Source organism: Bradyrhizobium sp. SRS-191 (assembly GCF_024586915.1).
GTDB lineage: Bacteria > Pseudomonadota > Alphaproteobacteria > Rhizobiales > Xanthobacteraceae > Bradyrhizobium.
The window spans coordinates 113598-171268 of sequence record NZ_JANBVS010000013.1; the positions used below are offsets into that span (position 1 = coordinate 113598).

The 57671-nt window shown below is 67.3% G+C and carries 22 protein-coding genes and 1 pseudogene (2 of these 23 cut by a window edge); 13 read left to right on the forward strand and 10 right to left on the reverse strand.

Annotated elements, in window-relative coordinates; all coding sequences use genetic code 11:
- The 5 genes and pseudogenes from NLR35_RS22795 to NLR35_RS22815 form a co-directional block, all read left to right on the forward strand.
- Positions 1-8556, forward strand: partial view of a non-ribosomal peptide synthetase gene (locus NLR35_RS22795; protein ID WP_257168770.1) — the 3' portion only. 3708 nt of this gene lie to the left of the window's left edge; only the last 8556 of its 12264 coding nucleotides appear in the window; its start codon lies beyond the left edge, outside the window; its stop codon occupies positions 8554-8556.
- Positions 8556-20930 carry a non-ribosomal peptide synthetase gene (locus NLR35_RS22800; protein WP_257168771.1) on the forward strand — a complete coding sequence of 4125 codons (12375 nt, stop codon included), beginning with the start codon at positions 8556-8558 and terminating at the stop codon, positions 20928-20930. Before NLR35_RS22795 ends, NLR35_RS22800 begins: the two co-directional genes overlap by 1 nt.
- 14 nt (positions 20931-20944) lie before the next feature.
- Positions 20945-27367 (forward strand): annotated as a pseudogene (locus NLR35_RS22805) (non-ribosomal peptide synthetase); the annotation flags it as partial.
- A gap of 15 nt (positions 27368-27382) precedes the next feature.
- Complete coding sequence (locus NLR35_RS22810) at positions 27383-33427, forward strand: non-ribosomal peptide synthetase (RefSeq protein ID WP_257168773.1); 6045 nt, start codon at positions 27383-27385, stop codon at positions 33425-33427.
- Positions 33424-34875 (forward strand): MATE family efflux transporter, encoded by a 1452-nt coding sequence (locus NLR35_RS22815; protein WP_257168774.1) that lies wholly within the window; start codon positions 33424-33426, stop codon positions 34873-34875. The genes NLR35_RS22810 and NLR35_RS22815 overlap by 4 nt, the downstream gene beginning before the upstream one ends.
- Positions 34876-35717: 842 nt before the next feature.
- Here NLR35_RS22815 and NLR35_RS22820 read toward each other — a convergent pair.
- The 3 genes from NLR35_RS22820 to NLR35_RS22830 all read right to left on the reverse strand — a co-directional run bounded on the left by NLR35_RS22820 (position 35718) and on the right by NLR35_RS22830 (position 37394).
- On the reverse strand, positions 35718-36569 hold the full coding sequence (locus NLR35_RS22820; protein WP_257168775.1) for a TIGR02391 family protein: 852 nt from the start codon (positions 36567-36569) through the stop codon (positions 35718-35720).
- Positions 36570-36656: 87 nt separating this feature from the next.
- Complete coding sequence (locus tag NLR35_RS22825) at positions 36657-36875, reverse strand: hypothetical protein (protein ID WP_257168776.1); 219 nt, start codon at positions 36873-36875, stop codon at positions 36657-36659.
- Between the two features lie 15 nt (positions 36876-36890).
- Positions 36891-37394 carry a helix-turn-helix domain-containing protein gene (locus NLR35_RS22830; RefSeq protein WP_257168777.1) on the reverse strand — a complete coding sequence of 168 codons (504 nt, stop codon included), beginning with the start codon at positions 37392-37394 and terminating at the stop codon, positions 36891-36893.
- A gap of 720 nt (positions 37395-38114) precedes the next feature.
- On the opposite strand from NLR35_RS22830, the gene NLR35_RS22835 reads away from it, so the two are divergent.
- From NLR35_RS22835 to NLR35_RS22860, 6 genes are all read left to right on the forward strand, one after another.
- Positions 38115-38759 carry a histidine phosphatase family protein gene (locus tag NLR35_RS22835; RefSeq protein ID WP_257168778.1) on the forward strand — a complete coding sequence of 215 codons (645 nt, stop codon included), beginning with the start codon at positions 38115-38117 and terminating at the stop codon, positions 38757-38759.
- A gap of 177 nt (positions 38760-38936) precedes the next feature.
- Complete coding sequence (locus tag NLR35_RS22840) at positions 38937-39323, forward strand: VOC family protein (protein WP_257168779.1); 387 nt, start codon at positions 38937-38939, stop codon at positions 39321-39323.
- Positions 39324-39437: 114 nt separating this feature from the next.
- A complete protein-coding gene (locus tag NLR35_RS22845; RefSeq protein ID WP_257168780.1) occupies positions 39438-40418 on the forward strand; it encodes a catalase family peroxidase in 981 nt (326 codons plus the stop codon).
- A gap of 824 nt (positions 40419-41242) precedes the next feature.
- Complete coding sequence (locus NLR35_RS22850; protein WP_257168781.1) at positions 41243-42793, forward strand: outer membrane protein; 1551 nt, start codon at positions 41243-41245, stop codon at positions 42791-42793.
- Between the two features lie 143 nt (positions 42794-42936).
- Complete coding sequence (locus NLR35_RS22855) at positions 42937-45765, forward strand: DUF3160 domain-containing protein (protein ID WP_257168782.1); 2829 nt, start codon at positions 42937-42939, stop codon at positions 45763-45765.
- A complete protein-coding gene (locus NLR35_RS22860; protein ID WP_257168783.1) occupies positions 45744-47189 on the forward strand; it encodes a CapA family protein in 1446 nt (481 codons plus the stop codon). The genes NLR35_RS22855 and NLR35_RS22860 overlap by 22 nt, the downstream gene beginning before the upstream one ends.
- A 58-nt stretch (positions 47190-47247) precedes the next feature.
- On the opposite strand, the gene aroQ is transcribed toward NLR35_RS22860, so the two are convergent.
- Positions 47248-47703, reverse strand: a complete 456-nt coding sequence (aroQ, locus tag NLR35_RS22865; RefSeq protein ID WP_257168784.1) for a type II 3-dehydroquinate dehydratase — start codon at positions 47701-47703, stop codon at positions 47248-47250.
- Positions 47704-47960: 257 nt separating this feature from the next.
- Entirely contained in the window at positions 47961-50153 is a 2193-nt protein-coding gene (locus NLR35_RS22870; RefSeq protein ID WP_257168785.1) for a methyl-accepting chemotaxis protein, read from the reverse strand.
- A 372-nt stretch (positions 50154-50525) separates the two neighbouring features.
- On the opposite strand from NLR35_RS22870, the gene NLR35_RS22875 reads away from it, so the two are divergent.
- Positions 50526-51548, forward strand: a complete 1023-nt coding sequence (locus NLR35_RS22875) for a helix-turn-helix domain-containing protein (protein ID WP_257168786.1) — start codon at positions 50526-50528, stop codon at positions 51546-51548.
- A gap of 137 nt (positions 51549-51685) precedes the next feature.
- Positions 51686-53203 (forward strand): aldehyde dehydrogenase, encoded by a 1518-nt coding sequence (gene adh, locus NLR35_RS22880; protein ID WP_257168787.1) that lies wholly within the window; start codon positions 51686-51688, stop codon positions 53201-53203.
- A 313-nt stretch (positions 53204-53516) separates the two neighbouring features.
- On the opposite strand, the gene NLR35_RS22885 is transcribed toward adh, so the two are convergent.
- The 5 genes from NLR35_RS22885 to NLR35_RS22905 all read right to left on the reverse strand — a co-directional run.
- A complete protein-coding gene (locus NLR35_RS22885) occupies positions 53517-53984 on the reverse strand; it encodes a J domain-containing protein (RefSeq protein ID WP_257168788.1) in 468 nt (155 codons plus the stop codon).
- A gap of 54 nt (positions 53985-54038) precedes the next feature.
- Positions 54039-54377, reverse strand: a complete 339-nt coding sequence (locus NLR35_RS22890) for a Rieske 2Fe-2S domain-containing protein (RefSeq protein WP_257168789.1) — start codon at positions 54375-54377, stop codon at positions 54039-54041.
- Positions 54378-54576: 199 nt separating this feature from the next.
- The gene (locus NLR35_RS22895) at positions 54577-55524 is read right to left on the reverse strand and encodes an ABC transporter substrate-binding protein (protein ID WP_257168790.1); all 948 of its coding nucleotides are present in this window, start codon (positions 55522-55524) and stop codon (positions 54577-54579) included.
- 100 nt (positions 55525-55624) lie between these two features.
- Entirely contained in the window at positions 55625-56677 is a 1053-nt protein-coding gene (locus tag NLR35_RS22900; RefSeq protein ID WP_257168791.1) for a ribose ABC transporter permease, read from the reverse strand.
- Positions 56670-57671, reverse strand: partial view of a sugar ABC transporter ATP-binding protein gene (locus NLR35_RS22905; protein ID WP_257168792.1) — the 3' portion only. The gene runs 522 nt beyond the window's last position; only the last 1002 of its 1524 coding nucleotides appear in the window; its start codon lies off the right edge, out of view; it ends in the stop codon at positions 56670-56672. The genes NLR35_RS22900 and NLR35_RS22905 overlap by 8 nt, the downstream gene beginning before the upstream one ends.

Genomic DNA, 57671 nt, shown 5'->3' on the forward strand with positions numbered 1-57671 from the left:
CTGGCGGTGCTGCATGTGCCGAATGCGCGGCTGGCGCTCGATCTGGCACGCCTGGAATCGCTCGGCGAGTGCGAGCCGACGGCGCGTCTCGCCGATCTGGCGCGCAGCATCGACGATCGCAAATCCATCGGCGAGGATCCGGAAGCGTATTGGGCGCTGGGCAAGCGGCTCGGCTACGAGGTATGCGTCAGCTGGACGTCCGGCTCGACCACCGGCAGCTACGATGTCGTCTTCATCGATCGCGAGCAGACTGCCGGCCCGGTGCGCTTGCCGCATCCGTCGCAGCTCTCGGGCCGCGTCCACGGCAACGATCCCGGCGCGGCGCCGCTGCTGCATGCCTACGTTCAACAGCTTCGCCAGGCGCTGCAGCAGAGATTGCCGGACTACATGGTGCCGGCGGCGATCGTGCCGATCGATGCCTTGCCGCTCACGCCGGGCGGCAAGATAGACCGTGCGGCTCTGCCGGCGCCCGAAGGCCGGCCGGAGCTCGGACAGATCGTTGCGCCCCGGACCGAGAACGAGCGCAAGCTGGCATCGATCTGGTGCGACATCCTGAAGCTCGATCAGGTCGGAGTCACCGACAATTTCTTCGAGCTCGGCGGCGACTCCATCCAATCGATCCAGGTCGTGGCGCGGGCGAACCGGGTCGGTATGAGGCTGACCTCGCGGCAGATCTTTGAACACCAGACGATCGCAGCGCTGGCCGCTGCCGCGGGACATGAGCTCGATGCGGCGTCCGGGCGGGAGAGCCATCCAGCATCCGAGGGCCGCTTTGCCGGCATCTCGCCTGCGGATCTGGCGCAGGTGCGCGGCGCGGTCGCCGATCCCGCTGATATCGAGGATGTCTATCCGCTGACGGCGACGCAGCAGGGGATGCTGTTTCACAGCCTGTATGAGCCGGCGTCGCGGGCCTACGTCACCACGCTCGGCTGCCGTCTCTCCGGAGAGCTCGACGTCGATGCGTTCCGCCGGGCCTGGCACAGCGTCGTCGAGCGTCACGCCGTGCTGCGCTCGGCGTTCATCGGCCAGCACCTGGACACGCCGTTGCAGGTCGTGATGCGCAGCGCCAGGCCGGCATTTTCGCTCGAGGATTGGCGGGAGCTTTCGGAGACCGACAGTAGCAGCCGGCTTGCCGACCTCGAGGAGGTCGACTGCGCGCGCGGATTCGATTTTGCGCGACCTCCGCTGATGCGGCTGGTGCTCGTCAGGTTCGCCGAGCGGGATTATCGCCTGCTGTGGTCATGCCACCACATTCTGCTGGATGGCTGGTCGATCACGACGCTGCTCAACGAGCTGTTCGCCTGCTACGGCGCGCTCAGCCGCAGTGAGGCGCCGCGTCTTGCGCCGGCGCATCCGTTTCGAACCTACGTGGCGTGGCTGCAGCGCCAGGATGCGGCGGCTGCGGAGGCCTTTTGGCGGCATGGGCTGGCGGGGTTCGGGGCCCCGACCCAGCTTCCCTTCGAGCGGCCATCGCGTTCGGCCGCGGTCGCCGCGCGGCACGCTGAATATGACGAGGAATTGCGTATTGGCGCGCATGCCCTGGAAAGCTTTGCGCGAAAGCATCGGCTGACCGTCAATACGCTGGTGCAGGGCGCCTGGGCCTTGCTGCTCGGACGTTGCAGCGGCAGCGACGACGTCGTGTTCGGCGTCACCGTGTCGGGACGCCCGGAAACGCTGCCGGGCGTGGAGGATGCGGTCGGACTATTCATCAACACGCTGCCGCTGCGCGTCGGCCTGCCGGGCTCCGCGACGGTGCTGGACTGGCTCGGCGAGATCCAGGCGCGGCAGAGCGAGCTGACCGACTATCAATATAGCGCGCTGGCCGATGTGCAGCGCTGGAGCGAGGTGCCCGGCGGGACGCCGCTGTTCGACAGCATCGTGGTGTTCGAGAACTATCCGGCGGAGCTGCAGGCGCAAGCGGAGGACCACACGATTCGCCTGGATATGATCCGGGCGATCAACCGGATCAACTACCCGCTGGCGCTTCAGGTCGCCATGGGGGCGTCGCCGTCGCTCAAGCTGATGTATGACCCCGCCCGCTTCGAGCAGGCCTCGATCGCGAAGCTGGTGGCGCATCTGGTGCGCCTGCTCGGCGAGATCGTCGTGGACCCTGCGCGACCCACCTCTGCGATCCCGCTGCTGAGCGACGACGAGCGTCAGCAGGTGGTGCGCGGCTTCAACGCCACGGCAGCGAGCTACCCGCAAGCGCTGCTGCATCAGCAGATCGCGGCGCAAGCGGCGCGGACGCCCGACGCGGTAGCGCTGCGCTTCGATGACCAGACGCTCACCTACGCCGCGCTGGAGCGGCAGGCCAACCAGCTGGCGCATCATCTGCAGGCGCTCGGCGTCGGCCCCGATGCCGTGGTCGGCCTCTGTGCTGAACGCTCGCTGGAGATGGTGATCGGGCTGCTCGGCATCCTCAAGGCCGGCGGCGCCTATCTGCCGCTCGACCCCAGCCTGCCGCCGGAGCGGCTGGCGATGATGCTGGAGGATGCGAGGGCCAAGGTGCTGCTGGCGCAGGATGCGCACGCCGCGCGATTGCCCGCGACCAATGCCGTCGTGGTGCGGTTCGATGCGGATGCGGCAGCGATCGCCCGCCACCCTGAGACGGCGCCGACCACCTCCTGCGATCCGGACAGCCTGGCCTACGTGATCTACACGTCGGGCTCGACCGGACGGCCGAAGGGCGTGATGAACAGCCATCGCGGCATCGTCAACCGCATCGCCTGGATGCAGGACGCCTATCGCCTGACGCCCAATGATGTCGTGCTGCAGAAGACGCCGTTCGGCTTCGACGTCTCGGTGTGGGAGTTCTTCTGGCCGCTGATCGAAGGCGCGGAGCTGGTGATTGCGCGGCCCGGCGGCCACCAGGACCCGGCCTATCTGTCCGCGCTGATCGAGCAGCGCGGCGTGACGGTGATGCACTTCGTGCCGTCGATGCTGCAGGCCTTCCTCGAGTCGGCGGAGCTCGATCGCTGCGGCAGCCTGCGCGACGTCATCTGCAGCGGCGAGGCGCTGCCGGTGGAGACGCAGAACCGCTTCCTCCAGGCCTTGCCGTGCCGGCTGCACAATCTGTACGGCCCGACCGAGGCAGCCGTCGACGTCAGCTTCTGGCCGTGCCGGAGCGAGCCCGGCGCCAGCCAGGTGCCGATCGGGCAGCCGATCAGCAACATCCAGCTCTACGTGCTGGATGCGCGTCTGGAGCCGGTGCCCATCGGTGTTGCCGGTGAGCTCTACATCGGCGGCGTCGGCCTTGCCCGTGGCTATCTGCATCGGCCCTCGCTGACGGCGGAACGGTTCGTGCCGAGCCCGTTCGTATCCGGCGAGCGGCTATATCGCACGGGCGACCTTGCGCGCTGGCGGGCGGACGGTGTCCTGGACTATCTCGGCCGTCTCGACCACCAGGTGAAGCTGCGGGGCTTCCGCATCGAGCTCGGCGAGATCGAGGCGGCGCTGTCGGCGCAGGCCGGCGTCGCACAGGCGGCGGTGGTGCTGCGCGAGGACGGCGGAGCCAAGCGGCTGGTGGGCTATGTGGTGGCGCAACCGGACGCCGCCATCACCAGCGACGCCCTGCGCCAGCAGTTGCAGCGGAGCCTGCCGGACTACATGGTGCCGTCGGCAATTGTGCCGCTCGCAGCGCTGCCGCTGACGCCGAACGGCAAGCTCGACCGCAACGCGCTGCCGGCGCCGGAGTGGAACGGTTCGGCCGAGACGATGATCGCGCCGCGCAACGCCACCGAGGCGACGCTGGCGGCGATCTGGCGCGACGTGCTCAAGCGTACGCAGATCAGCGTCACCGACAACTTCTTCGCGCTCGGCGGCGACTCCATCCAGTCGATCCAGGTGGTGGCGCGGGCGCGGCAGGCGGGCTTGTCGCTGACGGCACGGCAGGTGTTCGAGCAGCAGACCATCGCCGCGCTGGCGGCGGTGGCGGGCGAAGCCACGATCACGGTGGCCGAGCAGGGGCTGGTGTCGGGTGCGGTGCCGCTGACGCCGATCCAGCGCTGGTTCTTCGGCCAGGACCTGGCGGTGCCGGATCACTTCAACCAGGCGGTTCTGCTCGACGTCCGGGCGCTGACGGCGGACGTGGTGATGTCAGCGTTGGACGCGCTGCTGTGTCAGCACGACGCGCTGCGGCTACGGTTCATGCGCGGAGATAGTGGCTGGCAGCAGAGCCATGACGCGAGCGAAGCGGCGCTACGCTCCGCGCCGCTGTTCGAAGCGATCGATCTGTCGGGCCTCGGTGACGCCGTGCAGGCACCGGCGTTGCGTCGGCATGCGGAGCGGCTACAGGCGAGCCTCGACCTGGCGCAGGGGCCGGTGCTGCGGGCGGCGCTGTTCGATCTCGGCGAAGATCGCCAGCGATTGCTGCTGATCGCGCATCATCTGGTAGTCGACGGCGTGTCGTGGCGGATCCTGCTGGAGGATTTTGGCACGGCCCTGTCCGCCTCGCAGCGCGGCGAGCCGGTTCGGCTGCCGCCGAAGACGACATCGTTCCGGCACTGGGCGGAGCGGCTGACGGCGCATGCGCGATCGGATGCGGCAACCAATGAGCTGAACTACTGGCAGAGCCAGCCCTGGCACACCGCGCCGCGGCTGCCGCGGGACCATGCCGACGGTGCGAACAGCGCAAGCGAGGTACAGCTGGCCAAGGTCGCGCTCGATGCGGCGGAGACGCAGGCGCTGCTGCAGGAGGTGCCGGAGGTCTACCACACAGAGATCAACGACCTGCTGCTGACGGCGCTGGCGCAGGCGTTCGCAGGTTGGACCGGCGCGCCGCAGCTCCTGGTCGGGCTGGAAGGCCACGGCCGCGAGGAGCTGTTCGACGATGTCGACATCACGCGGACGGTGGGTTGGTTCACCAGCCTGTTCCCGGTGCTGCTGGATGTGGACGGCGCGAGTGATCCCGGTGCGGCGCTGAAGCGGGTGAAGGAGCAGCTGCGCGCGGTGCCACAGCGTGGCGTCGGCTACGGTATGCTGCGCTATCTCAGCAATGTCGATCTGCCTGCGCCTGATATCGAGGTCAGCTTCAACTATCTCGGCCAGTTCCATGGCGCCGCCGGCGGACAATCATTCGGCTTCGCAGCGGAAGATGTCGGCCGCGACCAGCACGCCTCCAACCGCCGGGCGCATCTGATCGACGTCTCCGCCCATGTCGGCAAGGACGGCCTGGAGCTGCGCTGGTTCTATGGCGGCGCGCTGTTCGAGGCGGCGACGATCGAGCGGATAGCCCTGCGCCATGTGGCGGCGCTGCGCGAGCTGATCGTGCATTGCAGGACGAGCGCGGGCGGGCTGACGCCGTCGGACGTGCCGCTGGCGCAACTCGACCAGGACACGCTCGACCGCGTGGTGGCGTCGGTCGGCGGAGCAAGGGCGGTGGCGGACGTCTATCCGCTGTCGCCGCTGCAGCGGGGGCTGCTGTTCCACAGCCTGTATGAGCCCGATGCCGCTGTTTATGTGATCTCGCTGGCCTGCCGGCTGCAGGGGCCACTCGACGCGGCCGCGTTCGAACACGCGTGGCGGCTGGTGGTGGCGCGGCATCAGGTGCTGCGCACCGCCTTCGTCGGCCATGATCTCGACAGGCCGCAGCAGGTGGTGCTGCGCCAGGCGGGGCTGCCGTTCGTTCACGAGGATTGGCGGCATCTCTCACCCACCGAGCAGGCCGCGCGCTTCGCCGAGCTGCAACGGAGCGAGCGCAGCCGAAGCTTCGACTTCGCAAAGCCGCCGTTGATGCGGCTCAGCCTGGTCCGGACCGGCGACGACGATCACCGGCTGCTGTGGAACGTGCACCACATCGTGCTCGACGGCTGGTCGCTGCCGCTGCTGCTCGACGAGGTGTTCGCGGCATACCAGGCGTTGAGCCGGCGCGAGACGCCGGTGTTGTCCGAGGTGCGGCCGTTCAAGGACTATATCGGCTGGCTGCAGCGTCAGGACATGGCCCGAGCGGAGGCGCATTGGCGCCGGCGCCTCGCCGGGTTCGACACGCCGTCCTCGTTCGGGCTCGCCCGTCCGGCAGCGACGTCGCATGCGGATGCGACGGAGCGTCATGCCGAGCTGCACGGCGAGCTCGCGCTCGCTGATCTCGACCGCTTTGCCCGGCAGCATCGGCTGACGGTCAACACGCTGGTGCAGGGCGCCTGGGCGCTGCTGCTCGGGCGTTACGGCCGCTCCGAGGACGTGGTGTTCGGCGTCACCGTCTCGGGTCGTCCGGCGGATCTCGCCGGGGTCGAGCGCACGGTCGGGCTGTTCATCAACACGCTGCCGCTGCGGGTCGAACTGCCGGGGCAGGCGACCGTGCTGGAGTGGCTGGCCGAGATCCAGGACCGGCAGAGCGAGCTGACGGACCATCAGTCGACGGCGCTGGCCGACGTGCAGCGCTGGAGCGAGGTTACGGACGGCACGGCGCTGTTCGAGAGCATCGTGGCGTTCGAGAACTATCCGGTGGAGATGACGGCGGTCAGCGGCCAGCAGCAGCTGCGGATCAGCGAGGTCCAGCCATTGGAGCGGACCAACTATCCGCTGACCCTGCAGGTGACGGTGGGATCTGCGCTGTCGTTCCGACTGATCGCGGACACGACGGGGTTCGCCGCTGATGCCGCCGGGCGGCTGGTGGCGCATCTGGTTCGCCTGCTCGGCGAGATCGTCGTGGATCCCGCACGGCCCATCTCTGCGATCCCGCTGCTGAGCGACGACGAGCGTGATGTGGTGGTGAACGCGTTCAACGCTACTGCGGTGAGTAGCTATCCGCAGGCGCCCCTGCACGAGCAGATCGCGGCACGGGCCCGGCGCACGCCTGACGCTGTAGCGCTGCGCTTCAACGACGAGATACTCAGCTACGCCGCGCTGGAGCGGCAGGCCAACCAGCTGGCGCATCATCTGCAGACGCTCGGCGTCGGCCCCGATGTCATAGTGGGCCTCTGCGCTGAGCGCTCGCTGGAGATGGTGATCGGGCTGCTCGGCATCCTCAAGACCGGCGGCGCCTATCTGCCGCTCGACCCCAGCCTGCCGCCGGAGCGGCTGGCGATGATGCTGGAGGATGCGAGGGCCGATGTGCTGCTGGCGCAGGATGCGCTTGTCGAGCGGCTGCCGGCAAATGACGCCGTCGTGGTGCGGTTCGATGCGGATGCGGCGGCGATCGCCCGCCGCCCTGAGACAGCGCCGACCATGTCCTGTGATCCGGACAGCCTGGCCTACGTGATCTACACGTCGGGCTCGACCGGGCGGCCGAAGGGCGTGATGAACAGCCATCGCGGCATCGTCAACCGCATCGCCTGGATGCAGGACGCCTACCGGCTGACGCCCAATGACGTCGTGCTGCAGAAGACACCGTTCGGCTTCGACGTCTCGGTGTGGGAGTTCTTCTGGCCGCTGATCGAAGGCGCGGAGCTGGTGATTGCGCGGCCCGGCGGCCACCAGGACCCGGCCTATCTGTCCGAGCTGATCGAGCAGCGTGGCGTGACGGTGATGCACTTCGTGCCGTCGATGCTGCAGGCGTTCCTGGAGGCGGCGGAACTCGATCGCTGCGGCAGCCTGCGTGACGTCATCTGCAGCGGCGAGGCGCTGCCGGTGGAGACGCAGAACCGCTTCCTCCAGGCCTTGCCGTGCCGGCTGCACAATCTGTACGGCCCGACGGAAGCAGCCGTTGACGTCAGCTTCTGGCCGTGCCGGATCGAGCCGGGCGCCAGCCAGGTGCCGATCGGGCAGCCGATCGGCAACATCCAGCTCTACGTGCTGGATGCACGTCTGGAGCCGGTGCCGGTCGGTGTTGCCGGCGAGCTCTACATCGGCGGCGTCGGCCTCGCGCGCGGCTATCTGCATCGGCCCTCGCTGACGGCGGAGCGGTTCGTACCAAGCCCGTTTGCGAACGGCGAGCGGCTGTATCGCACCGGCGATCTTGCACGCTGGCGCGCGGACGGCGTGCTGGACTATCTCGGCCGTCTCGACCACCAGGTGAAGCTGCGCGGCTTCCGCATCGAGCTCGGTGAGATCGAGGCGGCGCTGACGGCGCAGGCCGGCGTGGCACAGGCCGCGGTGGTGCTGCGCGAGGATGGCGGAGCCAAGCGGCTGGTGGGCTATGTGGTGGCGCAGCCGGATGCTGCCATCACCAGCGACGACCTGCGCCGGCAGCTGCAGCGGAGCTTGCCGGACTACATGGTGCCCTCGGCAATCGTGCCGCTCGGAGCGCTGCCGCTGACGCCGAACGGCAAGCTCGACCGCAACGCGCTGCCGGCACCGGAGTGGCAGGGCTCGGCCGAGACGATGGTCGCCCCCCGCAACGCCACCGAGGCGACGCTGGCGGCGATCTGGCGCGACGTGCTCAAGCGTGAGCAGATCGGCGTCCACGACAACTTCTTCGCGCTCGGCGGCGACTCGCTGTCGGCGACCCGCGCGATTGCCCGCACGCAGAAGGAGCTGAAGCTGAGCGTTCCTCTCAAGGCAATGTTCGAGGCGCAGACGCTTGAGGCGCTCGCTGAGCGCCTCGACGTGCTCGGCTGGGCCAACGCGCCACAACCGTCATCTCAAGAGGGCGCGGAGCTCGAGGAAGGAGTCATCTGATGATCGAGAAACTGCTCTCCTCGCTGCGCCGGGACGGCGTCCAGATCTGGTCCGAGAACGGGCGTGTGCGCTATCGCGCGCCGAAAGGCGTCATGACGCGCGAACGGCTCGACGAACTGCGTGCCCGCCAGCTGGAAATCGCGACATTTCTGCAGGAGGCGAGCTCGGCGAGCGACGCCCTTTCACCGATCGAGGTCACGCGCAGCGGCGACCTGCCGCTGTCGTTTGCCCAGGAGCGCCTCTGGTTTCTCGAACAGCTCGGCCTCGCGACCTCCTCCTACCATGTCGCCGCAGCGATCCGAATGGACGGCGATCTCAATGCGGAGGCGTTGCGGAAGACCTTCGCTGCCATCGTCGACCGGCATGAGGTCTTGCGGACGCGCTTCGAGAATGTCGCAGGACAACCCCGGAAGATCGTAGATGCCGATCCATCGTTCCGGCTCGAGCTGATCGATCTGTCGGGTCACGATGAGCAGGCGGCTGAACTCGACCGGCAATCCTTCCTTCATGCCACCCAGCCGTTCGACCTCCAGGCGGCCCCGCCATTGCGCATGCGGCTGCTGCGGCTGGCAATGCGCGAGCACGTGCTGTTGCTCGCCATGCACCACATCGTCTCCGATGCGTGGTCGATCGAAGTGCTGATCGGCGAAATCACCGCCTTCTACCGCGCGTTCTGTTCGGGCGAAGCCGCTCCGCTCAATCCCTTGCCCGTGCAATATGCCGACTATGCGCTGTGGCAGCGCGGCTGGCTGACGGGCGAGGTTCTCGAAGGTCAGCTGCAATATTGGACTCGGCGCCTGTCCGGTGCGCCACCGCAGCTCGAGCTTCCGATCAGCCGATCCCGTTCCGCGGTCGCGGCCTCGACCGGGGAGAGCTACGCGTTCACCCTGTCGGAGAAGGTCACGTCGCAGCTGCGGGCGCTCGCCCGCGGCGAGTCCGCCACGCTGTTCATGGTCCTGCTCGCCGCGTTCCAGCTGTTGTTGTCGCGCTATAGCGGCCAGAACGATGTGGTGGTGGGATCGCCGGTCGCGGGCCGCCGCCGGCATGAGCTGCACGACCTGATCGGATTCTTCGCCAACATTCTCGTTCTCCGGGCGGATTGCTCCGGAAGCCAGCGCTTCGTCGATCTGCTGGCGCAGGTGAAGGACACGGTGCTCGATGCTCATGCGCATCAGGATCTGCCGTTCGAGCGCCTGGTCGAGGCGCTTCAGCCGGATCGGGATCTCGGCAGGCATCCGCTGGTCCAGGTGATGTTCGCGCTTCAGCAGGAGCCGTTCGAGGAACTCGTGCTTCCCGGCCTGCGGCTCACGCCGATGCCCCCGCGCTCCCTCGAGACGAAGTTCGATCTGACGCTGCATGTCTACGAGAAGACGGCCGGACTCACCGCCTCGATCGAGTATGCAGCCGAGCTGTTCTCTTCCGATACGATCGCGCGCTTCGCAGCCCATTTTCAGCATCTGCTGGACGCGATCGCTGCGGATCCGCATGCGCGGCTGTCTGACCTTCCCTTGATGCGGGATGCCGAGCGGCTCGAGATCATCTTCGGCATGAACCGCACGGCGCGGCCGTTCCCGCGAGATGCATCGCTCGACCAATTGTTCGCTGCTCAAGCCGCGCGACGGCCGCAGGCCGTCGCGATCGTCGACGGCGCGCGCAGCGTCAGCTACGCCGAGCTCGATCGCTGGAGCAACGGTATTGCGGCCGCATTGGTGGCGCAAGGCATCAGAGCCGGGGCGAGCGTCGGGCTTTCGGGTGAGCGATCGGCGGGTCTGATCGCCGGCATGCTGGGAATCATCAAGGCCGGCGCCTGCTACGTGCCGCTCGATCCCGGCTACCCGGAGGAGCGGCTCGCCTTCATGGCGGGCAATGCCGATGTGGCGGCCGTCGTTGCAGGCCGCGGCGGCGCGGCGCCGGCGGGCTTGCCTTTGCTGCATGCCGATGAGGTCGAGCCGGTCGAGACCTTCCGGACCCGATCAGCTGGCGGCGAGACCGTCGCCTATATCATGTTCACGTCCGGCTCGACGGGCGTGCCCAAAGGCATCGCCGTGCCTCATCGCGGCGTTTCGCGCCTCGTGCTCGGAACGGACTACATCGAACTCACGGCGGATGACCGCATCACTCACCTCGCCAGCCCGTCCTTCGATGCGGCGACCTTCGAGCTGTGGGCCGCTCTCCTGAACGGCGCCGCGCTCGTGATCATCGACCGCGACACCGCCCTGGACTCCGATCGCCTGGCTGCTTCGGTGCGCAGCCACGGTATTAGCTGCTTCTTCGCCACCACCGCATTGTTCAACAGGTTGGCGCAGGATGTCCCGGACATGTTTGCGTCGCTACGCGTGGCCCTGTTCGGCGGCGAGGCGTGCGATCCGCAAGCGGTCGCCCGCGTCCTGGCCAAAGGCGCGCCGCAGCGCCTGCTGCACGTCTATGGCCCGACCGAGGCGACCACGCTCAGCACCTGGATGGAGGTCGATCATGTCGCGGCGGACGCGCGCACCGTTCCTATCGGCGGACCGCTCGCCAATGGCAGCTGTCACGTGCTCGACGAGCGGCTGCAGCCGGTGCCCATCAATGTTCCGGGCGAGCTCTATGTCGGCGGTGATGGCCTTGCGCACGGCTATTGCCGACGGCCCGCGCTGACGGCGGACAAATTCATTCCGGATCCGTTCGGCCGCCCCGGCAGCCGTCTCTATGCAACCGGCGACATCGTCAGGCGGTTGGCGGACGGCAACATCGAATATCTCAGCCGGCGCGACGGGCAGGTCAAGATCCGCGGCTTCCGCATCGAGTTGCAGGAGATCGAAGCCGTGTTGCGGCAGTCGCCTGAGGTCGGGCAGGCCGTCGTGCTCGTCCGCGAGGGCGTGAGCGGTGCGCAGCTCGTCGCCTACGTCGTGGCCGCAGCGGACGCTGCGCCGTCGCCCGACACGCTTCGACAGCAGCTGAAGCAATCACTGCCCGACTACATGGTGCCGACGCAACTGGTCATACTGGACAGCTTGCCGTTGACGTCGAACGGAAAGCTCGACCGTGCGAGGCTGCCCGATCCCGAGGAGACTCCCGGGCGCCGGCACGCGGCGCCGGCAACCGCGACACAGCAGATGCTGGCAGTGATCTGGTCGGATGTTCTCGGCGTGACGATGCCGGGCATCGACGATGATTTCTTCGGCTCCGGCGGTCACTCGCTGGTGGCCTCGCGGCTGCTCGGACGCGTGAACGCCGCATTCAACTTGAATTTGCCGCTGCGGCGCGTGTTCGAGGCGCCGACGATCAGGATGCTCGCGGCCGCCGTGGAGCAGGCGCAGCGCGGCGAGGCGGACGTCGTTGGGCCGCCGGTGATCGCGGGGCCGCGACCGTCCTCGATTCCTTTGTCCTATGCGCAGGAGCCGCTGTGGTTTCTCGAGCAGGTCGGGCTGGTGGGCGCCGCCTACAACATGGCCGGGGCTCTCCGGCTGCAAGGCAGACTCGATATCGAGGCGCTGATGGCGAGCCTGCGCGAGATCGTGCGCCGCCATGAGGTCCTGCGAACGCGGTTCGGGGTCGTGGAGGGTCACGGGGTGCAGATCATCGAGCCGGATGATGCGCTTCAGTGTGAGGTCGTCGACCTCCGGGCCCGTGACAGCGGCGATATCGGCCGCATGATCAGCGACCATGCGAACGCGACGTTCGATCTGCAGGCTGGTCCGCTGATGCGCACGACGATCCTCCGTGTGGGCGACGAAGAGCATCTGCTGCTGATCAACCTTCATCACATCGTCGCCGATGGCTGGTCGGTCGGCGTGCTGTTCCGCGAGCTCGGACATCTCTATGGCAGCCAGTGTGGGGCGCCGCAATCGGCGCTCGCGCCGCTTCCCGTGCAATATGCCGACTACGCGATCTGGCAACGGCAGTGGCTCGACGGTGAGGCCGGCGAGCATCAGCTCGACCATTGGCGCCGGCGCCTCGCCGGCGCAACGACGACGCTGGCCTTGCCGACGGACCGTCCACGTCCCGCCGTGCAATCCTTTGCCGGCGCGACGTCGCGCTTCGCGGTCCCTGACGAGCTGTCGGGCCAGCTGCGGGACCTGGCGCGTCGCGAGAGCGCGAGCCTCTATATGGTTTTTCTGGCCGCTTTCTCGACGCTGCTGTCCCGCTACAGCGATCAACGCGACATTCTGATCGGCTCGCCGGTCAATGGACGTTCGCGGCCGGAGCTGGAAGACCTGATCGGCATGTTCGTCAACATGCTGGTCATGCGTTGCGACCTCTCGGGCGATCCCGCGTTTCGCGATTATCTGGCCGATATCAAGAGGACGGCGCTGGATGCCTACGCGCATCAGGATCTGCCGTTCGAGAAGCTGGTGGAGGCGCTGCAGCCGGAGCGGGATTTGTCGCGGCAGCCGCTGTTCCAGGCGTGCCTCTCATTTGAGAACATTCCGTTCGACGGATTGGAGCTCGCGGGGTTGACGATCAGCCCGGTGACGACGACGAGCGGGCATCTCACGACGAAGTTCGATCTGACGCTCTTCGTACGCGAGTCAGCCGACGGCATCGATTGCGCATTCGAATACGCCACGGATCTGTTCGACGCCGCGACCATCGCGCGGCTTGCGGACCACTTCGTCCGGCTGCTTCACGAGATCGCCGCGCGACCGGACGCGTGCCTGTCTGACCTGAACCTGCTGAGCGCTGCCGAGTGGCAGCAGCTCGCGGCCTGGAGCGGCAGCAGTGCCGCCTATGCGCAGGACCGTTGCCTGCACGAGCTGTTCGCCGAGCAGGCATCGCGCGACCCGGCCGCGCTCGCGGTGGTGATGGAGGATGAGGAGCTCAGCTATGGCGCGCTGGAGCGGCGGGCCAATCAGCTGGCGCATCACCTGCAGCGCCTCGGCGTCGGTCCCGACGTGATCGTCGGGCTGTGCGTCGAGCGATCGCTCGACATGGTGGTCGGCGTGCTCGGCATCCTCAAGGCGGGTGGCGCCTATCTGCCGCTCGATCCGCGTTATCCGCCGGAGCGGCTGGCCTATATGCTGGCGGATGCCAAGGTGACCGTGCTGGTGACGCAAGCAACGGTACGCGAACGGCTGCCGAAGACTGATGCCATCGTGGTGCAGTTCGAAGCCGACGCTGCGGAGATCGCCCAACAGCCCGACACGGCGCCGCTCACGTCCTGCGATGCCGATCATCTCGCCTACGTGATCTACACCTCCGGTTCGACCGGACGGCCGAAGGGCGTGATGACGCCGCATCGCGGCATCATGAACCTCGCGGATGCGCAGCTCGATCAGCTGCCGCTCACGGCCGGCGATCGCATCCTGCAGTTCGCCTCGATCAGCTTCGATGCGGCGGTGTGGGACCTGGTGATGAGCTGGCGGGTTGGCGCTGCCCTGGTGCTGGCGGCCCAGCACGATCTGATGCCGGGCGAGCCGCTGCGTGAGTTGCTCGAACAACAGCGGGTGACGGCCGTGCTGCTGCCGCCGGCGGCCTTGGCGGCGTTGCCTCGGTCCCCGTTGCCGGACTTGAAGATCCTGATCGCCGGCGGCGAGGCCTGTACGGCGGAGCTGCTGCGGCCATGGCTCGCGGGCCGCGCTGTGTTCAACGCCTATGGTCCGACCGAGTCGAGCGTCTGCACGACCGTGCATCGTTGCGGTGAAGAGGGGCGTCCGCCGATCGGGCGCGCCCTGCCGAACACGCGCATCTACGTGCTCGACGCGCAGCTTCAGCCTGTTCCGATAGGCGTCGCCGGCGAGCTCTACATCGGCGGCGCGGGCCTTGCGCGCGGTTATCTGCATCGGCCGTCGCTGACGGCGGAGCGGTTCGTACCGAGCCCGTTCGTATCCGGCGAGCGGCTGTATCGCACGGGCGATCTTGCACGCTGGCGCGCCGACGGTGTGCTGGATTATCTCGGGCGTCTCGACCACCAGGTGAAGCTGCGCGGCTTCCGCATCGAGCTCGGCGAGATCGAGGCGTCGCTGCTGGCGCAAACCGGCGTGGCGCAGGCCGCGGTGGTGCTGCGCGAGGACGGCGGAGCCAAGCGGCTGGTCGGCTATGTGGTGGCGCAGCCGGACGCGGCCATCACCAGCGACGCCCTGCGCCAGCAGCTGCAGCGGAGCTTGCCGGACTACATGGTGCCCTCGGCAATTGTGCCGCTCGCAGCGCTGCCGCTGACGCCGAACGGCAAGCTCGACCGCAACGCGTTGCCGGCGCCGGAGTGGAACGGCACGGCCGAGACGATGATCGGGCCGCGCAACGCCACCGAGGCGACGCTCGTCGCGATCTGGCGCGACGTGCTCAAGCGCGAGCAGGTCGGCGTCCACGACAACTTCTTCGCGCTCGGCGGCGACTCGATCCAGTCGATCCAGGTGGTGGCGCGGGCGCGGCAGGCGGGCTTGTCGCTGACGGCACGGCAGGTGTTCGAGCAGCAGACCATCGCCGCGCTGGCGGCGGTCGCCGGCGAAGCCACGACCACGGTGGCCGAGCAGGGCTTGGTGTCGGGCGCGGTGCCGCTGACGCCGATCCAGCACTGGTTCTTCGCCCAGGACCTGGCGGTGCCGGATCACTTCAACCAGGCGGTGCTGCTGGACGTCAGCGCGCTGACGGCGGAGCTTGTCATGTCGGCGCTGGACGCGCTGCTGCGGCAGCACGATGCGCTGCGGTTGCGGTTCGTCCGCGGCGACCATGGTTGGCAGCAGAGCCACGATGAGCGCCAGGCCGCTCTGCAGTCTGCAGCGCTGTTCGAAGCTGTCGACCTGTCGGGCCTCGACGAGGCCGTGCAGGCACCGGCGTTGCGTCGGCACGCGGAGCGGCTGCAGGCGAGCCTCGACCTGGCGCAGGGGCCGGTGCTGCGGGCCGCGCTGTTCGATCTCGGTGGGGACAGTCAGCGATTGCTGCTGATCGCGCATCATCTGGTGGTGGACGGCGTGTCCTGGCGGATCCTGCTGGAGGATTTTGGCACGGCACTCTCCGCCTCGCAGCGTGGCGAGCCGGTTCGGCTGCCGCCGAAGACGACATCGTTCCGGCACTGGGCGGAGCGGCTGACGGCGCATGCCCGATCGGACGCCGCACGACAGGAGCTGAGCTACTGGCAGAGCCAACCCTGGCAAAGTGTGCCACGGCTGCCGCGGGACCATGCCGACGGCGCGAACACCGCAGGCGATGTGCAGCTGGTCAAGGTCGCACTCGATGCGGCGGAGACGCAGGCGCTGCTGCAGGAGGTGCCGGAGGTCTACCACACAGAGATCAACGACGTGCTGCTGACGGCGCTGGCGCAGGCGTTTGCCGGCCTGACCGGCGCGCCGCGCCTGCTGGTCGGGCTGGAAGGCCACGGCCGCGAGGAGCTGTTCGACGATGTCGACATCACGCGGACGGTCGGCTGGTTCACCAGCCTGTTCCCGGTGCTGCTGGACGTCGACGGCGCGAGCGATCCCGGCGCGGCGCTGAAGCGGGTGAAGGAGCAGCTGCGCGCGGTGCCGCAGCGTGGGGTCGGCTATGGCGTGCTGCGCTATCTCCACGGAGCTGATCTGCCGGCGCCTGACGTCGAGGTCAGCTTCAACTATCTCGGCCAGCTCCATGGCGCCGACGGCGGCCAGAGCTTTGGCTTCGCAGCGGAAGATGTCGGCCGCGACCAGCATGCCTCCAACGGCCGCACGTATCTGATCGACGTCTCCGCCCATGTCGGCAAGGACGGCCTGGAGCTGCGCTGGTTCCATGGCGGCGCGCTGTTCGAGGCGGCGACGATCGAGCGGATAGCCCTGCGCCATGTGGCGGCGCTGCGCGAGCTGATCGCGCATTGCAGGACGAGCGTCGGCGGTCTGACGCCGTCGGACGTGCCGCTGGCGCAACTCGACCAGGACACGCTCGACCGCGTGGTGGCGTCGGTCGGTGGAGCAAGGGTGGTGGCGGACGTCTATCCGTTGTCGCCGCTGCAGCGAGGATTGCTGTTCCACAGCCTGTATGAGCCCGATGCCGCCGTTTATGTGATCTCACTGGCGTGCCGGCTGCAGGGGACGCTCGACGCGGCCGCGTTCGAACACGCGTGGCGGCTGGTGGTGGCGCGGCATCAGGTGCTGCGCACCGCCTTCGTCGGCCATGATCTCGACAGGCCGCAGCAGGTGGTGCTGCGCCAGGCGGCGCTGCCGTTCGTTCACGAGGACTGGCGGCATCTCTCACCAACCGAGCAGGCGGCGCGCTTCGCCGAGCTGCAACAGTCCCAGCGCAGCCGCAGCTTCGACTTCGCAAAGCCGCCGTTGATGCGGCTGTGCCTGGTCCGGATCGGCGACGACGATCACCGGCTGTTGTGGAACGTGCATCACATCGTGCTCGACGGCTGGTCGCTGCCGCTGCTGCTCGACGAGGTGTTCGCCGCGTATCAGGCGTTGAGCCGGCGCGAGACGCCGGTGTTGCCCGAGGTGCGGCCGTTCAAGGACCATATCGGCTGGCTGCAGCGTCAGGACATGGCTAGAGCGGAGGCGTATTGGCGCCGGCGCCTCGCCGGGTTCGATACGCCGTCCCCGTTCGGGCTCGCCCGTCCGGCAGCGACGTCGCATGCGGATGCGACGGAGCGTCATGCCGAACTGCACGGCGAGCTCGCGCTCGCTGATCTCGACCGCTTTGCCCGGCAGCATCGGCTGACCGTCAACACGCTGGTGCAGGGCGCCTGGGCGCTGCTGCTCGGGCGTTACGGCCGCTCCGAGGACGTGGTGTTCGGCGTCACCGTCTCGGGCCGTCCGGCGGAGCTGGCCGGGGTCGAGCGCACGGTCGGGCTGTTCATCAACACGCTGCCGCTGCGGGTCGAACTGCCGGGGCAGGCGACCGTGCTGGAGTGGCTGGCCGAGATCCAGGACCGGCAGAGCGAGCTGACGGACCATCAGTCGACGGCGCTGGCCGACGTGCAGCGCTGGAGCGAGGTTACGGACGGCACGGCGCTGTTCGAGAGCATCGTGGCGTTCGAGAACTATCCGGTGGAGATGACGGCGGTCAGCGGCCAGCAGCAGCTGCGGATCAGCGAGGTCCAGCCATTGGAGCGGACCAACTATCCGCTGACCCTGCAGGTGACGGTGGGATCTGCGCTGTCGTTCCGACTGATCGCGGACACGACGGGGTTCGCCGCTGATGCCGCCGGGCGGCTGGTGGCGCATCTGGTTCGCCTGCTCGGCGAGATCGTCGTGGACCCCGCACGGCCATTGGCTGCGATCCCGCTGCTGAGCGACGACGAGCGCGATGTGGTGGTGAACGCGTTCAACGCTACCGCGGTGAGTAGCTATCCGCAAGCGCTGCTGCATCAGCAGATTGCGGCGCAGGCCGCGCGGACGCCCGACGCGGTAGCGCTGCGGTTCAACGACGAGATACTCACCTACGCCGCGCTGGAGCGGCGGGCCAACCAGCTGGCGCATCATCTGCAGGCGCTCGGCGTCGGCCCCGATGTCATAGTGGGCCTCTGTGCCGAACGCTCGCTGGAGATGGTGATCGGGCTGCTCGGCATCCTCAAGGCCGGCGGCGCCTATCTGCCGCTCGACCCGAGCCTGCCGCCGGAGCGGCTGGCGATGATGCTGGAGGATGCCAGGGCCAAGGTACTGCTGGCGCAGGATGCGCACGCGGCGCAGCTGTCCGCGACCAATGCCGTCGTGGTGCGGTTCGATGCGGATGCGGCAGCGATCGCCCGCCACCCTGAGACAGCGCCGGCCACGTCCTGCGATCCGGACAGCCTCGCCTATGTGATCTACACGTCGGGCTCGACCGGCCGGCCGAAGGGCGTGATGAACAGCCATCGCGGCATCGTCAACCGCATCGCCTGGATGCAGGACGCCTACCGGCTGACGCCCAATGACGTCGTGCTGCAGAAGACACCGTTCGGATTCGACGTCTCGGTGTGGGAGTTCTTCTGGCCGCTGACCGAGGGTGCGGAGCTGGTGATCGCGCGTCCCGGCGGCCACCAGGATCCGGTCTATCTGTCCGAAGTGATCGAGCAGCGTGGCGTGACGGTGATGCACTTCGTGCCGTCGATGCTGCAGGCCTTCCTCGAGGCGGCGGAGCTCGATCGCTGCGGCAGCCTGCGTGACGTCATCTGCAGCGGCGAGGCGCTGCCGGTGGAGACGCAGAACCGCTTCCTCCAGGCCTTGCCAAGCCGCCTGCACAATCTGTACGGCCCGACGGAGGCCGCCGTCGACGTCAGCTTCTGGCCGTGCCGGATCGAGCCGGGCGCCAGCCAGGTGCCGATCGGGCAGCCGATCGGCAACATCCAGCTCTACGTCCTGGATGCACGTCTGGAGCCGGTGCCGATTGGTGTTGCCGGCGAGCTCTACATCGGCGGCATCGGTCTTGCCCGCGGCTATCTGCATCGGCCGTCGCTGACGGCGGAGCGGTTCGTGCCGAACCCATTCGTATCCGGCGAGCGGCTGTATCGCACGGGCGACCTTGCGCGCTGGCGCGCTGATGGCGTGCTGGACTATCTCGGGCGGCTCGATCACCAGGTGAAGCTGCGCGGCTTCCGCATCGAGCTCGGCGAGATCGAGGCGGCGCTGCTGGCGCAAACCGGCGTGGCGCAGGCCGCGGTGGTGCTGCGCGAGGACGGCGGAGCCAAGCGGCTGGTCGGCTATATGGTGGCGCAGCCGGACACTGCTCTCGACAGCGACGCGCTGCGCCAGCAGCTGCAGCGTAGTTTGCCCGACTACATGGTGCCGTCGGCGATCGTGCCGCTCCCCGCGCTGCCGCTGACGCCGAACGGCAAGCTCGACCGCAACGCGCTGCCGGCACCGGAGTGGCAGGGTTCGGCCGAGACGATGATCGCGCCGCGCAACGCCACCGAGGCGGCGCTGGCGGCGATCTGGCGCGACGTGCTCAAGCGCACGCAGGTCAGCGTCACCGACAACTTCTTCGCACTCGGCGGCGACTCCATCCAGTCGATCCAGGTGGTGGCGCGCGCCCGGCAGGCGGGCTTGTCGCTGACGGCACGGCAGGTGTTCGAGCAGCAGACCATCGCCGCGCTGGCGGCGGTCGCGGGCGAAGCCACGACCACGGTGGCCGAGCAGGGGCTGGTGTCGGGCGCGGTGCCGTTGACGCCGATCCAGCACTGGTTCTTCGCCCAGGACCTGGCGGTGCCGGATCACTTCAACCAGGCGGTGCTGCTCGACGTCCGCGCGCTGACGGCGGACTTGGTGATGTCAGCGCTGGACGCGCTGCTGCGGCAGCACGATGCGCTGCGGCTACGGTTCATGCGCGGAGATAGTGGCTGGCAGCAGAGCCATGACGCGAGCGAAGCGGCGCTACGCTCCGCGACACTGTTCGAAGCGATCGACCTGTCCGGCCTCGACGAGGCCGTGCAGGCACCAACGTTGCGACGGCACGCGGAGCGGCTGCAGGCGAGCCTGGACCTGGCGCAGGGGCCGGTGCTGCGGGCGGCGCTGTTCGATCTCGGCGAAGGACGTCAGCGCCTACTGCTGATCGCGCATCATCTGGTGGTGGACGGCGTATCCTGGCGGATGCTGCTGGAGGATCTTGGCACGGCACTGTCCGCCTCGCAGCGCGGCGAGCCGGTTCGGCTGCCGCCGAAGACGACATCGTTCCGGCACTGGGCGGAGCGGCTGACGGCGCATGCCCGATCCGATGCCGCACGCGGAGAACTGAGCTACTGGCAAAGCCAACCCTGGCACACCGCGCCGCGGCTGCCGCGCGATCATGCCGACGGTGCGAACAGCGCAAGCGAGGTGCAGCTGGTCAAGGTCGCGCTCGATGCAGCGGAGACGCAGGCGCTGCTGCAGGACGTGCCGGAGGTCTACCACACAGAGATCAACGACGTGCTGCTGACCGCGCTGGTGCAGGCCTTTGCCGGCCTGACCGGCACGCCGCGGCTCCTGGTCGGGCTGGAAGGCCACGGCCGGGAAGAACTGTTCGACGATGTCGACATCACGCGGACGGTGGGCTGGTTCACCAGCCTGTTCCCGGTGCTGCTGGACGTCGACGGCGCGAGCGATCCCGGCGCGGCGCTGAAGCGGGTGAAGGAGCAACTCCGCGCGGTGCCGCAGCGCGGCGTCGGCTACGGCATGCTGCGCTATCTCAGCAATGTCGATATGCCTGCGCCTGATGTCGAGGTCAGCTTCAACTATCTCGGCCAGCTCCATGGCGCCGCCGGCGGACAATCATTCGGCTTCGCCACGGAAGATGTCGGCCGCGACCAGCACGCCTCCAACCGCCGCGCGCATCTGATCGACGTCTCCGCCCATGTCAGCGACGGGGGCTTGCAGACGCAATGGGCCTACAGTCCCGCATGTCACGACGTGTCCACCGTCGAGGTCCTGGCGGAAAATTTTGTCGTCGAGCTTCGTCAAATGATCGCGCATTGCGGCACGAGTGCAGGCGGTTTCACGCTGTCTGATTTCCCGCTGCTGCAGAACAGCCTGAGCCTCTGAGATCGGAATCGATCATGAATATGGAAGCAAACCGTAGCAAGAACCGGGTTGGTCAGGATGCGCTCGAGCGCGTGATCGCATCGGTGGGCGGGGCGCGGCGAGTGGCCGACATCTATCCGCTATCGCCGTTGCAGCGGGGATTGTTGTTCCACAGCCTGTATGAGCCGGATGCCGCGGTCTACGTGATCTCGCTGGCCTGCCGGCTGCGGGGTACGCTCGATCGCGAGGCCTTTGAGCAGGCGTGGCGGCTGGTGGTGGCGCGGCATTCCGTGCTGCGCACGGCGTTCGTCGGCCATGACCTCGACGTGCCGCTCCAGGTGGTGCTGCGCGAAGCGGCGTTGCCCTTCACTTATGAGGACTGGCAGCATCTGCCGGCGGCGGAGCAGGGCGGACGCTTCGCCGAGCTGCAGCGGTCCGAACGCAACCGCGGCTTCGACTTCGCAAAGCCGCCCTTGATGCGCGTAAGCCTGGTCCGGCTCGGGGATGATGATCACCGGCTGTTGTGGAACGTGCACCACATCGTGCTCGACGGCTGGTCGCTGCCGCTGCTGCTCGACGAGGTGTTTGCAGCCTATTCCGCGTTGAGCCGGCGCGAGGCGCCGACCCTGTCTCAGGTGCGGCCGTTCAAGGACTATATCGGCTGGCTGCAGCGGCAGGATATGGCCAAGGCGGAAGCGTATTGGCGCAGGCGGTTGGCCGGGTTCGATACGCCGGCCTCGTTGACCCTCGCCCGGCCTTCCCGGGACCAATTCAGTGGTGAGCGTTACGCCGCGCTTCATCGCGACTTGAAGGTTGATTTCTCTGCGCTCGAACACTTCGCGCGAGAGCACAGGCTGACCCTCAACACGCTGGTGCAAGGCGCCTGGGCGCTCTTGCTCGGCCGCTACAGCGGCTCCGAGGACGTGGTGTTCGGCGTCACGCTATCGGGGCGTCCGGCAGAGCTGGCAGACGTCGAGCGTGCGGTCGGGCTGTTCGTGAACACCTTGCCACTGCGGGTCGGATTGCCTCACGCTGCGACGGTGCTGGATTGGCTGGGCGAGGTACAAACGCGGCAGAGCGAGCTGACGGAGTATCAATATAGTCCGCTGCCCCTGGTGCAGCGTTGGAGCGAGCTCGCCGAGGGAGCCGCTCTGTTCGAAAGCATCGTCGCCTATGAGAACTATCCGGCGGACATGTCGGCGGGCGCGGACGCTGCGCGGAAACTCCGGATCAGCGACGTCCAGACGATGGAACGCACGAGCTATCCGTTGACGCTGCAGATCGTTATTGAGGGATCGGTCGCGGTCAAGCTCATCTATGATGCCGAACGGTTCGCGGCAGCCGCGATGGAGCGGATGATCGATCATCTCGGCCATCTGCTCGGCGAGATCATCGCGGACCCTGCGCGACAACTCGGTTCGATCTCGCCGTTGAGCGTAGAGGAGCGGCGTGGGCTGATAGCTTGCGCCAGCGATAAGGCCGCGTATCGCCCACAGAACTGCCTGCACGAGTTGTTCGCCTTGCAGGCCGATCGCACGCCGGAGGCGGTGGCCGTCAGCTGCGGCGAGCAGGTGATGAGCTACGCGGCGCTCGACAAGCGCGCCAACCAGCTGGCGCATCATCTGCGCCGGCTCGGCGTCGGCCCGGACGTGATCGTCGGGCTGTATGTCGAGCGCTCGATCGAGATGGTGGTGGGCGTGCTCGGCATCCTCAAGGCGGGCAGCGCCTACTTGCCGCTCGACCCGAGCCATCCGCCGGAGCGGCTGGCCGGCATGCTGAATGATGCCGGAGCCGGCGTGCTGTTGGCGCAGGATGCGCTGATGGAGGGGATGCCGCCGACGGTCGCCGTCATTGTGCGCTTCGAAGCAGATGGTGAGGTGATCGCGCGTCAGTCCGACACGGCGCCGGTGATCGCCCGCGATCCGGACAATCTGGCCTATGTGATCTACACGTCGGGCTCGACCGGACGGCCGAAGGGAACGTTGATCAGCCATGCCAGCGTGGCCAGGCTGTTCGCGGCGACGGATGCCTGGTTCGGCTTCGGCGCGCAGGATGTCTGGACGCTGTTTCATTCGCTCGCCTTTGACTTCTCGGTCTGGGAGCTCTGGGGCCCGCTGCTCAAGGGCGGCCGGTTGGTCGTGGTGCCGTACTGGATCAGCCGCTCGCCGGATGATTTTCATGCGCTGCTATCGCGTGAAGGCGTGACCGTGCTGAATCAGACGCCGTCGGCCTTTTCCGGATTGATCCGTGCGGATCGAGAGACGCCCAGGCCATTGGCACTCCGCACCGTGATCTTCGGCGGCGAAGCCTTGAACTTCGCCGAGCTGGCGCCGTGGTTCGAGCGTCATGGCGACGCTACGCCGCAACTGATCAATATGTACGGAATCACCGAGACCACGGTGCATGTGACCTGGCGGCCGGTGCGGCAGGCCGACATCGGCGCGATCGCAAGCGCGATTGGACAGACCATTCCTGATCTGCAGGCCTATGTGCTTGATCCGCGCATGGAGCCGGTCCCGGTCGGCGTGCCCGGAGAGCTGTACGTTGGCGGCGCCGGCCTTGCGCGGGGCTATCTGCACCGTCCCGGCTTGACGGCGGAGCGGTTCGTGCCGAGCCCGTTCGGGCAGGGTGAGAGGCTGTATCGCACCGGAGATCTGGCGCGCTGGAGCGCGGTCGGCGCGCTCGATTATCTCGGCCGGATCGATCATCAGGTCAAGATCCGCGGCTTCCGCATCGAGCTAGGGGAGATCGAGTCGGCGTTGCTGGCCGTGTCGGACGTGGAGCAGGCGGCGGTCGTCGTGCGCGGGGACGGCGGGGATCGCCGATTGGTCGCCTATGTCGTGGCACGCGACGACGCGGCGCTCGATGCGGATTCGATACGCCAGGGGTTACGGAAGAATTTGCCGGACTACATGGTGCCCTCCGCGATCGTGCCGCTCGCGGCGCTGCCGCTGACGCCGAACGGCAAGCTCGATCGCAACGCGTTGCCGGCGCCGGAGCTCGCTTCGACCAACGGCTATGCGGCGCCACGCAACCAGGCCGAAACGATTCTCGCGTCCATCTTTGCCGACGTGCTCGGCCTGGATCGGGTCGGCATCCACGATGATTTTTTCGCGATCGGAGGCCATTCTTTGCTCGCGACGCAGGTCGTCGCGCGAGCTCAGCAGGAGCTGAATGTCCAGGTCGCGTTGCGAGCTCTGTTCGAAGCCTCGACGGTCGCAGGCTTGGCCGACCGCTTGAACTCGTCGACGGAGATCAAGGTATCTCCGTTGCTGCCGGCTTCGAGACAGCAGCCGCTGCCGATCTCGCATGGCCAGGAGCGGTTGTGGTTCGTGGAGCAACTCGGGCTGTCGAATGGCGGTTACAACATCTCCGCAGCGGTGCGGCTGACTGGAAAGCTGGACGTCGATGCGCTTTCGGCGGCGTTGAGCGAAGTGGTCCGGCGGCATGAGATCCTGCGCACGCGGTTCGCGCTGCGCGATGAGAGCGCGGTGCAGGTGATCGATCCGCCTTGGCCGGTCGTGCTCTCGCCGGAGGTGGTCGCGACCGACGAGGTGGCGCGGCAGCGGTTGGCGGCGTGGATGCAGCAGTCGTTCGATCTGTCGCAGGACCGGTTGCTGCGCGTGGCGCTGCTGCAGCTGTCGCCGGACATGCATGTGCTGGCGCTGTCGATGCATCACATCGTGTCGGACGGCTGGTCGATGGGCGTCTTGGTCGGCGAGATCGAGACGCTGTATGCGGCGTTCTGCGCCGGACGGCCGTCGCCATTGCCGGAGCTGCCGATCCAATATGCCGACTACGCGGTGTGGCAGCGGCGCTGGCTGGAAGAGACGGCGCTGCAGCGGCAGCTGGAGTATTGGACGGCGCAACTCGCCGGTGCCGCAGGCAGCATCGAGCTGGCGACCGACCGGCCGCGGCCGGCGGCGCCGAGCTTCCGCGGCGCGGTGCATCGGTTCGCGGTCGATCAAGCCTGCACGGCGGCGCTGACGCGACTGGCGCGGCAGGACGGCGCGACGCTGTTCATGGTGCTGGTGGCGGCCTTCGACGTGCTGCTGTCGCGCTGGAGCGGGCAGCACGACGTCGTGGTAGGCACGCCGGTCGCAGGCCGGACGCGGATCGAGACCGAGCGGCTGATCGGCTTCTTCGTCAACATGCTGGCGTTGCGCTGCGACCTCTCGGGTCCGCGGACGTTTCGGGATGTGTTGCGGCAGATGAAGGCGACCGCGCTGGACGCCTATGCGCATCAGGACCTGCCATTCGAGAAGCTGGTGGAGGCATTGCATCCGGTCCGCGATCTCAGCCGTGAGCCGATCTTCCAGGTGGTGTTCGCGCTGCAGAACATGCCGCAGCGCGTGAATGGTCTGCCCGGGCTGAGGCTGGAGCCGTTCGAGGCGGAGGCGGTGACGGCCAAGTTCGATCTCGAACTGGCGATGAGCGAGGTCGATGGCGGGCTGCAGGCCACGCTGATCTACGCCACCGATCTGTTCGACGCCGCGACCATCGCGCGGCTTGCGGACCACTTCGTCCGGCTGCTTCACGAGATCGCGGCGCGACCGGATGTGCGTCTGTCCGACCTGAGCCTGCTGAGCGCCGCCGAGCGGCAGCAGCTGGAATCGTGGAGCGGTCGTCATGCCGCCTATGCGCAGGACCGTTGCCTGCATGAGTTGTTCGCCGAGCAGGCCGCGCGCGATCCGGCCGCGCTCGCGGTGGTGATGGAGGACGAGGAGCTCAGTTACGGCGCGCTGGAGCGGCGGGCCAATCAGCTGGCGCATCACCTGCAGCGCCTCGGTGTCGGTCCCGACGTGATCGTCGGGCTGTGCGTGGAGCGATCGCTCGACATGGTGGTGGGTGTACTCGGCATCCTCAAGGCGGGAGGCGCCTATCTGCCGCTCGATCCGCGTTATCCGCCGGAACGGCTGGCCTATATGCTGGCGGATGCCAAGGTGACCGTGCTGGTGACGCAGAGTGCCGTCATCGGATGCCTGCCAGCGACCGATGCCATCGTGGTGCAGCTCGAAGCCGATGCGGCGGAGATCGCCCAACAGCCGGACACGGCGCCGGCGACCAGCTGCGATGCAGACCATCTCGCCTACGTGATCTACACCTCCGGTTCGACCGGACGGCCGAAGGGCGTGATGACGTCGCATCGCGGCATCATGAACCTCGCGGATGCGCAGCTCGCTCAGCTGCCGCTCACGGCCGGCGATCGCATCCTGCAGTTCGCCTCGATCAGCTTCGATGCGGCGGTGTGGGATCTGGTGATGAGCTGGCGGGTCGGCGCGGCCCTGGTGCTGGCGGCCCAGCATCATCTGATGCCGGGCGAGCCGTTGCGTGAGTTGCTCGAACAACAGCGGGTGACGGCGGTGCTGCTGCCGCCGGCCGCGCTGACTGCCTTGCCAGTTGCTCCATTGCCGGAGCTGAAGATCCTGATCGCGGGCGGCGAGGCATGCACGGCGGAGCTGCTGCGGCCGTGGATGGCGGGCCGCGCTGTGTTCAACGCCTATGGTCCGACCGAGTCGAGCGTCTGCACGACCGTGCATCGTTGCAGTGAAGAGGGGCGTCCGCCGATCGGGCGCGCCCTGCCGAACACGCGTACTTATGTGCTGGATGCGCAGCTCGAGCCTGTTCCGGTCGGTGTGGCCGGCGAGCTCTACATCGGCGGCGCGGGCCTCGCGCGCGGCTATCTGCATCGGCCGTCGCTGACGGCGGAGCGGTTCGTGCCGAGCCCGTTCGCCAGGGGGGAGCGGCTGTATCGGACCGGAGACCTTGTGCGCTGGCGGGCGGACGGTGCGCTGGACTATCTCGGCCGGCTCGACCACCAGGTGAAGCTGCGCGGCTTCCGCATCGAGCTCGGCGAGATCGAGGCGGCGCTGACGGCGCAAGCCGGCGTCGCGCAGGCGGCGGTGGTGCTGCGTGAGGATGGCGGCAGCAAGCGGCTTGTGGGCTACGTGGTGGCGCAGCCGGACGCGGCTGTTGATAGCGACACGCTGCGCCGGCAGTTGCAGCAGAGCTTGCCGGACTACATGGTTCCCTCTGCAATCGTTGTCCTCAACTCTCTGCCGCTGACGCCGAACGGCAAGCTCGATCGCAATGCGCTGCCGGCGCCGGAGCGGCGGGGTGATAGTGACGGCCAGCTGCCGCGCAACCCCGTCGAGACCGTGATCGCCGGCCTGTTCGCCGACCTCCTCGGCCTCGAACGTGTCGGCATCCACGACAACTTCTTCGAGCTCGGCGGTCATTCGCTGCTCGCCATGCAAGTGCTGGAGCGCCTGCGCGCCACGCTCGGCATTGCCCTGCCAGTGCGGCTGATCTTCACGGCCCCAACGGTGGCGGGTCTTGCGGAGCATACCGAGCAAGCGCTTGAGAGCGAGATCGAGGCGATGTCCTCGGACGAGATTGAAGCGGCCCTGCAGAACCTGGATGAGATCGACATCCAGCGCACCGAATCCGCGGCCTGATCCGGAGCACCAGAGATGACCGACATTGCGACCTTGAGACGTGAGCTGCTGCAACGCTGGCTCGCAGCAGCCGCGACGGGCCGCCAGCCCGGCCCGCCCGCCCTCCCGCGTCTTGGCGAAACAGAAGCGCCGCTGTCTCATGCACAGGAGCGGTTGTGGTTTGTGGAGCAGCTTGGTCTGTCGGGAAGCAGCTACACGGTTTCCGCAGCGGTGCGGCTGACTGGAAAGCTGGACGTCGATGCGCTTTCGGCGGCGTTGAGCGAAGTGGTCCGGCGGCATGAAATCCTGCGCACGCGGTTCGCGCTGCGCGATGAGAGCGCGGTGCAGGTGATCGATCCGCCTTGGCCGGTCGTGCTCTCGCCGGACGTGGTCGCGACCGAGGAGGTGGCGCGGCAGCGGCTGGCGGCGTGGATGCAGCAGCCGTTCGATCTGTCGCAGGACCGGCTGCTGCGCGTGGCGCTGCTGCAGCTGGCGCCGGACATGCATGTGCTGGCGCTGTCGATGCATCACATCGTGTCGGACGGCTGGTCGATGGGTGTGCTGGTCGGCGAGATCGAGACGCTGTATGCGGCGCTCTGCGCCGGACGGCCGTCGCCATTGCCGGAGCTGCCGATCCAATATGCCGACTACGCGGTATGGCAGCGGCGCTGGCTGGAAGAGACGGCGCTGCAACGGCAGCTGGAGTATTGGACGGCGCAGCTCGCCGGTGCCCCAGGCAGCATCGAGCTGGCGACCGACCGGCCGCGGCCGGCGGTGCCGAGCTTCCGCGGCGCGGTGCATCGGTTTGCCGTCGATCAAGCCTGCACGGCGGCGCTGACGCGACTGGCGCGGCAGGACGGCGCGACGCTGTTCATGGTGCTGTTGGCCGCCTTCGACGTGCTGCTGTCGCGCTGGAGCGGGCAGCACGACGTCGTGGTTGGCACACCGGTCGCAGGCCGGACGCGGATCGAGACCGAGCGGCTGATCGGCTTCTTCGTCAACATGCTGGCGTTGCGCTGCGACTTCTCGGGTTCGTCGACGTTCCGGGACGTGTTGCGGCAGATGAAGGCGACCGCGCTGGATGCCTATGCGCATCAGGACCTGCCGTTCGAGAAGCTGGTGGAGGCGCTGCATCCGGTCCGCGATCTCAGTCGTGAGCCGATCTTCCAGGTGGTGTTCGCGCTGCAGAACATGCCGCAGCGCGTGAATGGTCTGCCCGGGCTGACGCTGGAGCCGTTCGAGGCAGAGGCGGTGACGGCGAAGTTCGATCTCGAGCTGGCGATGAGCGAGGTCGATGGCGGGCTGCAGGCCACGCTGACCTATGCCACCGATCTGTTCGATGCGGCGACCATTGCGCGGCTTGCGGACCACTTCGTCCGGCTGCTTCACGAGATCGCGGCGCGACCGGATGTGCGTCTGTCCGACCTGAGCCTGCTGAGCGCTGCCGAGCGGCAGCAGCTGGAATCGTGGAGCGGTCGTCATGCCGCCTATGCGCAGGACCGTTGCCTGCATGAGTTGTTCGCCGAGCAGGCCGCGCGCGACCCGGCCGCGCTCGCGGTGGTGATGGAGGACGAGGAGCTCAGCTATGGCGCGCTGGAGCGGCAGGCCAATCAGCTGGCGCATCACCTGCAGGGCCTCGGCGTCGGTCCCGACGTGATCGTCGGGCTGTGCGTCGAGCGGTCGCTCGAGATGGTGGTCGGCGTGCTCGGCATCCTCAAGGCGGGTGGCGCCTATCTGCCGTTCGACCCGCGTTATCCGGCGGAGCGGCTGGCCTATATGCTGGGGGATGCTAAGGTCACCGTGCTGGTGACGCAGGCGGCGGTGCGCGAACGCCTGCCGCAGACTGATGCCATCGTGGTGCAGCTCGAAGCTGACGCTGCGGAGATCGCCCAGCAGCCGGACACGGCCCCGCTCATGTCCTGTGATGCCGACCATCTCGCCTACGTGATCTACACCTCCGGTTCGACCGGACGGCCGAAGGGGGTGATGACGTCGCATCGCGGCATCATGAACCTCGCGGATGCGCAGCTCGCTCAGTTGCCGCTCACGGCCGGCGATCGCATCCTGCAGTTCGCCTCGATCAGCTTCGATGCGGCGGTGTGGGATCTGGTGATGAGCTGGCGGGTCGGCGCGGCCCTGGTGCTGGCGGCCCAGCACGACCTGATGCCGGGCGAGCCGCTGCGTGAGTTGCTTCAGAGGCAGCGGGTGACGGCGGTGCTGCTGCCGCCGGCGGCCTTGGCGGCGTTGCCTCGGTCCCCGTTGCCGGACTTGAAGATCCTGATCGCCGGCGGCGAGGCCTGCACGGCGGAGCTGCTGCGGCCGTGGCTCGCGGGCCGCGCTGTGTTCAACGCCTATGGTCCGACTGAGTCGAGCGTCTGCACGACCGTGCATCGTTGCGGTGAAGAGGGGCGTCCGCCGATCGGGCGCGCCCTGCCGAACACGCGTACTTATGTGCTGGATGCGCAGCTCGAGCCTGTTCCGGTCGGTGTGGCCGGCGAGCTCTACATCGGCGGCGCGGGCCTCGCGCGCGGCTATCTGCATCGGCCGTCGCTGACGGCGGAGCGGTTCGTGCCGAGCCCGTTCGCCAGGGGGGAGCGGCTGTATCGGACCGGAGACCTTGCGCGCTGGCGGGGCGATGGCGTGCTGGACTATCTCGGGCGGCTCGACCACCAGGTGAAGCTGCGGGGCTTCCGCATCGAGCTCGGCGAGATCGAGGCGGCGCTGACGGCGCAAGCCGGTGTCGCGCAGGCGGCGGTGGTGCTGCGTGAGGATGGCGGCAGCAAGCGGCTGGTGGCGTATGTGGTGGCGCAGCCGGACGCGGTTGTTGATATCGACACACTACGCCGGCAGTTGCAGCAGAGCTTGCCGGACTACATGGTTCCCTCTGCAATCGTTGTCCTCAACTCTCTGCCGCTGACGCCGAACGGCAAGCTCGATCGCAATGCGCTGCCGGCGCCGGAGCGTCGGGGTGATAGTGACGGCCAGCTGCCACGCAATCCCGTCGAGACCGTGATCGCCGGCCTATTCGCCGATCTGCTCGGCCTCGAACGTGTCGGCATCCACGACAACTTCTTCGAGCTCGGCGGCGACTCCATTCAGTCGATGCAGCTGGTGTCGCGCGCGCGCGGGGCGGGCATTGCGATCACCCCGCGGCAGATCTTCCAGCATCAGACCGTCGCCGCGCTGGCGCAGGCGGCGGTGGCCTCGCAGGCTTCGGCCGAGCCCGACGATCCGCTGCAGCCTTCGCCGCTGACGCCGATTCAGCGCTGGTTCGTCGAAGGATCAGGGCCCATCCATCACTTCAACCAATCCGCGCTGCTGCAGGTGCCGCCGGACATCAAGCCGGCTCGGCTCGAACGCGCGCTGGCGTCGCTCCTCATCCATCATGATGCGTTGCGCAGCCGCTTCCTGCGCGATGAGTCCGGCTGGCGGCAGGAGCCGCGCCCCGTCGCAGACGTCGCCGTCACGGTCACGCATGTCGACGTGGCCGAGCTCGCGCCGGAGATCCGAATAGAGCAGCTGCACGCCGCCGCAGCCACGCTTCAGAACAGCCTCGATCCCTCGACGGGCCGGCTCGTCGCCGTCGCCTGGTTCGATTTCGGCGCCGACACGCCGGGACGCCTGCTGGTCGTCATCCATCATCTGGTCGTTGACGGCGTCTCCTGGCGCATCCTCGTCGAGGACCTGATGGCCGCCTATGAGCAGCTCGCGCGCGGCGAAGCCGTCAACCTGCCGCCGAAGACGACATCGTTTGGTCGCTGGGCCACGCGGCTGGCCGACCATGCGCACGCCCCCGGGATCGTGCAGCAGCTCGACCTCTGGACGTCGATTTGTCGAGACGCTCCGGCCCTGCCCGTCGACCGCGCCACGGGCACGCGCCTCGCGACCTATGGCGACACTTTCTCCCTGACGATCGACCTGCCTGCTGACGACACCCAGGCGCTGCTGACCGTGGTGCCGAAAGCCTATCACAGCCGCATCAACGACGCCCTGCTGGCGGCGCTCGCGATCGCCTTGGCGGATTGGCGCGCCGCGCGCGGCGGCAACGAGACCGTCAGCCTCGTCGATCTCGAAGGGCATGGCCGCGAAAGCATCTTCCCGACCATCGATCTGTCGCGCACCGTCGGCTGGTTCACCACGATGTTTCCGGTGCGGCTCGATGTCAGCCAAATCGACCTCACTGAAGCCATCCATGGCGGGCCCGCGGCGGGCGTGGTGCTCAGGCGGATCAAGGACCACCTTCGGGACGTGCCGGATGGCGGCATCGGCTGGGGCCTGTTGCGCTACCTGAATCAGGACACGGCAAAGATCCTGCAAGACGTGCCGCGGGCGTCGATCAGCTTCAACTATCTCGGACGGTTCGACGAGCGCGGCGCGGCCGGGTGGGGTGCGGCCTCGGAGGACACCGGTCCCGCGATTGCCGCGGAGCGCGAACGCGAACACCTGATCGAGGCGGTGTCGGTGATCCGAGGCGGCAAGTTGCTGGTGGAGTGGCGCTGGTGGCCGGAGGCGCACGACCGGGCTTCGATTGCAGATCTGGCAGATCGCTTCAGTGCGGCGCTGAAGGGATTGATCGCGCATTGCCGCGCATGCGAGCGGAGCCGGTTCACGCGCTCCGATTTTCCATTGGTTGCGCTCGACGAATCCAGGCTCGCCAGCCTGCAGCAGCGCTACCCCGATCTGGAGGACGTCTGGCCGCTCGGTCCGATGCAGCAGATCATGCTGACCCATGCGCGCCGCGCGCCGGACAGCATCGCCTATCACGAGCAGCTGCAATTGACGCTCGACGGCGAGCTCGATGCCGGCGCGCTCGCGACGGCGTGGCGTGGCCTGATCGCACGGCACGGCGCGCTGCGGGTGGCATTCCCGGATGACGGCGAGAGACCGGTCCAGATCGTGCGGCGGACACCCGATCCGCGATGGCGCTTCATCGATGGGGCGGAGCTGTTGCAGGACGACGACGACGCGCAATTGGAGGCGTTGCTGCTCCAGGACAGAAAGGCCGGCTTCGACCTCGCCGGCGGCGACGTGCTGCGCGCGTCGCTGCTGCGCCAGTCGCGCACCCGCCACACGCTGGTGCTGAGCTTCCACCACATCCTGCTGGACGGCTGGTCCGTGCCGCTCGTGCTGCGCGAGCTGCTGGAGCTCTATCAGGCCGCGCGCCTGATGCGGCCGGCGTCGTTGCCTGCGCCGTCGTCGTATCGCGACTTCCTGTCCTGGCAGGGCGCGGCGAATGCCGGGCTCAGCCGCGAGTTCTGGACCAGCCGCTTGCGCGGCGCGGCGCTTCCCGACCGGCTCGACCTCATCAGCGGCAACGCGCAGGTGAGTGCGGACGCGGCCGGCGAGGTGCAGGCGCGCATTCTCGAGCGCTTGACGGCCAAGATCCAGACCGCTGCTCAAGCGCTGCGGCTCACCACGAATACGCTGGTCCAAGGCGCCTGGAGCCTGGCGCTGGCCCGCCACGCCAACACCGGCGGCGATGTGGTGTTCGGCATGACCACGGCCGTCCGGCCGGCGGATGTCGCTGGAGTCGAGCAGATCGTCGGGCTGTGCACCAACACGCTGCCGCGGCGGGTGAGCCTCGCGCCCGAGATGCGTCTGTCGGACTGGCTTGCGGATCTGCAGGCGCGGCAGGCGGACGAGCAGATGCACGACCGCTGCCGGATGAGTGATATCTGCGGCTGGCTCGATCTGCCGGGCGATCAACGGCTGTTCGAGTCGGTCGTCGTGTTCGAGAACTATCCGACCGGTCATGCGCTCACCCCCGGGGAGGCGACCGCGCCTGATGACATCAACGTCGTGTCGTTCGAGAGCGTCGAGGCGGGCATCGATTTTCCGCTGTGCCTCGTGGCCTCCGTCGACAGCTGCATGAGCTTCCGCCTGATCTTCGGCCGGCGGCGGTTCGACGCGGATGCCGTCGCGCGCCTGCTCGACGATGTCGTCGAGCTGATGCTCGCGATCACAGCCGATCCCGAACGACGGCTTGCCGATCTGTGGCCGGGCCAACGGCCCTCCGCCGCAACGCCGCGCGCCCCATTCACGGGGACAGTGACGGACGCGGCATATGCGGATGCGCGATGACCGGCCATCGCGAGGCACAGGGTATGCGGCCCCGCAGCTTCGCTGCGGCCGCCACGGGGGAGGCTGTCGCTGACATCGTGCCGGAGGAGGAGCCGATCGCCACGGGCGCAGCGGCGCCGCCGTCGCTGTGGTGGCCGCTGGCGCGCTTCGCGATTCCGCAATCGGCGAGCGCGGCGCTGCAATTGCTGTCGGGAACGGTCACCGCGATCTATTTCGGCCAGCTGCTCGGCGGTTCCGCGCTCGCGGTCGCCTCGGTGTTCTTTCCGATCTTCTTTCTGCTGGTCTCGTTTCTGATCGGCCTGATCTCCGGCGGCATCGTTCTCGTGGCGCGGGCGCATGGCGCTGACGATTCCGATGGGGTCAGGACGGCCGCGGGCACCACGCTGTGCGTCTGCGTCTGCCTCAGCGTGGCGATCGCCGCCACCGGCTATGGCTTCGCGCCCGCGCTGCTCGGGCTGATGGCCACGCCGCCCGATATCATCGCATCGGCCATCGACTATGCGCACGTCACGTTCCTTTCCCTGCCGCCCGTGACATTGCTGTTCGCCTATGCGTTTCTTCTGCGCGGCACGGGCGATGCGAAGACGCCGCTGATCGTGATGGCCGTGTATTTCGGCACCTCCATGCTGCTGACGCCGGCCCTGATCCTGGGGTGGGGCGGATTGCCGAGATGCGGCGTCACCAGCGCCCCCCTGGCCAACATCGCCGCCTGCGCCGTCGCGCTGCCGGTCCTCGTGATGCTGCTGCGCCGGCAGGGGCATCCCATGGCGCTCGGCAGCGAGCTGATCCGGCGGCTGCGGATCGACCGCAAGCTCGTCGGGCCGTTCTTCGGCCTCGGCATTCCCGGCGGCGTGCAGACCATGGTGGCGTCGCTGGCCGAGGTCGCGGTGATCACGCTGGTCAATTCGTTCGGGTCGAGCGCGACGGCGGCGTATGGCGCGGTCAACCAGGTGATCGGATATCTGCTCGCGCCGATGCAGGCCGTGGGCCTCGCCGCGACCGTCATCGCGGCGCAGTCGATCGGCGCGAGGCAGTTCGGACAGCTCCATCGGGTGGTGCGATCCGCTGGGGTCATGAACGTCCTGGTCGGCGCCGTCAGCGTCGCGGGGCTGTTGTTGTTCGCGGAGACGATCCTGTCCTGGTTCGTCACCGATGCTGCGACCCTGGAAATGGCGGAGCGCGCCCTGAAGCTCATGCTGTGGAGCTACGTCCTGGTGGGACTAGCCGACGTGATCGTCGGCGTGATGCGGGCGTCGGGAACGGTGGCGTGGCCCACGGTCATCGCGCTCTCCGGAATCTGGCTGGTTCAAGTGCCCGTCGCCTATCTCTGCTCCGGCGCCGCGGGCCTCGACGGCGTCTGGCTCGGCTATCCGGCCGGCTTCGCCGTGGCCCTGCTGGCGCAGCTCACTTATTTCAGCCTGATCTGGACACCTCGCACCGAACGCTGACGAGACCGCACGCGTCTCCGCAGCCTCGCGGCGCGCTATTGCGTCCGAGCTTTGCTGGCAGGTACGCCCTTGTAAGAGAAGGGCGCAGGGAAGGCCGGGTGCAGGCCGCACCCATGGCCCGCCTGCAGAAAGAAAAGCAGGCGGCAGTCACCACAGGATTGGCCGAACAACCGGCCTTCCCTGCGCGGTGGATTTAACGGCTGCTCCGTGCTCTCCCAGGGGACCGGGCTTGCTTGCCCCCGTCATCGGCATCGTGACCGACCAAGACACCAGCATCGGGGTGTCGGGACCACACGGCTTGACCGTCCGCTTGGGGTTCGTTCGTCCGCACGCGAAACGCGCACTGCGACCCCAGGCGGCCACCGCATCTCCCGCTCCACGGTCCGTGACGATCGCGAAACGCCCCTTCAGCGAGCAGGAGACGGCGAGGAGGATCGATCTGATTTGCCCGACGACGCAAGGCCGGATTTGCCCGACGGAATGCGGCAGATTGGCACGACGGGCAGTTTGGGGGCATGGGGTGGCACTAGACGAGCGTTTCCTAGAACCGGTCGTTTCCGGGTAGAGTTCTCGCCACCTCCACCGTTGTCATGCTCCGCGAAAGGGGTATCCACTACTCTGCGGCAGAAGAGATTCACCGAGGTGTCACGGCGTACTGGATCGTCCGCTTTCGCAGACCATGGCAGCCGGGGTTACACGATCCGTGTGCCAGTACTTCGGAAACGCTCGTTTAGGTCGACGAAAGTCTGGAGCAAATCGGACCTTCTAAGTTATGCTCTGATGCTGAGCGCGCTGTTACCGCGATGCCAAGCGGCGCGTACGGATCACAAGAGAGCGAGCGATCAGGGACCGCGCCTAGTGTCCACAATGCCCAACAGGTGTGTTGCTAGCATAACCTGTTCCCAGGCCTCGCGAGGGTCGGTGAGGTTTACCGTACGATGCGAATGCGGGTTCTTGTAGGACCCGATCGCCCCCGCGAAAAGGTGACTCAGGGCCTGACGCTCCGCCGTCGGGTGCGTCGCACGTGCAAGCCGGCCTTTCTCTGGATCGAAGGCCTTGCGCATCAGGTCGACGCCAATATCGGTAGCCGCGAGCTGGGCCGCCTCCCGCACGGCAACTTCGACGGCCTTAAACGCCTTGAACACTGCATCGTCGAGATCGCCACGCATCAGGGCCGACCAAACCGGGTCGGCTATCGACGGATGCAGCAGCGCTTTTGAAAAGGACCGAGTGGCGCGAACATATGCAATCGCATTGCCTCCTTTCAACGCCGCTTGTCCGTCCTTTGTAATTGTCATCCAGCCGTTGCGGCCGTCCATGCCCGGCGACGGCCCGATCAGGCCGTCGCGCTTCAGGCATTCCCAAGTTTCATTAACGTGCTGCTCGACTTGCGCCTTCTTGTGGAAGGGGTAGCCACTCTGGTCGCGCTTAAGAGCATCTTCATTGATGATCCCGTCCGGCCAGAACCCAGCCCCTTGCATGTGTTCCTGAGCAAGCCTGAGCAGGATAGGGGCAAGGTCCTCGGTCGAGACGGCAAGCAACTCGTCGGCGGTGGGGAAAAGCGAACGAAGGGACACGAGCGAGATCCTTTCTTGGAGCTGTAGCCGGTATGCGAAGCCAGAGCTGTAGATGAGACGTGGGGTGTCCAAACCGATAGAGTTTGAAGTCTTAGCTTCCACCTTCTTGGCCAGCATTAGTCCGTCGAAAGAGTCGCCACGCGGCGCGATGATGTCACAGAGTTCATTCTCAAGCCGACATGCGACGATCTTGGTGAGGGGTAGTCACTTGCCGAATAGTTGGTAGAGTGTGGTGCAGAAAATGCCGATAGTAGTGACGACGCCGAGCGAGCCGCGCCGCGACTTGGCTATGGCGAGCACCATGATCATGGCGCCCAAACGTGGGCCATAGGCAGCGCATAGGGCTGGGCCATGCGCCATCACCTGACTGAAGTCTGATTCAGCGGGATCCGCTTTAGGTCTTTTGGGTACCTCGGCAATCATGCGTCACGCTGACTCCTATAGCTCGTCGGCCAACTTCTTCACCGCTTCACCGAACATATCTTTAGCAGTCCTCCGCATCGCGATCTGGATGTTGTCATCCAGCACGCGCTCGAAATCCTTTTCCTGGATGTATTTGATGCGTGCCCAGGCGTAGGGCTTCAGCTTCTCGACCAGCGGCGCCATATCGTACTGCTGGACGTCGTTCCTGTGCAGGCGAGGCGCCTTGGCGAGGAAGCCGTTCTCGATAAGCCAAGACACCGCGCGCTGAACCGAACGGGGACTGATGCCCATGCGGCTAGCGATGGTGCTGGTCCGCGGGTGAGGCATCCGGCCGTTAGAATGCCAGTGTGCGATGAAGTTCAGAAGGACGTTTAGGTGCTCGCTGGAGATCTTCAGGTCTGACTGATGGAGCAACAGCACATAGGGCAGCGTTAGGAAGCCAGGGTCTGTCACAAAATCCCATTTGGCCCGGACGCGACTCTGCCGTAGCGGCTCCGCGCTGGTGTCGGTGTTGGTCATGTCGCCTTGTCTCGATCAATACCGTTTTCTACTCAAAAAAACGGGATGTCGGATAGTTTTCTTTTATATTAAACGACAAAAATGACGGTTTTTCGCTGACCTCTGAGGTGTGTCGTCTCTAAAAGGTGTTTAGTTACCGTAGCGCGAGCGCCTCGCCGCTCTGTCGCTGCATGGGCGATGTGTCGGCAGCGATCCTCTGTTCCGACGCCCGCCGCCCCCGCGAAAGGGCGGGTACAATACCGACTTATTATTTCTGGAACGACGTTGACAGTGCGCAGAATACTTATGCGTCGTGCGATGAAGTCCTAATCTCATTGAGCCTGACTAGATCAAAGTTCACTGTGGCAAACGAAGTAGAACTCCACACACTATTGTAGCCGCACCTGCAAATTCAGCGGCCCTAAAACCCGCGCCGATCCCACCACATTGGCCAGCGTCGTCTTCGCACGACGTTGCTGCGGGAGAGGTGGGCGCCGCGCAGTGGTGCGGGCCGTGGCCCGAAGACTTGGGGGGGCTGGGGCCGTGCAGCGCGTTGGCGGTCTCGTCGTCGCTGCCTCGGCCGCCCGGAGCGGCAAGAGCTTGTCACGATCTCCTGCGACCGTCGCGCGCTCGCGGGACGGTTGTGTGATAAAGTCGGCTTGACCGTAACGGGGTCTAGAGGCGCTTGCCTCGTTGAACCGAGGCAAGACGTCTCGCCCGCCAATCCCGGAGGGACGTGTCATGCTTCACAGCAGATCGTTTCGCTTCTCGCGGCTCCCGGCAGCCGTGCTGGGCGCGCTGATGCTGTTTCCCGGTGGTGTCCGCAGTGAGCCGTTGCCGGCTGGGCTGGTCGAGCAGTTGCGGGCGGGGGGCCATGTCATCGTGTTTCGCCATGGCGCGACGGTGGCGGTGGCGGCCAAGGTGGATTCGATGAGCCGGCCGAATGTTCCGGCGCAGCGGCAGCTCAATGACGAGGGGCGGGCGCAGGCCAAGGCGATCGGCGAGGCGCTGCGCAAGCTCAAGATCCCGGTGGCCCAGGTGCTCACCAGCACGGTGCAGCGCGCCGTCGATACCGGCAGACTGTTCGGCCTCGGCGAGGTCGGCACGACCGGCGATCTGGCCGAGAGCGGGCAGGAGAGCTCGGCTGAGGATAATGAGCGGCGCGCGCAGGCGCTGCGCAGGCTCGTGGCCACCGCGCCGCCGGCCGGCGGCAATGTCGTGCTGGTGTCGCACAAGCCGAACCTCGTCGACGCGTTCGGCGCCGGCTGGTCGGACGTGCGCGAGGGCGAGGCGTCGGTGTTCCAGCCGGACGGCAAGGGCGGCACCCGGCTCGTCGCCCGCGTTCCGGCGACGGCATGGACGGAGCTGGCCGCGGCGGTCCATTGAGCGCGGCGGCGCGGCGCTGAGGCGAACGGGCCGATGGGCGATCGCCGGGCTGGCCGCCTCGCGCGTCTGCACTGCTGGTGTCGGGGCGCGGTCACGCGCCGAGGCGGACGCGCATCGATCGGAAGGGATCGTGTGGCTGTTGCCGCAAGCCGCGGCAGGCCCAGGGAGGACCATCGCATGCGCCTGTGGACGATCATCGGTGTGGCCGACGTGGCGCGCAGCATCGCCTGGTATCAAACGCTGCTGGGCCTGCAACAGACCAGGCCGGCGCATGAGGAGTTCGGGCAGGTCATCGCAGGTGACGGCACCGTGCTGCTGTGTTGTCACGCCTGGGGCGCGCACGAGCACCCATCGCTGACGTCGCCGCATGCGGCGGCACCCGGCAACGGGCTGCTGCTGTTCTTCCGGCTCGATGGCTTCGACGACGCCTTGCAGCGCGCGCGGCGGCTTGCCGCGGCGCTCGACGAGGAGCCGCATCGCAATCCCAACACAGGCACGATGGAGTTCTCGCTGCGCGATCCCGACGGCTACTTTGTCACGGTCAGCGCGGCGGCGGCGCCCTGAGCGACGGGAACTCGCGGGATGGTGGGCCAGGCATCGCCGGCCTGCGGCCACGAAAGTCGCTCTCGCGTCCATCGAGACTGCTATGCTGCATCGCCTCAACAGGAGATGCCGCCGATGATGACACGTCGACTCGCAGCCGTGCTGGCCGGGTTCGCCCTCGCCATGCCCACCCTAGCCCTCGCGCAGGACGCGCCGATCGAGGAGCAGGTCGTCAATGCCATGAACAAGGTGTTCGGCGTCCATGCCGGCTTCCGCGCCAATCACGCCAAGGGCGTGGTGGTCGAGGGCAAGTTCAAGCCGTCGGCCGAGGCCGCAGGCTTGAGCAAGGCGGCGCTGTTCAGCGGCGGCGAGATTCCGGTGACGGTCCGCTTCTCGGACTCCACCGGCGTGCCGAACCTGCCCGACGGATCCGACGACGCCAATCCGCACGGCATGGCGGTGAAGTTTCATCTCGCCGACGGCAGCGACGTGGACCTCGTGATCAACTCGCTGAAGTTCTTCCCGGTCTCGACGGCGGCGGAGCTGCGCGACCTGTTCCTGGCGATCGCCGACTCCGGGCCGAATGCGGCGAAGCCGACCAAGCTCGAGCAGTTCATCGGCAGCCATCCCTCGGTGCCGGCGGCGCTCGGCACCATCGCGACGCCCGACAGCTTTGCCAACGAGGCCTATTTCGGCGTCAACGCCTTCGTGCTCGTCAACAAGGCCGGCGCCAAGCAGGCCGTACGCTGGCAGATGCTGCCGGAGAAGGTCGTGCATCTCGACAAGGCGGAGGCGGCGAAGCGCGCGCCGGACTTCCTGATGGCCGAGCTGCCGGAGCGGCTGAAGCAGGGGAAGGTCGAATTCCGCTTCAAGGCGCAGCTTGCGTCCGCCGGCGACGACACCAAGGATCCGGCGAAGCCGTGGCCGGAGGATCGCAAGCTCGTCGAGCTCGGCGTGCTGACGATCGACAAGGCGGTCGCCGACAGCGACGCCGCGCAGAAGAAGCTCTTGTTCCTGCCGGGCCAGCTCACCGACGGCATCGAGGCGTCGGACGATCCGATGATCGACATCCGCAACGGCGCCTACGCGGTCTCCTTCTCCCGGCGCAATCCGTGAGTCCTGCAGCAGCGCGCATGACGTAAACGTCGTGCGCGCTTGCGGCCGCTTGCTGCGGAGCGCGCGCGGCGCGATCCGCCGACGGATGCAATGTGATCGCATTGCGGCCGCCTCTGCGAGCCTTGGCCGCGAGATCGCTCGGCTCTCGCCATAGTCGATCTCATTGCGGCGCGGCTGCGCCATTCTTTGTCCCGATCGATGGCGACGCGCGCCGGTATGATCATGGCGCGGCGTTGCCGATGAGCGTCACCAGAGCGCCGTCGCGTGTCGCGCAGAGGGCACATTGATCTCATCGCGACTGCGACATGGCCGCCAGCAACCAAGACGAGTAGTTCGCCCCGCACCGCTTGTCGCCGCTTCGCTGTCGAGTCGCGAAACTGCCTATGACAAAGGATGCATCCGCATCTCGCCGCGACGCGCAGCGTCTTCGTTCGTCGACGAACGATTCCGGCAGCGGCGCACTCTGCGACGTAATCATGTCGGGCATCGCTGGTTTTCGCCTGAATTCTGCATCTTCGATGCAACAGTCAAAACGGAATTGTTAACGGCGCATCGTCGCGATCCGCATTCCGCAGCAATGACATTTTTCAATTCAGATCGCGACACAATCTGACCCTCCTGATGCGGCCGTCGTTTGTTGCGGCACGTGTTCAGGAGTTATGAGTTCGATGCGTCGCGTATTTGGCGTGTGTCTTTGCCTATCGACTTTCGCAGGTCCTACGACATCGGTCTGGGCGACTGATCTCGCCCTGCCTCCCCCGCTCCCGCCGCCGGACGTCTTCGCCTACAGGTGGAGTGGCTGCCACGCCGGCGCCAACGCCGGCATGGCGTGGTCGCGTCAGCAGCAGACCTGGAGCCAGCTCGCCAATGCCGCGCCTGCGCCCGCGCAGCCTGCGCCACAGCCGGCCGGCAACGCCAACAACCCGCCCGTGGTGAAGCCGCCGGTGGTTGCAAATCCGGCGCCGAACCCGCCGCCGCCGAACAACCCTGGCGGGAACAACGGCGGATGGAAGCCGCCGCCGAAGCCGCCGGGCAAGCCCCCGATCTGTGAGCGCAACGACAAGGGCTGGTGGCAGCCCGGCAAGCCCTATCACGGCGACAAGGACCACGACTGGGCGAACGGCAAACCGTCCTACAAGCCCGGTCACGATGGTGACCATCATTGGCCGCAGGTCGGATCGAAAGGCGGCGACAACAAGTCGTCCTGGCCGGCGCAGGCGTCGTACAAGAACGACAAGGATAAGAACGACAACTACAAGGACGTCAAATACAGCGACAACTGGTTCGGCAAGCATCACGACGACGATCATGACAAGTCGGGCGGCTGGTCGCAGCTGCACTCGAACGGCTATTCCGACCGCTCTGCCTGGCTGCACCACGACAAGGACGACGACAAGAAGGGCGGCAGCTTCGGTGGCAAGAAGGATGATGCCGACAAGCCCGTCTCTTACGGCTGGTCGAAGCAGCCGGCGAAGGGCGGATATGACAGCTACGCCTGGATGAAGCCGGATCATCACGACGACGACAAGCATGGCGGCGGCTACGGCTGGGGCGGCAAGCCGAAAGACAATGATGACGGCAAGGGCGGCTATGGCGGCAAGCCCGACAAGGATCATTGGGAGCAGCACGGCAACAACGGATGGCCGTATCATCCGGACAAGCCGGGCTGGCCGCCGAAGAATCCGCCGCCGAAGGATGGCGGCGGACAGAAGCCGCCGCCGCAGGGCAACAACAACCCGCCGGTCCAGAATCCGCCTGTGCAGAATCCTCCTGTCCAGAATCCGCCCGTGGTCGGTGGCGGGAATATCGCGCCGCTGCCGGTCGCGGCCGTGCAGATCCCGACCGCCATCTCCAGCAATGGCAGCGATGTCGTCGGCGGCCTGCAACTCGGCTGCGACTATCAGCTCGACCGCTTCGTCGTCGGCATCCAGGCGATGGCCGATCTCGGCAACATCAACGTGACCAATCCGCTCGCGCCCGGGCTGACGCTGAGCACGCGCACCAGCAACCTCTATACGGCCACGCTTCGCGCCGGCTATCTGGTCACGCCGGAGATCCTCGCTTATGTCCGCGGCGGCGCGGCGTGGACGCGCACCAACGTGGCGGTCACCAACACCGCCACCGGACAGTCCGCCAGCGTTGCCTTCAACCGCAGCGGCTGGACGGTCGGCGCCGGCGTCGAGTGGATGTTCGCGCGCAACTGGTCGGCGTTCGCCGAATATGACTACGCCGATTTCGGCACGGCCACCGGCACGCTGCCCGGAGCTGCGGCGATCACCGGCGGTCCGAACGTGGTCAGCCAGAAGACGCAGCTCCACACGGCGATGATCGGTGTGAATTACCGGTTCGAGATGCTGTCGCGCGGCGGACGCTGAGGGACGGATCGGACACCATCCTGCAAGACGAGAGGCCGCCCGGTCATCCCCGGGCGGCCTTTTTGTTTCGCGTGCGCCGTCTGGTATTGAACGTTTCGACGGCGCGCAGGGACAAAAGGGTCCAGTCGTCCACGGAGAACCGGATGAAGATCGTCTCACATGCGCTGCTGGCCGGCTGCGCCATCCTGCTCGCGATGTCCGGCGCCCGCGCGCAGGCGCCGCTCGTGGACGAGGCGGCGGCGCCGAGCGAGCCGTATCAGGGGCCGTTCGCCTATGACGAGGAGCAGACCGTGGTGGCGCGGTCGCCCGGTCAGGCTGTCGCATTCGATCTGCCGGCGGGGCTCTCCTTGCGCGACTATGAGGCCTCGCCGACCGGCAGCGAGGTGGCGGTGATCGTCGAGGATGCCGCGCGGCGCCAGCAGGTGGCGTTCTGGGCGTTCGGTCCGGATGGCTTCTCGCGCCGGATCGACGTGCCGGCGCAGACGCGGCTCGCCTCGATCACCTGGCATCCGCAGGGCAAGGCGGTGTTCCTGCTGGCGACGAGCGATCGCGGATCGCAGATCCTCAAGCTCGACGCCAGGGCGGCGAGCTTCACGGCGCAGACGGTGTATTCCAGCGTGGCGTCGTTGCGGCGGCTCGTGGTCGGTCCGCGGCCGTATGAGGTCAACGGCGAGAAGGCGCCGGTGCTGCGCCTGTTCTTCGGCGAGAAGCTCTCAAGCGGCGCTTACGCCTTGCGTACGGTCACCGAGACCGGCAAGGGGCTGTACACCGTGGTCGGGCCGCAGCGCGATGGCGGCAAGAAGGACGACGACGAGACGCCGAACACGACCATCGCTCCCTCGGCGCTGCCGCTGCAGTTCCATCCGGCCGGCAATCAGCTGATCTGGGAAGACCAGAAGAAGTGCCTGCACAAGCTCAGCTACGATGCCGACAATTGGGGCAAGAGCGTGCCGTTCGGCCGCGATTGCGGCCATACGCTGACCTACACGCCGAACGGCATCGCCACGATCGACTGGCAGCCGGGTCAGCCCGGCGTCCGCATCAAGGGCCTGATCGACGGCTCCGACCAGCCGGCGCTCGGCGACTACAAGCTCGATTCCGTGCCGTCGCAGATGCCGGACGGCCGCGGCGTCATCGCGCTGACCGCGAGCGGGACCACCAGGAGCCTGCGCTATCTGCCGATCTCGGTGCCGCTGGCCGATGTCGCCAATGCCTGGATGTACATGGAGAGCGCGGCCGACCAGCAGGCCTTCCTGCGCGATCGCGCCTTGTTCCGGCCGCTGCCGGCGATGGATCAGCTGTTCAAGCTCTACGACACCGAATCCTATCAATGCGGCGCGCCCGACACGCGGGTGCCGACGCGGCCTTATTTCGTCACGACCGACCTGTTCTGGGAATTGTACAGCGCGGCGTTCGACGGGCTGTTCATCATCCTCGAGCGCGAGCAGGCGGGACCTGCCTTCGCGCGCTTCGTCGCCGCTGCCGATGCGGAGCTTGCCAAGCGCCATCCGGGCAGCCGCATGGCCAAGGCGTTCGCCGCGGCGCATGCGGTGCTCGAAGGTCGCAGCGAGTCCAATGCGGAAGCGCGCCTGATCGTGGCGGCCCGCGGCTCGGAGCAGTCGCTGGCGCTCGAGGGGCCGCTCGACTTTGCGCAGTTCAAGCCGCGCGGGCACTACACGACCGATGCGCAGAAGCGCTATTTCGGCGCGGTGCGCTACCTCAGTGCGCTGCCGCTGTCGGCCGAGGACACCGCGATGCTGCGTGGCCTCGATGCGGCCGTCGGCAAGGCTGCGACGGACTGGATCGCGGTGTACCGGCCGTTCATCGCCTCGTCGCGGCTCGATCTGGTCTGGGGCGGCGCCGCCTCGACGATCGCCTCGCATCCGGACACGCGCGGCACGCGGCTGTTTCCGCTGTCCTGGGGCTGGGACAATGAGGCGCTCGACAATGTCGTCGATCATGCCGAGCGGCCGGAGGCCGAGCGCATCAAATCCCGCGACGGTGGCTCGCGCCTGTTGCCGTCGGGTCTCGACTTCGCCGCCATCGCCGGCAACCGATTGGCGGGCGAGTTGCTCAGCCGCGACATCGCGAGCTATCCCAATCTCGGCAACCGCATCGCGGCGGTGCGGCAGCGCTTTGCAGCTGCCGGCGGCAAATCGCGCAGCGGTCTCTACGATGCCTGGATCGCGGCGCTGGCCACGCAATGGGCCGACAGCACGACGACATCGGAGGTCGCGGGGCCGGTGTGGAACGCCAAGCGCCTGCAGACGGGCCTCGCTTCCTGGGCGACGCTGCGCCACGCCACGGTGCTGGTCAACGACAAGACCGTGGCCGAATGCGGCGAGGGCGGCTTCGAGGCGATCCTGATGCAGCCGCCGCGCGGCTATGTCGAGCCCGATCCCGCGAGCTTCGCGGCGATCGCCGATCTGTTCGAGTCCACCATCGCGATGGTGCGGGACAGCCGCACGATCGCGGCGGATCCCGCAGCCAGCGGGCGGCTGCGCGACGGCATCATCCGCCGCCTGACCGAGTCTCGCGACAACATCCGGAAATATCAGCGTATCGCCGAGAAGGAGTTGAAAGGCGAGACGCTGAGTGCCGAGGACTACAAGCTCATCCAATATGTCGGCCGGGCCGCCGAGCACAATTTCCTGATCTTCTCCAGCCTGTCGAACCCGCAATATGCGCTGTCCAACCCCGATCCGATGATGAAGGTGGTCGACGTCGCCGACGCGCCAGGGGGAACGCGCGAGCTCGGCGTCGGCCGGCCGCTCGAATGGGACCAGATCGTTCCGCACAACGGCCGCTCGGAGATCGTCAAGGGCGGCGTCTACTCCTACTACGAGTTTGCCTCGCCGCAGCCGCTCGATGATGCCCAGTGGCGCAAGATGGTCGATGCGCAGCCACGGCCGGACTGGGTCGCGCGGCATCTCTCCGCGAACGCGCTGTCGTGTCCGGCGCGTCAGCCGTGATGCGTGCCCTGCTGGCGCTGCTGCTCACGTTGGCCGGCGTGGCGGCGGCACAGGCGGCGGATGCCGATACAGCGCGGCTGCTGTTCACCGGCGACATCATGCTGTCGCGCCAGGTGGCGCGGGAGATTGCCGCGCGGGGCGGCCTGTCGCCGTGGCATGGCCTGCGCGACGTGCTGCGGAGCGCCGATCTCGTCGTCGGCAATTTCGAGGGCACGGTCGGCGGAGCCGACGCGTGCGATGCGCCGAAGGAGCTGTGCTTCGCGGTCGATCCGCACCTCGTGCCGCTGCTCAAGGACGCCGGCTTCACGGCGCTCGGCATCGCCAACAATCATTCGAGCGATCTCGGCGCCGCCGGGCGCAAGGCGACGCGCGAGGCGCTGCAGGCCGCCGGGCTCGGCGCGATCGGCTCGGCGGAGTCTCCGGCCTTCGCCAAGGTGGGTGGCCGCACGCTGGCGCTGATCAGCCTCAATCTCGTTGCTGGCCGCGACGGCCAGATCGACCGCGTCCCGTCCTGGCAGGTGGCGCAGCAGCTGCGGCTGGCGCGCGCGCTGGGAGACTGGGTGATCGTCTCGGTGCATTGGGGCAAGGAGCTTGCCGACTGGGTGGTGCCGGAGCAGGAGGCCGCGGCAAAATGGCTGGTCGCGCAGGGCGCCGACCTGATCATCGGCGCGCATCCGCATGTCGTGCAGCCGCCGGCCTGCGTCGACGGCAAGCCGGTGTTCTACTCGCTCGGCAACCACGTGTTCGACCAGAAATATCCGCAGACCAAGCGCGGCCTGATCGCTGATTGCGAGATCAAGGGCGATCGACTGACCTGCGGCGGTCTGCCGACCAGGACGCCCGATGGCTCGGCCTATCCCGCCTGGGCGGCGGCGCAGGACCAGCCACCGGCTACGCTCGCGCAATGCCCCGTCAAGGCAAACGCGCCGCTGCGCGTGGCGGGCCAGGCGATCGGTCCCTGGATCCGCGACGGTGAGATCGCCTCGGACCGGCTCGTGCTCGAAGGCCGCGGCGAGGCGAACCGCTGGCGCACGCCGCCGCGCGCGCTGCTGTCAGCCGAGGCCGGACGTCTCGTGGCCGATCAGCCGCCGCTGCTGTTCACGCTCGAGCGCCATGCCTCGCCGATCGACGGCGAGGACGGCCCGCGGCCCTACGTCTACGAGGTCACCGCCCATGGCCTGGTGGCGAAATGGCGCGGCTCGGCGCTGGCCTGGCCGCTGCTCGATGCGGTGCTGATCGCCGATGACGCCGGGCAATCCTATCTGTGCGCCCTGCATCGCGGCGATTCCTTCATCATGCTGGATACGGCGAAGCCGTCAGCCACGCGGACGCAGGTCTATGCCTGGAACGGCTTCGGCTTCACCGGCGTGAACGACGACGCGCTTGCGGCGCGTTGCGCGGGGCGCTTCGACCTCGGCGGCTGAGCAGGCATCCGCGGCTTGGATCGCATCGTCGCGGCGACAGCGATCTGGACGGAGCGCGTCACGCGCCGGCTTTGCCGTCGTCGAGCAGCTTGGCCACGCGACGCAGCGCGAGCTGATAGCCTTGAGTGCCCAGGCCCGCGATCACGCCGTCGGCGCGCTTGGAGACGAAGGAGTGGTGGCGGAATTCCTCGCGCTTGTGCACGTTGGAAATGTGCACCTCGATGACTACGCCGTCGAACGCGTTCAACGCGTCGAGGATCGCGACCGACGTGTGGGTGAACGCGGCCGGATTGATGACGATGCCGCCGGCGGTCTCACGCGCCTCGTGGATCCAGTCGATCAGCTCATATTCGCGGTTCGACTGGTGGAAGCGGATCTCCAGCCCAAGCTCGGTCGCGAGCGACCGGCAGTCCCGCTCCACATCGGCCAGGGTCTCATGGCCATAGATCTGCGGCTGGCGCTTGCCCAGCAGGTTCAGGTTGGGGCCGTTGAGAACGTAGACGAGGCGGCTCATGCGAGAACTCCAATCGGCCGGGGCGCAAGGACCTTCACCGCCTGCAGCTTAAGGACGGGTTTCGGATTGCGCGATGGCGCTCGAGGCCGACAATTGCATCAAGTGGGGGCCGTCTGCCAGCGCCTTTCGCGGGGCAGGGGATAAGTCGGCCGCCCCTGAGCGTCTCGATCGGCACCCTGAACGAAAAGAGCCCCGCCGGTCGGCGGGGCCCTTGTCAGCTGCGGTCAGGGAATTTGCCGTCTGCCCGACGTGGCGGCTCAGCTGGCGCGGACAGAGCCGAGGAACTTGCTCACCTCGTCCTTGAGCCGGCCGCTGTCCCGCGACAGCAGCTTCGCCGCCGACAGCACCTCGGAGGAGGCTGTGCCGGTCTGTGTCGCGCCGCGCTGGACGTCGGTGATGTTCGACGAGACCTGCTGCGTGCCCTGGGCAGCCTGCTGCACGTTGCGTGAGATTTCCTGCGTCGCGGCGCCCTGTTCCTCGACCGCGGCCGCGATCGTCGCCGAGATCTCCGACAGCCGCTCGATCGTGTCACTGATCTCGCGGATCGCGGCGACCGACTCCTGAGTCGCGGTCTGAATGCCCGCGATCTGCTGGCCGATGTCGCCGGTCGCCTTCGCCGTCTGCTCGGCGAGCGCCTTGACCTCGGTGGCGACGACGGCGAAGCCGCGGCCGGCATCGCCGGCCCGCGCGGCCTCGATCGTCGCGTTGAGCGCGAGCAGATTGGTCTGGCCGGCGATGCTGTTGATCAGCTCGACGACGTCGCCGATCCGCGCCGCGGCCTTGGAGAGCTCGCCGACGCGGCCCGTGGTGCTCCGCGCCTGGGTCACGGCCTCGTTCGCCATCTGGGCGGATTGTTGCACCCGGCGGCTGATCTCGGTGACCGACGACGCCATTTCCTCGGTCGCCGACGCCACCGATTGCACATTGGTCGATGCCTGCTCCGAGGCGACCGCCACCGTCGTGGCGAGCTTCTCGGCCTGGTCCGCGGTCGTGGTCAGCATGCCCGCCGACGTCTCGAGCGTGTGCGAAGCGGCCGAGACCGTCTCGACGATGCCGCCCACCGAGGCCTCGAACTGATCCGCCATCACGTTCATGGCCCGCCGGCGCTCCGCATCCGCGGCCGCCTGATCCTCCGCACGCTGGGCGATGCTGCGCTTGAGGTCGCCCTGCATCGCCTTCAGCGATGTCGCGAGCGCGCCGACCTCGTCGGCCTGCTCGATCGTCAGGTTCTGGTTGAAATCGCCCTTGGCGATGCCGTTGGCGAAGACAGCGCAATCCTGGATCGGACGAGCGATGCTGCGTGCCGCCACGGCGATCAGGAAGATCGCGAGCGCGGTGATCGCGATGCCGACTCCGAGCTGCCAGACCGTGTTGGTGGTGGAGCGGCCGCTGAGCGAGGCGTCGAGCTGCTGCGCCGAGGCCAGCACGACATTGCGCGGAATCGAGATCACGACCGACCACGGCGTGTCGGTCAGGCCGAGACGGATCGGCGCGTAGATGTCGATGTTGGCGACGTTGGGATCATCCTGAACCGTTCCCTTGCCGCTGCGGACGATGGCTGCGCTGTCGGCCCAGCGCGGATCCGCTGCCGCCGCACCCTTGCCGATGACGTCATGATCGGCGCTGTCGGCAACGACGAGGCCGGTGTCGTTGAGGATCACGACCTTGCCCTTGCCGCCGAACAGCGAGGCGTTCATCTTGGTCGCGAGCGTCTGGACGAAATCGAGATTGTAGTCGGCGCCGGCGAGGCCGCGGAATTTGCCGTCGATCATCACGGGCACGGACATCGTGGCCAGAAACACCGGCTTGCCCTGAACGATGTAGGGCAGCGGTCCGAGGATGTTCTCCTTACCCGTGCTGCTTGGGTTGATGTACCAGGCGCCCTTCACGAGGCCGTTCTGATGACGCTCGCTGCTGTCATATTCGACCAGCGGCTGGACTGCGATGGCGCCGCCGGCGCTGCGCGTCCAATACGGCAGGAAGCGGCCGGTCTGATCGGAGCCGGCCTCCTTGCGTCCCTTGAAGGCGGCGTCATTGCCGTCGAGCGCGCCGGGCTCCCAGGCCGAGTAGGTGCCGTTGAAAGCCGGGTTGAGCTCCAGCACGCGGCGCAGAACGGCGTTGAGCTGGGTGCGGCGCGTAGCGGCGTCGATCCCGCTCTTGTCGTCCGCCAGCACCGCGAAGGAATGCGCCATCGTGCGGGCCGCATCGAAGCCGACCTCCAGCTCGGCCTTGATGACGTTGGCCTCGGCGGCCGCCCGGTTCATCAGGCTTTCCTTGGTCTGTTGATCGACCAGCTGCATCACCTCGCGGTTGACGAACTGATTCATGCTCTGCGTCGAGAACAGTCCATAGCCGATCAGGACGACGCAGGTGAGGACGAGGCAGACGCCCGCGATCAGGGCGATCTTGGTCTGGATGGAGCGGATGGCCGCAAAGGATGTCAGTCGCATGGTTCTCTCTCTCTTGATCTTCCGTCGCGTGACCGAACCTTGGCGGGTGCGACGGGCGCATGCGGGAACCATCCGGAACCGGGATTAACGCGCTTTGAGGAACTCCGCCCGTAGATCAGTTCGCCCCTTCGTTTCGCGCGCCTTGTGTCGCAGCCTTGCGACACCCGGTAATCATCCGGAAACGCGAAGGTTGCGGCAATCATATGATACACGCAAACGGGGGTGGCGCTGCCGCAGGCGATGTGTTGCGGCGAATCGTTCGCAAGGCCGGCTTGCCGCCCGTTGCTTGACCTCGGTCAAACCGGAGTGCTGTATTGGCCCTAACATAGCGCCAAACAAGACTGCGGCTGGGAGAAGGCCAGGAGGAGTGACATGCGGCCCTCGCGCGGGAGTGCGCATTCCGATCGCGTGCTGGATGCTGTCGCCAAGGGCGAGTCCAAAGGAGACGCCAAGGGAGACGCCAAGGCCGATCTCAAGGACGATGCCACCAGCAGTCCGGCGGTGTCGGCGCTGGCGGCGTCATGGCGCCGCTCCGGCCATCTTCATGCGCTCGATCCTGCGGCACATGCGCCTCCCCCTCGCTTGACGGCGATGGAGATTGCGGTGGCGCGCGAGCGTGTCGGGCGGCTGCTGGCGATCGCGCAGGCGAGCCTCGACCGGCTGTTTCACGCCGTCGGCGGCGTCGGCTGCTCGGTGCTGCTGGCCGATGCCGACGGCACCGTGCTCGACCGCCGCGGCGCCCGCGGCGACGACGCGACCTTCGAATCCTGGGGGCTGTGGACCGGCGCGGTGTGGAGCGAACGCCATGAGGGCACCAACGCGATCGGCACCTGCCTGGTCGAGAAACGGCCGCTGACCATCGACCGCGACCAGCATTACCTCACCCGCAATTCCCGGCTGTTCTGCACGACCGCGCCGATCTTCGACGAGCATGGCCAGCTCAGGGCGGCGCTGGACGTGTCGTCGTGCCGGACCGATCTCACCGAGGGCTTCGGCCGCCTGATTGCCACCACGGTGGCCGATGCAGCGCGCCTCATCGAGGCGGAGAATTTCCGCCAGGCGTTTCCGCAGGCGCGCATCGTGCTGACGCCGGATACTGAGCGCGAGATCAACTCGCTGCTCGCGGTCGACAGCAACGATCTCGTGGTCGGCGCCACGCGCGCGGCGCGCCGCGTGCTCGGTCTGTCGCCGCAGGCTCTGGCGCGCCCGGTGCCGGCAAGCGACCTGATCAGGGGCGCGCGCAGCGTGAGCGACGACATCGATGCGGCCGAGCGCGCCGTGCTGACGCGTGCGCTGGCGCGCGCCGGCGGCAACGTCTCGAAGGCCGCCAAGGAGCTCGACATGTCGCGCGCCACGTTGCACCGGAAGATGAAGCGGCTCGGGCTCGAGCGCTGAGAAACGATTTGCCGGCGACCTTGTCGCAGAACTGCGACACTTCCGGCGACGCGCCGCCGCCGCCCACTGGTCTGCAAACCCTGTTTGACGGAGCCTCTCCCCAACGCCGTGTGCATCGGCGTGTATGGGAGAGACAAATGACCAAGGTTGACGTCCATGCGGCGCTCAAGCCGCCTTTCGCTGCGCGTTACGACAACTTCATCGGCGGCGCCTGGAAGGCGCCCAACGCCGGAAAATATTTCGACAACATCTCGCCGATCACCGGCCAGCCGGTGTGCCAGATCGCGCGCTCGGATGCCTCCGACATCGAGGCGGCGCTCGATGCAGCGCATGCCGCCAAGGACGGCTGGGCGCGCACCAGCGTCACCGAGCGGGCGCTGATCCTCAACAAGATCGCCGATCGCATGGAGGCCAATCTCGACAAGCTCGCGCTCGCCGAGACCTGGGACAACGGCAAGCCGATCCGCGAGACCACCGCGGCCGACATCCCGCTCGCGATCGATCACTTCCGCTATTTCGCCGGCGTCATCCGCGCCCAGGAAGGCTCGATCGCCGAGATCGACCACGACACCATCGCCTATCACTTCCATGAGCCGCTCGGCGCCGTCGGCCAGATCATTCCGTGGAATTTCCCGATCCTGATGGCGGCCTGGAAGATGGCGCCCGCAATCGCCGCCGGCAATTGCGTGGTGCTGAAGCCGGCCGAGCAGACCCCGGCCTCGATCCTGGTGCTGATGGAGATCATCGGCGATCTCCTGCCGCCCGGCGTGCTCAACGTCGTCAACGGCTTCGGCCTCGAGGCCGGCAAGCCGCTGGCGTCGTCACCCCGCATCGCCAAGATCGCCTTCACCGGCGAGACCTCGACGGGGCGGCTGATCATGCAATATGCCTCGCAGAACCTGATTCCGGTGACGCTCGAGCTCGGCGGTAAGTCGCCGAACATCTTCTTCAAGGATGTCTGCGCGGAGGATGACGACTTCCTCGACAAGGCGATCGAAGGCTTCGTGATGTTCGCGCTCAACCAGGGCGAGGTCTGCACCTGCCCGAGCCGCGCGCTCATTCACGAATCGATCTACGAGCGCTTCATGGAGCGTGCCTTGAAGCGGGTCGGGGCGATCGTGCAGGGCAGCCCGCTCGATCCGGCGACCATGATCGGTGCGCAGGCCTCCTCTGAGCAGCTCAACAAGATCCTGTCCTACATCGACATCGGCCGGAGCGAGGGCGCGCAGCTCTTGATCGGCGGCGAGCGAAACGTCCTCGGCGGCGATCTCGCCGGCGGCTACTACGTCAAGCCGACGGTGTTCAAGGGGCACAACAAGATGCGCGTGTTCCAGGAGGAGATCTTCGGGCCCGTCGTCTCGGTCACGACCTTCAAGACCGAGGACGAGGCGCTGGCGATCGCCAATGACACGCTCTACGGCCTCGGCGCCGGCGTATGGAGCCGCGACGCCAACACTTGCTACCGCTTCGGCCGCGCGATCCAGGCCGGCCGGGTCTGGACCAACTGCTATCACGCTTATCCGGCGCATGCCGCGTTCGGCGGCTACAAGCAGTCGGGCGTCGGCCGCGAGACCCACAAGGTGATGCTCGATCACTATCAGCAGACCAAGAACATGCTGGTCAGCTACAGCCCGAAGAAGCTCGGCTTCTTCTAAATCATGATCCGGAAAAGTGCGCTGCGGTTTTCCGAGAAGATCTGCGCAGACAACAACCTAAAGCGCGATGACGATTCATCCTGATCTCATCGCGCTTTAGAGCTGGGAGCCGGGCCGGTCGGGCATGAGCGCCCCGACCGGCCCGTGCGCCTGTTCATGTCGATGCAGAGCCGTCGCATTTTGACCAGCGCAGTTTTGTGTTCGTCTCTGCCCACGGAGTAACTAACGGTCAGTATCGTCCACTGGGATAGCTCTGCCTCTCCAAATGCGATAGCACTGTATGTTGTTGGGGCGCGTTGCGGCTTCCAACCCGTTAGCCCAGTTGTGCCAGCAGTGCCTCGCGCGCTTCGGAAATGCGCCGGTAGAGTTCGTTGCTGCCGCCGGCATCGGGATGGGCTGATTTCGCGAGCCTCCGGAAGCCCGCGTTGATCTCCGTCGCCGTCAGGCGGCCCCGCAGCGGCAGGTCGAGCAGCGCGCGATGGGCCTCGTCATCCTCGTCCCGCGTGAGCTGATCCAGCAGCGCGCGCCGTGCCGCCCGTGCGGCGATGCGCAAGCCGTCCTGATCCTCGCGCCAGCGCTGCTGTGACATCACGAGGCAGGCGCCGAATGCAATGCGGCCGTCGGCCTCCAGCGCGTCGAGGCTGAACGGCCCGACGACCTCATAGGGCGGCGCGAGTGAGACGAGCCGGCCCGTCGCAGCATCGATCACGGGTCCAAGCCGGACCGTATCGACGATCCCCATCGACCCGTTCCAGATCACCCATTCCACGGCGCTCGTCATGCGGCCACTCACGTCGATACGGCGCCCGGCCGCCGCGATCCTTTCGCGCGCAGGTCAGGCCGGCGTCCGCGCCGGCTTGACCGGCCCGACATCGACCTGGATCTCGTCGCCTTCGACCTGCAGCGGATAGGAATGCAGCGCGTTGCGGACGAGATGCGTGACACACTTGCCGCTCGCGCCGTCAAATCCCCATTGATGGTGCGGGCAGGTGATCGTCTTGCCGTCGAACGTCGCCTCCGCCAGCGGCACGTCGGCATGCGGACAGCGGCCGCGCCAGGCCGTCAGTTGGCCGCCCGCCGGCCACAGCAGGAGCACGCTCTTCTTGCCGACCTGATACAGGCCCATGCCGCCTTCGGAGATGGCGCTTGTCGGACAGACTGCAGTGAAAGCCATCGGATCGTCCGTTGCTGATGCCGTCGAACAGGCTCTCGCAAGTTCCGGACCAGCGGAAACAGCGCTCAAAACGGCGCCATCAGGCGGATCGTTGTCGCAAACGCGACAAGCGCTGTCGCTCGACCCCGACGGCGAAACGCCGCCCGGGAGGGCGGCGCTGCTGTCGTCGCGCGATCGCAATGCGGCTTGATGCGCGAGTCTATTCCTTGCGCTCGGACGTCCAGCCCTTGTACTCGGCGACGTTGTCGCGCGTGATCAGCTTCGACGGCAACAGCTCGACGGTGGAGGCGGGCTTCTGGCCATTGAGGAGGCCGACGCCGATCTGCACCGCGCGGCGGGCCATGAAGAACGGGTCCTGCGAGGCCGAGGCCTGGATCTGCTTGGTCGCGGGATCCTTCAGCGCGGCCTCGATGTCCGGCGCGCCGTCGACGGCGGTGATGATGATGCCGGTGCGGCCTTGCTGGCGGGCGGCGAGATCGGTGCCGATCGCCTGGGGATCGTTGATCGCGAAGATCGCGTCGATCTTCGGGTAGCGCGTCAGATAGCCCTGCGCCACGGTGAGGCCGCCCTCGCGCGAGCCCTTGCCGTCCTGGTCGCTCGACAGCACCTTGATGCCGGGCGTTTTGGCGAACACGCTCTTGCAGCCGTTGACGCGATCGATCACCGCCGACACCTGCGGGCCGTTCTGGATGATCACGTCGCCCTTGCCGCCGAGCTTGTCGACGATGTACTGGCACGAGATCTCGCCGGCCTGGACGTTGTTGGTTGTCACGGTGGCGTCGGCGCCCTCGGCCGCGGTGTCGACCGCGACGACGAGGATGCCGGCGGCTTGCGCCTTCTTGATCGCGGGACCGATCGCCTTGGGGTCACCTGGGTTGAGCAGGATCATGTCGACGCCGGCGGCGATGAAATTGTCGATCTGGGTGACCTGCTTGCCGAGGTCGTATTCGAAGCCGACCGCGGTGATCTTGACGTTGGGGTTGGTCTTCTTGGCCTCGAACTCCGCGCCCTTCGATAGCGCGACGAAGAACGGGTTGCCGAGCGAGCCGAGTGAGACGCCGATCGATTTCAGCTCCTTGGCCGAGGACGGCGCGGAGCTCATGACAAGCGCCAGCGCAGCACCGGCGAGCGAAATGGTCTTCAACATTGGTTTCCTCCCTGGTCCTTTTTGAAACCCTGCGCACGGCGGACCAGCGGCCGTGGAAGAACGATGAGGCAGGCCGCCGGCCGCGGCCCGCCGGTTGATCTCACGTGCGGGCCGAGCCCTGCAGCCGGTAGCGGTCGAGCGCGACGGCGCCGATGATGACGAGACCCTTGATGACGTACTGCCAAATGTCGGAAACGCCGACCAGAATGAGCCCGTTCGACAACACGGCGATGATGAGCGCGCCGACCAGTGTGCCCCAGATCGAGCCGATGCCGCCGACGAAGGAGGTACCGCCGAGGATGACCGCGGTGATGGCGTCGAGCTCATAGGATTGGCCGAGCTGCAGGCCGTTCGCCGCATAGAGCCGCGCGGCCTGCATGCCGCCGCCGAGGCCGGCGAGCAGGCCGGACATGCCGTAGACGAAGATCAGCACGCCCCAGACCTTGATGCCGGCGAGCCGCGCCGCGCTCTCATTGCCGCCGACCGCGTAGATGTGCACGCCGAGCACGGTGCGGCGCAGGATCAGCCACGAGCCTGTGATGACGAGCAGCGCGATCACCGACAGCCACGGAATCGACAGCACGCCGGGAATGATCGTCAGCGAGGCGTTGCCGATGAAGGCGTAGGGAATCGACGGATTGAACACGGTGGTATCGGCGCCCATCAGGCGCGCGAGACCGCGCACGGCCGTGAGCGAGCCCAGCGTGACGATGAAGGGCGGCAGCCTGAGCAGCGCGATCAGCGCGCCGTTGACGAGGCCGAAGGCGAGGCCGGTCAGCACTGCGGCCGGCAGCCACAGCGCGCCGAGCTCGGGCATCTTGGAGAGCGTGAGGCCTGCCATGGCGGCGGCGGCGAGAATCGAGCCGACCGAGAGATCGATACCGCCGGTCAGGATGACGAAGGTCATGCCGGCCGCGAGCACGGTGTTGACCGCGGCCTGCTGCAGCACGATCCCGAGATTTTGTCCGGTGAAGAAGCGCCCTTCGGACAGCATGTGGAAGCCGATGCACAGGATCAAGAGCACCGGCAGCATGCCGGCCGCGCGGATCATCAGCCGCAACCGTTGCTGCTTGGTGTCGGACGCGGACGGTACCGTCGCAACCTTGCTCTGCGCTGGCGCGGCGTTGGCTTGAGCTGAACTGTTGTCAGGCATCGACATGCTCCGTCCCCGTGGCCAGCGCCATGATGTCTTCCTGGGTGATGGGTGATGCCGCGCTCTGGTGCAGTTCGCCTGCGAGATGTCCCTCGCGCATCACCAGCACGCGGTCGCAGATGCCGAGAATCTCCGGCAGGTCGGACGAGATCACCAGGATCGCGGTGCCGGCCTTGGCGAGATTGTCGATGATCGAATAGATCTCCGACTTGGCGCCGACATCGACGCCGCGCGTCGGCTCGTCCAGGATCAAGACCTTCGGCGCGGTCGCGAGCAGCCGCGACAGCAGCACCTTCTGCTGGTTGCCGCCCGACAGGCCGCCGACGGTGACGCCGGGATTGGGCGCGCGGATGCCGAGCGCGCTGAACGCCTCGTCGGCGCGGCTTCGTGCCTTGTCGCGGTCGAGAAGGCCGCCGAGCCGTGCGTCGCGGCCGATCACGGCGAGGTTGATGTTGTCGGCGCAGGACATGTCGAGGAACAGGCCGAGCGCCTTGCGGTCCTCGGTGAGATAGGCGATGCCGGCATCGAGCGCATCGCGCGGCGTCTCGATCGCGATGCGCTCGCCGTCTAGCTCGAGATGTCCCGTGGTGTTCGGTGTCGCGCCGATGATGAGATGCGCAAGCTCGGTGCGCCCGGCGCCGATCAGTCCGGCGAGGCCGACGACCTCGCCGGCATGCACCGTGAGCGAGCAGCCCTTGACGCGATGGCCGTCGCCGAGATCGACCGCTGTCAGCACGGCGCGGTCGCGCTTGGCATGCGGGTCGTGGTCCTTCTTGTAGAACGACGAGACATCGCGTCCGACCATCATGCGGACGATGCTGTCGGCGCGGATCTCCGGTCTGTCGAGCGAGCCGACCAGCCGGCCGTCACGCAGCACGGTGACGCGGTCGCCGAGCGCGTAGACCTCGTCCATGCGGTGCGAGATGTAGATGATGGCGAGGCCTTCGCTACGCAGCTGGCGGATCAGCGCGAACAGCTTCTCGCTCTCTCCGGC

Coding starts and splice junctions, on each gene's coding strand:
- NLR35_RS22800 (WP_257168771.1), top strand. CDS start 8,556: ATGATCGAGAAACTGCTCTCCTCGCTGCGCCGGGACGGCGTCCAGATC.
- NLR35_RS22810 (WP_257168773.1), top strand. CDS start 27,383: ATGACCGACATTGCGACCTTGAGACGTGAGCTGCTGCAACGCTGGCTC.
- NLR35_RS22815 (WP_257168774.1), top strand. CDS start 33,424: ATGACCGGCCATCGCGAGGCACAGGGTATGCGGCCCCGCAGCTTCGCT.
- NLR35_RS22820 (WP_257168775.1), bottom strand. CDS start 36,569: ATGCTGGCCAAGAAGGTGGAAGCTAAGACTTCAAACTCTATCGGTTTG.
- NLR35_RS22825 (WP_257168776.1), bottom strand. CDS start 36,875: ATGATTGCCGAGGTACCCAAAAGACCTAAAGCGGATCCCGCTGAATCA.
- NLR35_RS22830 (WP_257168777.1), bottom strand. CDS start 37,394: ATGACCAACACCGACACCAGCGCGGAGCCGCTACGGCAGAGTCGCGTC.
- NLR35_RS22835 (WP_257168778.1), top strand. CDS start 38,115: ATGCTTCACAGCAGATCGTTTCGCTTCTCGCGGCTCCCGGCAGCCGTG.
- NLR35_RS22840 (WP_257168779.1), top strand. CDS start 38,937: ATGCGCCTGTGGACGATCATCGGTGTGGCCGACGTGGCGCGCAGCATC.
- NLR35_RS22845 (WP_257168780.1), top strand. CDS start 39,438: ATGATGACACGTCGACTCGCAGCCGTGCTGGCCGGGTTCGCCCTCGCC.
- NLR35_RS22850 (WP_257168781.1), top strand. CDS start 41,243: ATGGCGTGGTCGCGTCAGCAGCAGACCTGGAGCCAGCTCGCCAATGCC.
- NLR35_RS22855 (WP_257168782.1), top strand. CDS start 42,937: ATGAAGATCGTCTCACATGCGCTGCTGGCCGGCTGCGCCATCCTGCTC.
- aroQ (WP_257168784.1), bottom strand. CDS start 47,703: ATGAGCCGCCTCGTCTACGTTCTCAACGGCCCCAACCTGAACCTGCTG.
- NLR35_RS22870 (WP_257168785.1), bottom strand. CDS start 50,153: ATGCGACTGACATCCTTTGCGGCCATCCGCTCCATCCAGACCAAGATC.
- NLR35_RS22875 (WP_257168786.1), top strand. CDS start 50,526: ATGCGGCCCTCGCGCGGGAGTGCGCATTCCGATCGCGTGCTGGATGCT.
- adh (WP_257168787.1), top strand. CDS start 51,686: ATGACCAAGGTTGACGTCCATGCGGCGCTCAAGCCGCCTTTCGCTGCG.
- NLR35_RS22885 (WP_257168788.1), bottom strand. CDS start 53,984: ATGACGAGCGCCGTGGAATGGGTGATCTGGAACGGGTCGATGGGGATC.
- NLR35_RS22890 (WP_257168789.1), bottom strand. CDS start 54,377: ATGGCTTTCACTGCAGTCTGTCCGACAAGCGCCATCTCCGAAGGCGGC.
- NLR35_RS22895 (WP_257168790.1), bottom strand. CDS start 55,524: ATGTTGAAGACCATTTCGCTCGCCGGTGCTGCGCTGGCGCTTGTCATG.
- NLR35_RS22900 (WP_257168791.1), bottom strand. CDS start 56,677: ATGCCTGACAACAGTTCAGCTCAAGCCAACGCCGCGCCAGCGCAGAGC.